The following is a 42,307-nucleotide window of genomic DNA, read 5'->3' on the forward strand; positions in this document are numbered from 1 at the left end:
GTAGGGCAGGTACTTGATGCCACCATTTTTACGGCCCTGCGCCAGGCAACGGGCGGGCGCTACATCTGGCTACGTGCCACGGGCTCGACCCTGATTTCGCAGCTGGTCGACTCGTTTGTGGTGCTGTATGTGGCCTTTTACGTGTTCGGCAACTGGAGTTTCGACCAGGTTATCAGCGTGGCGAACACCAACTACTGGTACAAGTTTGCGGCGGCCATTCTGCTCACGCCGGTGCTGTACCTGGCGCACTTCCTGATTGACAAGTACCTGGGGCAGGAAGAAACCGCCGAGTTGCAGGAAGAAGCCGTGGAAAACGTGAGCGTGTAACTTTTCTTCGCTCGTCCGCCTTTCATCGCTATGCGACTACCTTATTTCCTGCTGGCGGCCGGGGCCTTTTTGCCACCCACCGTGGCCCGCGCCCAATTCAATTTTGCCCCCGGCACCTACCAGCTGGCCAACGGCTCCAAGGGCGAGGCGTCGCTGAAGCTGGCCTTGGCCGAAAACGGCAGCCCCACGATGATGGTGGGCGTGAAAAACGGCAAGGAGCGCAAGTTCCGCGCCGCCGAAGTCACGGCTTTCACCGTTGCAGAACACCGCTTTGTGCGGGCGAATGATTTCCGTTTTCTCAGCGGTACCGATGCCGATTTCAAGGAACCCGCGCTGCTCGAAATTCTCGAAGCCGGCCCGGTGGAGCTGTTTTATTACTACTATCAGGTGGAGATGGGCACCAATTTTAAGGCCCACGTAAAGCTGCCGGTGCTGCGCAAAGCCGGCACGAGTACGTTCTTTGCGTACAGTCCTGGCCACACGCCGGGGTTCGACCAGAAACTGGCCCCCGGCGGCTTCGTGGCGGCCCTGTTTCCGGCCGACCCGGTGCTCCAGCGGCAATTTGCTATCAATGGCGTTAGCCGGGCCCAACTCGCTGCCGCCGTACACGCTTATAACCAGGGCGTGCGCTTAACCCGTTAATTACCAATATGTCCCGTATTCTTACCGGCATCCAGAGCACCGGCCGCCCGCACCTCGGCAACCTGCTTGGGGCCATTTTGCCCGCCATCGAGCTGTCGAAAAACCCGGCCAACGACTCGCTGTATTTCATCGCCGACTTGCACTCGCTCACCACCGTGCGCGACCCTAAAGTGCTGCGCGCCAACACCTACGCCGTGGCCGCCGCGTGGCTGGCCTGCGGCTTCGACACCGAAAAAAACCTGTTTTACCGGCAGTCCGACGTGCCGCAGGTGACCGAGCTGACCTGGTACCTGAGCTGCTTCACGCCCTACCCCATGCTGGCCAACGCGCACAGCTTCAAGGATAAGAGTGACAAGCTTTCGGATGTAAATGCCGGCCTCTTCACCTACCCAGTGCTGATGGCGGCTGATATCCTGCTCTACGACGCCGAAATCGTGCCCGTGGGCAAAGACCAGATTCAGCACCTCGAAATTGCCCGCGACATTGCCAGCGCCTTCAACAACCGCTACGGCGAGACGCTGGTGCTGCCCCAGGCCCGCGCCGATGAGCAGCTGATGACCATTCCCGGCACCGATGGCGCGAAGATGAGCAAGAGCTACGGCAACATCATCGATATTTTCGCGCCCGAAAAAGACCTGCTGAAGGCCGTCAAAACCATTATTTCGGATAGCACGCCGCTGGAAGCGCCCAAGAATCCGGATACGGACGTGACGTTCAAACTCTATTCGCTGCTGGCCACGCCGGCCGAAATTGAGACGATGCGCGCCAACTATCTGGCTGGCGGCTACGGCTACGGCCACGCCAAAAAGGAGCTGTACGAGGTGATTCTGCGGCGATTTGCCGTGGAGCGCGAGCGGTTTGATTTTTACATGAACAACCTGCCGGAGCTAGATGCGGCGCTGGCCATTGGAGCGAAGCGGGCACAGGAATACGGCGCGGGCGTGCTGGCGAAAGTGCGCCAGAAGGTGGGCTACGGACGGTAGGACTCATCTGTCATTGCGAGTGGAGCGCAGCGGAACGCGGCAATCCGTCCTATCAATACCAGACACTTTCTTTTACCAGAAAGCCCCGGCACTTCGCAGTGTCGGGGCTTTCTGTATTTTAAAATAAGTATGCCACATCTCAGGGTTGGTCGCTCATGAGAGGACGGATTGCCGCGTTCCGCTCCGCTCCACTCGCAATGACAGAGCCGGCCTAAAACGCCTGCTCGGCTGAGAAGCTGAAACCAACTTTGCTGCCGCGGCTCACCTGCTGGTTTTCCAGCTTTTGCTTCACAGAAATTTTCTGGATTTCGGGCAGCGGTGGGGCGATGAGGTCGTTGTTGACGGCGGCAATCATGGCGCTTTCCACGAAGAGGCGCATGGAATCTGGCGTTACTGGATTGTCGCTCATGTCGTTATCGGGCAGTTCGAGCTGCTGCACGCCTTCGAGGAAGTAGTGGTTGTTGATGTTGACGAGCAGGCGGCCCACGAGGTAGCCGGGGTCGTTCAGGCGCTGGTACTTGATGCTGTCGGCCATGAAGTTATAGGCCATGATGTGGCCGAAGAAGCGGCGGCGGAAATCGGCTTCGACGTATTTGCTAGGCATGGGGCCGTAGTCGTCGGGGAAGGTGACGATGTTGGAGTGCATCACGAACACCAGCAAATCGCCCGAAAACCGGATGTGAAACTCCATGTCGTTAATGGAGCGGTACTCAATCACCACGCTCGAATCGAAGGGGGTGAGCTTGCGGCTGAGCTCCAGCACCAGCTCCTGCGATACCAGGCGCAGGCAGTCGAACGCGGCCTGGGTGTTGCGGTAGATGGCCTGCTTGGCGGTAGATTTTTGCTTGAGACCCTCGAAAATCTGGTTGAGGCGGTCGGCCGGAGCCTCGGTGGGCGAGCCGGCTGCGGCCGTGGGCTGGTTGTTGGTGGCAGTGGCCCCGGTGTGGCCGGTTTCGGGGGCTGCTGGCCGTGGGGCGCTGGGTTTGGCGGCAGGCTTTGCGGATGCCGCGGTGCTGGGTTTGGCAGCTTTTGCGGCTTTGCGGCGGGCTGGTACGGGCGCGGGTTCCGGCGTTGCCGTTGGCTCGGGGTTAATTAACAGCTCGGGGGCGGCGCTTTTTTTGGGGGATGATTTAGCCATGCGGAAGGGGGAATAAGCCGCGAATGAGCGCGGCACGGGCGGGAAATTGTCTTTTTAAGGCACGACGCGCGGCCGGCACGGGCCATTCAGGTTGCAGGTGGTACGCAAGTAAGCGGGGCCGTAGTTTCATCCGGCGCTGATGAATCCGGTGTGAAGGTGGCAATTGTGGCCGAGCCCAAGGCTGGCGGCGCGCTCATTTGGCCCGCCACGGCCCATTGCGGGCTACGGAAAGCCACCGTGCGCAGTCCCTGCGGTCCGGCAGCGTGGCTGGGCAGCAGCATGGGCCGGGCCGAGGGATGGCGCAGGGCCTCTCCTACCGTGCGCACAGCCCCGGCCGGCACGGCGCGGCGTTCCAGCGCAGTCAGCAGCTCGTCGCCACTCACAACGGCAATGGTTTCGGTTAGCAGGGCTTCCAGCTCGGGGCGGTGCGCCACGCGGGCCGGGTTGGTAGCGAAGCGGGCATCTGTGGCCCACTCCGGGTGGCCCAGCGCGGCGCAGAGCTGCCGGAACTGGCCATCGGAGCCCACGGCCAGCACCATCGCCCGGCCATCGGCGGCGCGGTACACGGTACCGTAGGGCACGATGCTGGGGTGGCCCGAGCCGAGCGGCTGCGGGTCATGGCCCGTGACGAGGTAAGTGGCCGCCTGGTTGGCCAGGGCCGAAAGGGCGCTGTCGAGCAGGCTGACTTGCACCAGCGCCCCGCGCCCGGTTTTTTCGCGTTGAAACAAGGCTGTGAGCAGGCCTTCCTTCAACTGGTGCGCGGCCAGCAGGTCGACCATCGCCACGGGCATTTTTTGGGGCGGCTGGCCGGCGCCGGCGGCGTTGAGGTACATGAAGCCGGCTTCGGCTTGCAGCACGGCATCGTAGCCGGCGCGGGCATTTTCGGGGCCGTAGCCGGTGAGATGGCCGTAGAGTAGGCGCGGGTTTTCGGCGGACAGCGTGGCGTAGTCAGCCCGCAGCTTTTCGGCGTCGCCGGGCTTATAGCTGGCGAGGATGATGTCGGCTTGCGCGGCCAGGCGGCACAGTGCGGTTTGGCCGGCGGCGTTGGTCAGGTCTAATACCAGGGAGCTTTTACCCCAATTGGAAGCCGCGAAATAAGCCGAAACAGAAACATCTCCAGTGGCTGGTGAGGCTGTTGTTTCGGCACTGGTTTTCCAGGTGCGCGTAACGTCGCCGGTAGGGCTTTCGATTTTGAGCACTTCGGCCCCCATTTCGGCAAAAAACTGGCCTACCTGCGGACCGGCCAGCACCGAAGCAAGTTCGAGAACGCGGAGATGGGCGAAGGGAAGTGGCAACGACATAGCAGACTGCTTGGAAAGCCGGCAAGCTACACGCCGGGCTACAAATTGGCTCAACTTGCCAAATATCCATAGTCGCGCAGCTGTTCGCGCACGTCGCCGTCCAGTTTCAGCAGCCGGCCTTGGTGCAGCAGGTACACCACGTCGCAGATGGGCAGCACCTCGGCGTAGCGATGGTCGGTAATAAGTAGGCCTTTATGCGATTTGAGGCGCTGCATTTCCTCGGCCAGGGCTTCGACGTGCACCGGCATCACGCCCGAAAATGGCTCATCGAAGAGCGAAAAAGCGGTGTCGGCGTGTAGCAACAGCAACGCCTGCACCAGCCGCGCCGACCCGCCCGACAATTCGCTCAGCCGCCGGCCAAACTGCGAGCGCAGCTCCGGGAAGCGAGCGGTGGCTCTTGTGAGGTCGACCCCCAGCATATCAGCGGCCTGTACCAATGACAGCGAAGGCGGTAACAGCGGCTCCTGCGGCAGATAATTCAGCAGGCCCGGGTGGCGGAAGGCGGGTACCACATGCCGGCCATTCACGCGCACCGAGGCATCGGCCACGGCCCGGGCTCCGAAAATGGTTTGGAGTAATACCGACTTCCCGCTGCCGTTGCGGCCCAGCAGGCCCACAATCTGGCCGGTTTGCACCCGCAGGTAAATGCTGCCCAGCACCTGCCGCTCGCCGAACACGATGCGAATACCATCCGCCTCCAGCACCTGCGGGCCGGCCGGCTTATCTGAATTCCGGCTCATGACAGCACGGCCCGCATGAGCAAAGCGCTGCCCAGAAACAGCCCGCCATCAAGTGCCACTACCCCAGCCCATAATCGGCGGCGCGAAATATTCAGGTTGAAATAAAACCAATACTGTTCCGGCCGCAGCTGCTCCGACAGGAACCACACCACCGGCGTGGTAGCCAGTTTGCTGAGCAGCAGCCCCGGCAGCAGGCCGCCGCTCCAGCCTTCGTGGATGGCCGGCAGCAGCACCGCCAGCAATATCAGCCCCGAAATGCCCAGCATGAACGGGGCCACGCTGCGGTAAAACAGGGCCACGGCCCGCAATTGGGTAGCCAAAATGGTCATCGAAAACGCTTGGTTCAGCAGGTCAACGCGGCAACCGGCCAATTATTCTACCCGCCCGGCCCGCGCAAATACCGGGAACGTAGCGGGGCGCGCCTGCGGCCCCCACAGCCGCGTCAGCTCATCGGCCACCAAGGCTACCATATCGGCCCCGTTGTGCTGCCGGGCGTAGTTGGCCGTGGCCGACCAGGTGCGCAGGTAATTCAGCATATCATCTACCGTCCAATGCTTTATCACGGCGAAGCGAGCTTGCTGCACATCGGCAAACGGGAAGGGCAAGTTGGCGTACTCGTTTTCGATGTGGCGGCGGTTGGCATCCCAGTACGGGCCGGAGGTAACGTCGTGGAATTCATCGAGCACCTGGTTAAGCTCGGGTGTTTCGAGGCGGCAGAGCTGGTAGCCCCACTCGGCCAGCACCGCGCCGGGCCGGGCCACGCGGCGCACTTCCCGGTGATAGGCTTCGCTATCGAACCAATGCACGGCCTGGGCCACGGTGATGAGGTCGAAGCGCTGGTCGGGGAAGGGCGTGTGCTCGGCCGTGGCCCGCTGGTAGTGGATGTTGGGGCGCGGCGGAGCCTGCGCTAACTGGTTTTCGCTGAGGTCAGTGGCATCAACTCGCACGAATGAATCGGCCAGCACCGCCGCTACCTGGCCGTTGCCGGTGGCGCAGTCCCAGGCCCGCTCGTGGCCCGGCACCTGGGGCAGCAGCCAGTCGTAGAGCTCGGCGGGGTAGGCAATGCGGTAGCGGGCGTAGTCGGCGGCCTGGGTGGAGAAACGGTCGAGGGTGGGCATGAGGGAAGCGGGTTGGTGGGTTGGCTGCAACAAAAGAACGTCATACAGCGCGCAGCGAAGCATCTTGCCCGCCACCACTAATCCTATTGATTGATTTACTACTGCGGTAAAGATGCTTCGCTTCGCGCTGCATGACGTTACCCAACCCACCAATCCACCACCGCAGAACACCCGCCGCCTGCCGTATCTTTACCCCAAATCAAGCGGTTTGCTGGCCCAGGCATCAAGGTCAGCCCTTCAATAACTTTTACTTAGCTGAACCTTGACGTTTCACGAATTCAACCTCCACGACGACCTGCTTTCTGGCATCGACGCCATGAATTACCAGCAGGCTACCCCCATTCAGGAGCAGGCCATCCCCAAAATCCTCGACGGTAAAGACCTGATTGCCTGCGCCCAGACCGGCACCGGCAAAACCGCCGCCTACCTGCTGCCGCTGCTCGACAAGATTTCGCATGCCAAGCACGGCCACACCACCACCCTCATTCTGGTGCCCACCCGCGAGCTGGCCACCCAGATTGATGAGCAGGTGATGGGCTTCGGCTACTACGTGGAAGCCAGCTCGATAGCCATCTACGGCGGCGGTAAATCGGAGAACTGGGAGCAGCAGAAACGCGCCCTCACCAGCGGCGCTGATATCATCATCGCCACGCCCGGCCGCCTCATTGCGCATTTGCAAATGGGCTACGTGAAGTTCGACCAAATCAAGTACTTAGTACTCGACGAAGCCGACAAGATGATGGACATGGGCTTCAGCGATGACATCTTCAACATCGTGCGCCAGCTACCCAAGGAGCGTCAGACGCTGCTGTTTTCGGCCACCATGCCCAGCAAAATCCGCGACTTCTCGCAGCAGATTCTGCACAACCCCGAGGAAATCCGCCTGGCCGTTTCCAAGCCCGCCGCCGGCATCGACCAGCAGCTCTACATGGCCTACGACCGCCAGAAAATCTACGTCCTCGAACACATCATCAAAACCCAGGACGTGCAGAGCATGGTGCTCTTCACCAGCCAGAAAGCGGCCGTGGGCGGCATTGTGAAGGCGGTGAACAAGCTCGGCATCGAGGCCCGCGGCATCAGCTCCGACCGCACTCAGGAAGAGCGCGAGGAAATCATGCGCGCTTTCAAAAACAAGCAGTTCCCCATTCTGGTAGCTACCGACGTGCTCAGCCGCGGCATCGACATCGACTCGCTGAGCCACGTCGTGAACTACGACATTCCACGTGCCGCTGAAGACTACGTTCACCGCATCGGCCGCACCGCTCGCGCCGCCACCAAAGGCACGGCCATCACCTTCATCTCGGACCAGGACCAGGACCGGGTGCTAAAGATTGAAAAGCTCATCGAGCGCGACCTCGAAAAGCGCGCCATCACCGAGGAGCTGGGCCTGGGCCCCGCCCCGGAGTTTGACCCCAAGCGCTTCGCCGGCCTGGGTGGTAAAATTGGTGGCCGCCCGGCCCGTGGCGGCCACGGAGGCAGCGGCGGAGGTGGCGGCCGTGACCGTGGCCCCCGCCCCGAAGGCGCTGACCGTGGCCCGCGCCGCGAAGGCGGTGGCGGGGGCCGCGATGGCGGACGTGACGGCGGCAAGCCCCGCCGCGATGCCCCCGACCCCAAAGACCCCAAGCACTTGGAGCGCCTCGCCGCCGCCAAAAATGCCCTGGCCGCCCTCGATGCCGGCCACGCCCCCAGCGTGCCCTACCAGCGCCCGCCCCGCCCCGAAGGCGAAGAGCGCCGCGACCGTGGCCCCCGCCCCGAGCGCACCTCGCGCCCGGAAGGTGAAGCTCGTCAGCCGCGTGAACCCCGCGCTCCCCGCCCGGAGGGTGAAGCCCGCCCGCCACGCGAGCCGCGGCCTGAAGGCGAAACGCGCGAGCCTCGCGCAGAGGGTGAGCGCAGCCGCAGCCGCGGAGGTCGCAACCGCAAGCGCGGTCCTCGGCCAGAGGGCTCGGCGGCTCCAGATTCGGGTGCTGCACCGGCCACTCCCGCCGCCGAATAAAGTTGCCTTGAGCATCTATGATAAAAGGCAGCCTCAACAGGCTGCCTTTTATTTTTACGACTGGTTTTTACTGCTTATACGAATGCTTTTCAACAGGTTGGAATCCGTTATTCACGCGGGTACTTCCTCAAGTTCAGGAATTCCTATTGCGCGGAAAAACGCATATGTTTCGTCGTAGAATTCGGGCAGACGAGTTGCATCAGCAGTACTGCCTTCGGGGATGAAAAGTATCATGCCCTGGCGAGCCCGCGTGAGTAATACGCGGTAAGCATTTAGCAGGTAGCGGCGACTGTCGGCAGTGTTGCACTGTTGCCACCGCGTGCCCTTGAACTTGCGATACTGCCAGTAGCCGTGTTGCAACCAGAAATCAGCATCCCAGGCTACGCCTACCCAGTCGAGTTCGAGGCCTTGGATATCAAATTCGGTGGCCACATCCTCCAGGTAATAGGACGAACGAACATCGTCCCGGCCATTGAGAAACCAGACCGGCGCATCAATTTTATCCTTGATATTTAACCCCAATGGTTTGAGCCGGTGCGCGCCCGACGAAGCCACCAAGCCGCATCGTTCAGTGCCGCGGGCCTGCTGCCGGAGCCAGGTTTTTGCCACTTCCAGCCGGCGCGTGATGCGAATGGGATAAACGGCCTCCAGATGCGTTGCGTAGAGCTGCCGCGCCGCCAATAAATCCGCATCAAGCACCGTTTGCACGAAGGCAGCCAACTGTTCGGCCCGGAAAGAGCGGACCGATACCGCCAGATGCAACGCGGCCAATGGTTCGGCCTGCAAGTCATCCAGGCGTGCCACAGCAGCCCCGTCTTTCAGGTAATTGCGGTCGGCGCGAATTCGGTCGGAGTAATAGATTTTCCACTCCGTAAAGCGCGACTCGAAAGCTCGCAGCCATTCTTCAAGCCCCGCTTCGCCGGTATTGATTTCCTGACCGCCACCAATCAGGCACACTACCGTGCACCAGTCGGGGTGCCGGTCCATCACCTCCACCAGAAACTCGGGTTCTGACATATTAAAGTCGGCCTGCCCGCGCTTTTGCTGCATGAATTTGCTGGCCTGCTGAGCCGACCACGCCCGCTGGGCTTCATCAAAAACCGTGACCTTTTCGATGGGTGGACCAGGGTGGCGCAGGGCTTCATCCCGGAAATGGTGAATGTTCTGGATGAAAGAACGCACCTCCGAGATGGCCTGTTTCTTATCGAGGCGATTGCCACGCTGCCGGGCATCCTTCACCTTATCGCGGGCCAGGGCTTCGCGCAATACGTCCACCAGTGGGCCATTACCGGAAAGAAATACGGCATGTTCCTGCTCGTCGGCGTGGGTGCGCTCGTTGGTGATATTGAGGCCGGCCAGGGTTTTGCCCGCGCCCGGCACGCCGGTCACGAAGCAAATGGTTTTGTGGTTCTGTGCCTTGGCTTGGTCGATGATTTCGGCAATGCAAGCGCCTGTTACTGATAGGTTGGCGGCGCCGGCATCGGAGCGGGTGATATCGGCTACTTGATGGCCTTTGTAGAGCGCCTGGGCAGCTTCGATGATGGTGGGCGTGGGCTGATAACCAGCGGCCAGCCACGCTTCAGCACTCAACAGCGTCCCCGTAACAACGGCAGTCCCGGAACGTAGGCAGTCGGCAATCTGGAATGCATTGGCCAACAGGGGTTGGTACAAACCGTCGCTATACGATTGAAACACTAGCGACAGCGCGGTGGCTTGGGTTGCTACCACCACCGGCAAAATGCGGACGTGGTGGCTGCCCGCGTGGAAGTTTTTCAGGTCGAGCGCATAGTCCAGCACTTGGTCCTGAGCGGCGTGGTCATAGCTTGTGCTTCCTACTTTAAATTCGAGCACGAACACCGCATCTGCCAGCAGCACCACCACATCGGCCCGCTTCCCCATGCGTGGAATGGACACTTCAAACAACACGTGGCCATCGGGAAAATCGGCCAGTTCGCGTTTCAGAACCTGAATTTGCTGCTGCCAAGCTCCTTTCTGAAGCTCTTCGAGGGCGTGGGTATGGGCCAGCGCCAGTTCGCCAATTATCCGGTTTTCGTCATGCGTCAGAAAATCCGCTATGGGAGCATGATAATAGGCGCGTTGCATGGTATGCGTTGGGTAGAGTGCAGGCAAAACCAGCAGAAAACCTGCTACGCCCGCTAAACTACTACCCCAGCACCTGCCCCACCCCAAACAGCACCGTGAACACCAGCGTGCTCAGGGCCATTTGCTTCAGCAGCGGGTCGAGCTGCATCGATTCCTGGCGTTGCCATACCTGAATGGCGTTGAAAGCGAACAGCGGCACGGCCAGCGCAAACAGCCACTGCCAGGGCGAATGATATGTGAGCGCCACAAACACCGTGGCACAACCCACGCCCAGCACCAGCAGCAGCCAATGGTAGCGCCGCGCATATATCGGCCCCAGCCGCACCGGAATGGTGATTTTGCCGGCCAGTACATCCGACTTGATATCGCGGATATTGTTCACATTCAGCACCGCCGTGGCGAAGCAGCCCAGCGCGGCGGCCGGCAGCAGCACTTGCAGCGGCAGCGTCCGGGTTTGCAGGAAATACGTGCCGCACACGCCCACAATGCCAAAAAACAGGAACACTGAAATATCGCCAAACCCTGCGTAGCCATACGGGTTGGAGCCCGCCGTGTAGTTCACCGCCGCCCAGATGGCGGCCAGCCCCAGCGCCAGAAACGCCAGAAACAGCCCCAGCCCCGCCGCACCCAGCGCCACCCACAGCAGCGCGAGGCCGCTGCCCAACGCCAGCAAGCCGCAAATCCACATGCCGCGCTTCATCTGGGCTGGGGTGATGGCCCCGCTTTGCACGGCGCGCTGCGGGCCTTCGCGGTGCACGCTATCGGCGCCGTTTTGGGAGTCGCCGTAGTCGTTGGCGAGGTTGCTGAGGACTTGGAGCAGGATGGTAGTGAGGGCCGCCAGGCCCACTACCAGGCCATTGAACTGGCCAACGGCGGCGGCCAGAAATGCCCCGGTGAGGATGCTGGCGAGGGCTAGTGGCAGCGTGCGGGGGCGGAATGCAGATATCCAAGGAGACATGGCAAAGGGAAATCAGACGGCAAAAAAGAACGTCATGCTCATCTGGCGTCTGCGAAGCCGAAGCATCTCTACCGCTTCGTTGCAACGACGAAATTAGTTGCGCGGTAGAGATGCTTCGGCTTTGCGGACGCCAGATGAGCATGACGTTCTGATAAATCAGAGACGACAGAAAACTATTTCGTGATATCGGCCACCAGCTCGGGGCTCAGGGGCGTCACTTTCGAGTTGTAGAATTTCACAACGTGGCCCTTTTCATCAACCAGGTATTTGCAGAAATTCCAGTTCGGCGCGTCAGATACCGCACCGTTTTTGGTCTTGTCCGACAGGTATTTGTAGAGCGGCGTAGCGTCATCACCTTTCACGGCTACGGTTTCGAATAGTGGGAAGGTCACGCCGTAGTTTTTCTCACAAAATGAGGCTACTTCAGCGTTCGAGGCCAACTCCTGGTTGAAGCTGTTCGAAGGGAAGCCAAGGACAACCACCTTATTGCCGTACTTTTTCGACAGTTCCTCCAACTCCTTATACTGCGGAGTGAAACCGCATTTCGAGGCGGTGTTCACAATCAGCAGCTTTTTGCCTTTGTACTTGCTCAGTTTCACTTCCTTGCCGTCGATGGATTTCACAGTGAAATCATACACGGAAGCGGGAGCGGCGGTGGTTTCAGCGGGTGCAGTCATGGCGGTGGGGGGGGCGGGTTTAGCAGCGATGAAAACCACGGCCGTGGCGGCAGTGGCCAGCGTGAGAAGAAGGGAATTTTTCATGAGTTGAAGGTAAGAGTTTGCGCAGTTGCGTGCGTAACCATACGAAGGTCAATAGGGTTTCGGACTCTGGATTGTAGCGCGGACTTTTAGTCCGCGAGTCGGAACGTTGAATTCGCGGACTACAAAGTCCGCGCTACACTCAGGTAGTCGGCGGCGTGAGCCACTTCTCCAGCTGCACTGGCTTATATGCGGCCATTTGCTTCAACAACTCCTGCGGGTCGGCCGATTGCAGGAGCTGGGCGCGGTTTTCGGCGCGCAACAGCTGGTCGTCGCGCATGCGGTCGAGGGACTGGAGGAGCAGGTCGTAGTAGCCGTCCACGTTCAGCAGGGCCACGGGCTTCTGGTGCAGGCCGAGCTGGCCCCAGGTCAACACTTCGAACAGCTCTTCGAGGGTGCCGTAGCCGCCGGGCATGGCAATGAAGCCATCGGCGCGGTCGGCCATCATGAGCTTGCGCTCGTGCATGGATTTCACGACGTGCAACTCGGTGCAGCCTTTGTGGGCCAACTCCTTAGCATCCAGAAAATCAGGAATCACGCCGATAACCTGGCCGCCGAGGGCGAGTACCGCATCGGCGATGGTGCCCATGAGGCCCACGCGGCCACCGCCGTACACCAGCGTGAGGCCCTGGGCCACCATAGCGGCGGCCAGAGACTGCGCCTGGGTGATGTAGTTCGGGTTGGTTCCGGCGCTGGAACCGCAGTAAACGGCAATGCTTTTCATATGATGAACTGTAGCGTGGACTCTGCGAGTCCGCGCTTGGATGGTTATGTTCGGGCGATGCGCGGACTCGCAGAGTCCACGCTACATGCGCTCGGGCACCTGCATCCCCAGTAGCTTGAGCGACTGCTTAATCTGCTCCCCTACCCGAGCTGATAGCGCCACCCGCAGGCTACGCTTGGCCACGTCGGTTTCCTGGAAAATTGACACTTCGGCATAAAACCGATTGTAAGCCTTCGCCAAGTCATAAGCATACTGCGCGATGACGGCGGGCGAAAGGTTGCGGGCCGCTTCGGCCACCACGGAATCGTAGCGGGCCAGCTCCTGCACTAGCTCGCGCTCAGTGCCTTCGAGGCTGGTGATGCTGCTCCAATCGGCAGTTTCGTCAATGCCCAGCTCGGCGGCTTTGCGGCGGATGGCGGCGATGCGAGCGTGCGAATACTGAATGAACGGGCCGGTGTGGCCTTCGAGGCTCACGGACTCTTCGGGATTGAAGAGCATGCGCTTCTTGGGGTCCACTTTCAGCAGGTAATATTTCAGCGCGCCTAGGCCCAGCATGTGGTAAAGCTCTTCCAGCTCAGCATCGCTGAGGCCTTCGGTTTTGCCCTTTTCGAGGGTGGCGGCTTTGGCGGCGGCGATTACGTCGCGCACCAGCTCGTCGGCATCGACTACGGTGCCTTCGCGCGATTTCATTTTGCCGGAGGGCAAATCGACCATGCCGTAGCTGAGGTGGTGGATGGCGTCGGCGTAGGGCTTGCCCAGCTTTTTGAGCGTGGCTTGCAGCACCTGCATATGGTAGTTCTGCTCGTCGGCGATGACGTAGATGCTGCTGTCGTAGCCGAAATCCTGGTACTTGAGTTCGGCCGTACCCAGGTCCTGGGTGATGTAGACGCTGGTGCCGTCGGCGCGGAGCAGGAGCTTTTCGTCGAGGCCCTCGGCCTGCAAATCGACCCAAACCGAGCCGTTTTCCTTCTTGAAGAACACGCCTTTTTCGAGGCCTTCTTCTACCCGCTCCTTGCCCAGCAGGTAGGTTTCGGACTCGTAGTAATACTGGTCGAAATCGACACCAATATTCTTATAAGTCTCGTCGAATCCTTCGTACACCCAGCCGTTCATTAGGCTCCAGAGGGCTTTCACTTCGGCATCGCCGGCTTCCCAGGCTTGCAGCATCTGCTGGGCCTCAGTCATGAGCGGGGCGCTTTTCTTGGCGATGTCAGTGGTCACGCCTTCGGCTTCGAGCTGCTTGATTTCTTCGCGGTAGTGCTTCTCAAACAGCACGTAGTACTTGCCGGCGAGGTGGTCGCCCTTCAGGCCGGAACTCGCGGGGGTTTCGCCCTGGCCGAAGTGCTGGTAGGCAATCATCGACTTGCAGATGTGGATGCCGCGGTCGTTCACCAGGTTGGCTTTGGTGACGGTGGCGCCGGTGGCTTTCAGAATCTCGGCCACCGAGTAGCCCAGGAAATTATTGCGCAGGTGGCCCAGGTGCAGGGGCTTGTTGGTGTTGGGCGAGGAGTATTCGACCACCACCTTTTGCGGGCCTTCGGTGGCCACGGACGCGGTGGCAGGCTGGGCGCGCAGCTGCTCAAACACGGCCAGCCACTCGGCATCGGCAATTTCGAGGTTCAGGAAGCCTTTCACCACGTTGTAGCCGCTCACGCGGGGCTCGTGGGCTTTCAGCCACTCGCCCAGGGCCTGGCCGATTTGCTCCGGCCCCTTGCCAAAGGCCTTGGTGAGCGGGAACGTGACGAGGGTGAAGCTGCCGGCAAACTCCTTGCGCGTGGGCTGGAGCGTGAGGCTGGCGGTGGGGATTTCAACGCCAAAAACTGCCTGAGCGGCGGTTTGCAGGGCGGTTTTGAGGGAGGATTCTAACTGTTGCACGGGGCAAAGGTACGGGCTGGCGGTAAGCGTACCCCTGCCCCCTTTCCAAAAAGCGGGAGCACCGGCTTCGGTTTTCGCCGGCTGCCAGCGGCAGGGTATTCCAGCGCTGCGCCCTGACCCATGGCCAACGGAAAGGGCTGACAGGGGCGTTCGGCGAAATGGCGGTATTTTGCCAGCTCTCTCTCCCACCCGCTCCCGTTCATGTCCCGTATCCTTCCCACCATCGTGGGGGCGCAGTTCTGCTGCACCTCGCTGTGGTTTGCCGGCAATGCCGTAGCGCCCGATATGGCGGCGCGCCTGCACCAGGGGCCCGATTTTGTGGCCGCGCTCACCAGTGCCGTGCAGCTGGGCTTCATTGCCGGCACCCTGGCCTTTGCCCTGCTGGCCGTGGCCGACCGCTTTTCGCCGTCGCGGGTATTCGCGCTGAGCGCGGCGCTGGCGGCGCTCTGCAACCTGGGGCTGGTGCTGCCGGGGCTGCCGGTGGCGGGGCTGCTGGCCTGCCGGGTGCTCACGGGGTTTTTCCTGGCCGGCATCTACCCAGTGGGCATGAAAATAGCGGCCGACTACTATGAGGCCGGGCTGGGCCGCTCGCTGGGCTGGCTGGTAGGGGCGCTGGTGCTGGGCACCGCGTTTCCGCACTTGCTCAAGAGCATGGGCGGCCAGTTGCCTTGGCAGGCGGTGGCCTGGGCTACCTCTGGCCTGGCGCTGCTAGGCGGCGCAGCCCTGCTGCTGCTGGTGCCCGATGGCCCCTACCGCCGGGCCGGCGCGCGCCCGGCACTCACGGCATTTCTGGCGGGGTTCCGGCAGCCGGCATTCCGGGCGGCGGCGTTTGGCTACTTCGGGCACATGTGGGAGCTCTACACGTTCTGGGCCTTCGTGCCGGTGGTGCTGGCGGCCTTCAATGCCCGGCACGCGGGGGCGGGGCTGCCGGTGCCGCTGCTTTCGTTCGGCATAATTGGCGGGGGCAGCCTGGCCTGCGTGGGCGCGGGGCTACTGGCCCGGCGGCTGGGGCCGGCGCGGGTCGCGACCGGGGCATTGGCGCTGTCGGGCGGCTGCTGCCTGGCCTCGGGCCTGGTGCTGGGCACGGGCTCGGGGGCGATGCTGGGGGCTTTTTTGGGTTTCTGGGGGCTGGTGGTGGTGGCCGATTCGCCGATGTTTTCGACCCTGGTGGCCCGGCACGCCCCCGCCGATACGCGCGGGGCCGCCCTGACCATCGTCAACTGCCTGGGCTTTGCCCTCACCATTGTCAGCGTGCAGCTCACCAGCCGGCTGGTACCGCTCCTGCCGCCGCACCTGCTGCTGCTGCCGCTGGCCGTGGGGCCGGCGCTGGGGTTGTGGGCGCTATGGCGGGGCCGGCAGGAGTAGAGGCCTGAGGGATGGGCATAGGACGCTTCCCCGGCCTCCCGCCCCCGCCGGCCGAATACCCCCCGAAACTTGAAGCAACAGAAAGCCCCGTCAGTGTCTGGCGGGGCTTTCTGTTGCTGGCAATAACTAATGCGCGCTTTTTTTAACGCAACTTCAATAGCTAACTTTTATATCCTTGATTACAATAAGGATGAACGATTTGACCATTAGAAACACTTCCTAGTCCACCCTCCCTTCTGGGTATTATATGGTCATAAGAAGCTGACTTTGTTTGGTCCAGGTACCCTCCACAAATCGAACATTTTTGAGCCGAACCAAGCGCCATATTAATAAAAATCTTACTCTTGGTAGTTTCGCTAAAAGTGGTAGATGTAGTTTTATCTCCACCTATGACAATCTTACCAAGGAGGCCTGCCCAATCCACTAAATCTTCCTCTGACACTATTTTACCAGATTTTATATTTATAAAAATATTACTTATTATTAGTGCATATGTATTAGTTCTTCTTCTGGAGCTAACCTTTTGCAGTATAGTTGAAATGAGTTCTTTATTCTGAACTAAACACTTCTCAATTTGCTCCCTAACGGAAGTGAATTGTTTGAAAAAGTTATTGTCATTATTAAGAATTTTTAGATTAAGAAATTTTGCAGTTCCTAAAAACAGTGGTGCAGAATGAACTCCGCTCGGTCCATAAAAATAGATTGCAGGGTGTAATCCCAAGCTTCCATGCTCATTTCCTGTAAATCTGTCACTGAGTTTACGTGCCTTTTTCAGCACTTCGATAGTTGAATCTCCCGATTCATCATTTTCACCTGACTCAATAGAAGCAATTACAATGCTTCGTCCGACCTGCTTCATTGCTGCTATACCTAGATAGTCAATCATTAATTGTAGAGCAGACCTAATTCCTTTTGCTCCACCTAATGGCAATTCCAAGGTTTTTATAACAGATGGAACTTCGGGGTCAAAAAGTGTTCTATGCAACACTCTAGCTAGCTCCTCAATTTGCGCAGCTTTGTCAGCAGGAAAAGCAGACCAGTACTTATTGCCTTTACCAGCGCGAATAATTGCACGAGCAGCAATAGCAATTGGTCGATGGCGATACCTTAATAACATTTCTTCCATGTCATCAAGCGCCGTCCCTTGGCTATTTATCTTGAAGAATGAAGATTCCGCTTTGCCAGCATCTCCACTAACCCACTGCAATTGCAAAGTCCGAGTTATTATTGATTGTGTTTGAGCATTAAAGTCCGAATTATCAATACGATTTTTGAAATGCTGATATGTTCCTATTGATTCCGCTACCAACTTCCTCGTCTTTGCAGCAGCTTTAAGTTGATTTTCAGACATTGCATCTCCGAAATACTTTACAGACAAAGGGCCATCACCATAATCATCCTCAGTCCAGGCTTTTAAGACACTTAATCTGTGTCCTCCGTCGATAACAAATAAAAATATTGGTGCTTTCCATAGAATAACCGAAGGGATTAAATCACCGTTTAGAAAGCATTCTAAAAGTGATACAACTTGCTCGGGCGTCCAATGGCTTGTTTCGCGCTGAAAATCCGGCTTTCTCAGTATTTTGCCCGTCATTCCATCTCTAGACAGGTCTCTGATAGATATGCCTGTTATAGTTTCATATGAGTTTTCATTCTCTTGATTTTGAGCAAAATCGGCTCTAGAAAGCATTGCATCCAGATTAACGAGATTTTTAGGGATGGCCATTTGAAGAAAGGTTTAGAGTTAAGAGATAAAAGTAGGGTTATATTAAGTGTTAGTACCATAAGACTAAAAAAGATTAGAAATGTATCTAAAAAAGCCCCGCCAGCTACTGGCGGGGCTTGTTGTTTCTTCAGCAGTGGGGGCTTACGGCTTGGTTTCGGTGTCGCCTTTCGGCCCGCCCCCGCCGAGGATAATGAGCTTGGTGTAGCCCTGGAACCGCTCCCAGACGGCGTGCTTGGTAGGCGAGCTTTGGTAGGGCTTGAGCTGCACGCGGATTTCCTTGATGAGGTTGGCGTTGCGGGCCAGCAGGTGGGGGCTTCTATCTTCGCCGCATCGCACGGTTATTCCACCTCACCTCGGCTAGTCCCTAAAAAGACGAAACCCCGGCTGCTGGACACAACCGGGGTTTCAAAGAAGCAGGTGGATTCAGCACCTAACTTCTTTTCTCCACATGAGAAATAAGCGTGTGTTAAAACTACTTCAGGCAGTCAGTAAGGCTGTTTTGATGGGAGTGGCAAGCGGTGTAGGGAAGGCCATTGGCCTGTTCCTGCTCACGCAGCTGCTCCGGTAGTTTGGGTAAGGGGCTGGGCCATGTGCTCGGCCCCTTATTTTTTATAGGGTACGATGCAAAGGTACAGGATGTTTACAAATAATTCGGGTCCCTTTCTACGGCACTGGCAACAACTACTATTGGCCCGTCCTATGCCTCGCCGCAAACGCTCAACTCATTGCCATTCGGGTCGGTGAAATGGAACCGACGGCCACCCGGGAAGGAAAATATTGGCTTGCTGATGATGCCCCCGGCCGCTTCCACTGCGGCTTGAGACTCCTCCAGCGCATCGGCCCAGAGCACTACTAGTGGGCTGCTGGGCGGCACGCTTTCGGCGCGATAAAAACCACCCGATAGTTGCCCGTCCTCAAAGGCCACGTAATCGGGCCCATAATCCTCGAATGACCACCCGAAAGCCTGGGCGTAGAATCGTTTTGTCGCGGCTAAGTCGGTGGCCGGGAACTCGACGTAGAAGACGGAATTGTTGATTGGTTTGCTCATTTTGGGAAAGGACGGTGGGGTGAGGGGGTTTAGAATGTCTGTCATCCTGAGCACAGCGAAGGACCTTATCACGTTTAAACAACTTGTTCAGACGTGATAAGGTCCTTCGCTGCGCTCAGGATGACAGACGTTTTAAGCCGTTTCAATGAATATTAAGAACCGCAATTATAAGAGCCACCAGCTACTACCGGCTCACCACTTCCTCCAGCCGCAGTCGGCGCTCAATCGCATCTGTCGCCTTCTCCAGGATATTGAAGGCATTCTTCGCCATTGTGTTCCCATTGTCCAGCGTGGGGTTGATTTCGACCATTTCGAAGCACACCACCCGGTCGTTTTCCAGCAGGTCCTGGCAGAGGTTTTCGGCTTCGGAGAGGTAGAGGCCATCCTCCACGGGCGTGCCCGTGCCGATGCTGAAGCTCGAATCGAGGCTGTCGACATCGAAGGAAATGTAAACCAGGTCGCAGAAGCGCAGGTGCTCGTAAATCTCGCGGGTGAGTTGGCGCGAGCCTTTGGCCTTGATTTCGGGTAGTTTTATCCACTTGATGCCCAGCTCGGCGATGAGGGCATCTTCCTCCTCCTCGGTGTCGCGCACCACCACGTACACCAGGTGCTCGGGCGTGAGCTTGGGGCCGGGCTCGCCCAGGTTTTGCAGGCGGCGCCAGAAGAACTCCGTTTCCGCGTCGGGCATGTTGCGCTGGTGGGCCAGGTTGTCCACGCCCAGCGCGGCGGCCAGGGGCATGCCGTGCACGTTGCCGCTGGGCGTGGTGTAGGGCGAGTGGATGTCGGCGTGGGCATCAATCCAAATCACGCCCAGCGTTTTGGTGGGGTACGCGGACTTGATGCCGGCAATGGTGGCATTGGCGCTGCTGTGGTCGCCGGCCAGTACCAGCGGGAACTCGCCGAAGCGCAGCGTCTGCTCCACGGTGGCGGCAATGCCCTTCTGCACGGTATAAATGGCGTCGATGTGCTTGGCGAACGGAAACGGCGTTTTGTCGAACAGCACGTGGTTCAAATCGGGCACGACCACGGAGTTGAACCGGCGGAAATAGTCGGAGCCTTTGTTGAGGCAGGCCACGCGCAGGGCGTCGATGCCCATGCCGGCCCCGCGGGTTCCCGCCCCGAGCTCGGAGCGGACTTCCAGTAATTTGATGCGTTTCATCGGAGGGTGGGAATTGGGGTAAGCAGGTTGGCGGCATCGTTCCAAAACAGCCTTGCGGCGGTCTTCGAGCGCTGCCTTGCGGCAGAAGAATCTGCCGTAGCCAAGTCGCTAATCATCCATCGTCACGATGCGGGGCGGGATACTGCAAGAACAACCAACGGTTCCCGGCCAATATCCTAACCCCGGCGGTACTTTTGTCCCGCCCGCCGTAAAGGTCGGATATTTCCCGCTGCATTCAAAAATCCCGAATGGATACGTACCACGACCTCATCTCCCAAACCTTCGATTTCCCCACCGCCGATTTCACCGTGCAGGACCACGAGCTGCAATTCCACGGCATCGACCTCATGGGCCTCGTCGAGAAATACGGCACCCCGCTGCGCCTCACCTACCTACCCAAAATCAGCTCCCAGATTCAGCGGGCCAAGAAATGGTTTGCCGACGGCATCGCCAGCACCGGTTACACCGGCTCCTATTCCTACGCCTACTGCACCAAGTCGTCGCACTTTCGCTTCGTGCTCGAAGAGGCCCTGAAAAACGACATCCACCTCGAAACCTCGTCGTGGTTCGACATCAGCATCATCCGCAACCTGCACGCCCAGGGCAAGGTCGATAAGCAGAAGCACATCATCTGCAACGGCTTCAAGCCCGAAGCCTACAAAAAGGAAATCGCCGACCTGATTAACGACGGGTTCGTGAACTGCATGCCCATCATCGATTCGCCCAACGAAATCGAATACTACCACGACCACGTGCGCGAAAACGTGAACATCGGCATGCGCCTGGCTTCGGATGAGGAGCCGCGCTTCCAGTTCTACACCTCGCGCCTGGGCGTGCGCTACGCCGATGCCGTGCCCATCTACGAGCAGCGCATCAAGGACGACCCGCGCTTCACGCTCACCATGCTGCACTACTTCATCAGCACGGGCATCAAGGACACGTCCTATTATTGGTCCGAGCTGAGCCGCTTCGTGCACAAGTATTGCGAGCTGCGCAAGGTGTGCCCCACCCTCACCACCATTGATATCGGCGGCGGCCTGCCCATCCAAACCAGCATCCAGCCCGACTACGACTACCCCTACATGGTGGCCGAAATCCTGCGCACCATCCAGCGCATCTGCGCCCAGGAAGGCGTGCCCGAGCCCCACATTTTCACCGAGTTCGGCATCTTCACCGTGGGCGAAAGCGGGGCCACCATCTACAGCATCCTCGACGAAAAGCTGCAGAACGACAAGGAGCTCTGGTACATGATTGACGGCTCGTTCATCACCAATCTGCCCGACACCTGGGCCCTCAACCAGCGCTTCATCATGCTGGCCCTCAACGGCTGGGAAAAGCAATACAAGAAAATCCAGCTCGGCGGCCTCACCTGCGATTCGCAGGACTACTACAACTCCGAGAAGCACATCTACCAGACCTTCCTGCCCGAGCGCAAACCGGCCGATGCCCAGCCGCTCTACGTCGGCTTCTTCCACACTGGCGCGTATCAGGAGAGCCTCAGCGGCTACGGCGGCATCAAGCACTGCCTCATCCCCGCCCCCCAGCACATCATCCTCGACCGCGCCGAGGACGGCACCCTCACCGATACCGTTTTCGCGCCCCAGCAGGAAGCCGGCAGCATGATGCGGATTCTCGGATACGAATAATTCAATTTCGGCGTTAAGGAGTTGTAGCGAAATATTAGGCTGCCTGCTTATCTTTGAAGCCCAACCCCGCAACCCCTCACCCGTTTTTATATAATTATGAAAAAGTACGTTCTGCTCGCCGCCGGCTTCGCGGCCCTCTCCCTGGGCGCCTGCAATCGCCAGAAGTGCCCCGCCTACAGCAGCACTAAGGAAGCCAACCGCGTTTCCTCGCCCATCACGGCCAGTGCGGCTACCCCGGCGGCCCGCCAGTAGCGCTTTCGATTTTCGATGTAAAAAAGGCCGGCTTCCCACGTGGGAGGCCGGCCTTTTTTTATGGCTTCTTGATTTGGTAACGCCTGATGAAGCCCATCTTATCAGTTGAGTTGGGCCCGAAAACCGACACCTCCGTGTAGGTCGGAAACCGGCGGTATGTAGTGATGCTGTCACTGCCCGCCGCCTTCACCACCGAATCCCCCACCTGAATATATTGCTGCCCGGCGGCGGTCAGGGCCAGGGCCTGGGTTTCGCCAGTGGCCAGCTTCACCTTTTGAATTCCGTGGGAATAGGACAAGACTTTCTCTACGCGGCTGGCTAATTGCAGGGCTTTGTAGCGTTCGATTTCGCGCTTGCTATTAGTCGTAGTAGTGAAGTAAAAAACCACCTGCCCCAGGATGACACAGGCCAGCAAAAACAGCATGTTGCGGTTTTTGGCTAGCCAACCTGGCTTTGTCTCGGTGACTGTCATTGCCCTAAGATAACAGTCGTGGCTGCCCGCAAGTCGGCAACGTGGGGCGAGAAATCAACAGCTTCTTCGTGCCCCACCAAGATACCGCGCACGCCGATGTTGGCCCCGGCCTCCATGTCGCGGAGTCGGTCGCCCACTATCCAGCACTGCGTCACGTCGAGGTTGAAGCGGGCCACGGCTTTTTCCAGCATGGCGGAGCCGGGCTTGCGCATGATAGAGTCACTCACGCTCGGGTGAGCATCGCTGAAATAGAGGGCGTCAATCACGTTATCGCAGGCGGCTTGCAGCTTGGCGTGGCAGGCGTGGACTTCGGCAGCAGTGTAGAGTTTTTTGGCGATGCCGGCCTGGTTGGTGACGACGATGAGCAGGTAGCCGGCGGCTTTGAGGCGGGCCAGGCTTTCGGGCACGCCGGGGCAGATGCTGAATTCCTCCAGCTGCCACACGTAGTGACCAATTTCTTCGTTTAGCACGCCGTCGCGGTCGAGAAAAACGGCTTTGTTTTTTGTTGTCATTGTGACAAAGCTACGGGTGCCCCGCAGGATACCGACGGTACCTTTGCCACTTCCCTTTGCGCAACGACACCATGAAAATTGCCATCATCGGCGGCGGCATCAGCGGCCTCACCCTAGCCTGGTACCTGCAAAAAAACGGCGTGGCCTACGACCTGTTCGAGGCCGATGCCCGGCCCGGCGGCAACCTGCGCAGCTGGGCCACGCCCGAAGGCTACCTGCTCGAAACCGGCCCCAACTCGCTGCAACTAAGCGCCGAGCTGGAAGAGCTGTTGGCCGACCTCGGCCTCACCGACCAGATTCAGGAAGCCGCCGCCGTGAGCCAGCACCGCTACGTGCTGCGCGACGGCCGCTACCAGATTATGCCCGGCTCGCCCCCTGCCTTGCTCACCAACGGCTTTTTCAGCCTAAAAGCCAAGTGGCAGCTGCTGAAAGAATTCCGCCAGCCTGTCGCCCCCATCGACCCGCAGGAAACCGTAGCCCACTTTTTCCGCCGACGCTTCGGCCCCGAAATCGTGGATTACGCCGTCAATCCCTTCATGGCCGGCATCTACGCCGGCGACCCCGAAAAGCTGCTCATCAACAAAACCTTCAAGCAGCTGCCGGCGCTGGAACAGCAATACGGCTCGGTGCTGCGCGGGCTGATGAAAAGCGGCAAGGGTGCAGGCCGTCGCCGCATTATCAACCTCAAAAAAGGCGTTCAAACCATAACTGATACGCTGGCGGCCAAACTCTCCAACTACCAGCCCGCTACTACCGTCACGGCCATTTCCCGCGCCACCGATGGCACGTATCAGCTGGAGCTGAAGGGGCCGCAGGGCCTGGAGGCCGCGCCCGGCTACACGCATCTAGCGCTGGCGCTGCCCGCCTACGCCGCCGCGCCGCTACTGGAACCGTTGTTTCCGCAAGCGGCTGCCGCGCTGGCGGTCGTGAATTATCCGCCGATGGCGGCCGTGTTCTCGGCCTACGACCGGACCGCCGTGGTGCACTCGCTCAACGGTTTCGGGGCGCTGCACCCCAAGGTGGAGGGGACCTACGCGGCCGGCTCCGTCTGGACCAGCAGCATCTACCCCAACCGGGTACCGGCCGGGCAGGTGCTCTTCACTACGTTTGTGGGTGGAACGCAATACGAGGATGCCGCCCGCCAACCCGAAGAGGCACAAAAAGCGGCCGTGCACGCTGAACTGAGCAAGTTTTACGGCATCACAGGCGCGCCGCGCTGGCAGGGGCGCTACGCGTGGCCGCGCAGCATTCCGCAGTTTGATGCGCGCATTGTGGAGGCCCACCGCGCCGCCGACGCCCTCGAAGCCGAGCATATTGTGGCCGTGGCCAACTGGCGCGTGGGCGTGAGCGTACCCGATTGCATTCGCCAGGCGCGGATGCGGGCGGGCCTCTTAGCAGCTGAGAAATAGCTCTTTTTACCTTGGCTGCTCCTGGTTAGCCTGGCAGTTTGCCAGCGGCGGCAGGTTAAATAGTAGCGGCCGGATATTTCGGCCGTGCAGCTTCGCGCCCCCAAACCCTATCTTTGGGGTCAATTTGTATTCCATGAGCGAAGGCCTCGTCCTGATTCCTACCTACAACGAGCGCGAAAATGCGGAGCTGATTATCCGCAAGGTGATGTCGTTGGCCCGGGAGTTTGACGTGCTGATTATCGACGACAACTCGCCCGATGGCACGGCGGCCATCGTGCGCGACCTGCAAACCGTGTTTCCGGGCCGTCTCTTCCTGGAAGAGCGCAGCGGCAAACAGGGCCTGGGCACGGCTTACCTGCACGGCTTCCGGTGGGCGCTGGCGCACGGCTACGAGTACGTGTTTGAGATGGACGCCGACTTTTCGCACAACCCCGAGGACCTGCTGCGCCTGCACGATGCCTGCGCGCTGGAGGGCTACGATATGGCCATCGGCTCGCGCTACATTCAGGGTGTGAACGTGGTGAACTGGCCCATGTCGCGGGTGCTGATGTCGTATTTCGCCTCCTGGTACGTGCGCCTGATAACGGGCATGCCCATCAGCGACGCCACGGCGGGCTTCAAGTGCTACACCGCACGGGTGCTGCGGGCTATCGATTTGGCCAACATCCACTTCGTGGGCTATGCGTTTCAGATTGAGATGAAGTGGCTGGCCTACCAGCTGGGCTTCCGCATCAAGGAAGTGCCCATCATTTTCACCGACCGCACCCGAGGCACCTCCAAAATGTCGAAAGGCATTGTGCAGGAGGCCTTTTTTGGCGTGTTGCAAATGAAGGCCAGCAGCTGGCTGCGCCCGCTCAAGCCGGTGGGTAACCGCTAAGGGCAAGCTATTTACCTGCCTGCGCACCCTTGCGCCAACCAGCCACCCGCCCCGGCGTATCTTACCATACGCATGGCAAATACTCCCTTCTTCTGGTTGGCTTTCACGGTTTTCGTGGTGGGCCTGCTGCTGCTCGACCTGCTGGTTTTCAACCGGCAGGCGCACGAGATACGCCTGCGCGAAGCCCTGGGCTGGAGTGCGTTCTGGGTGGGCCTGTCGCTGTGCTTCAATGGGCTGGTATACCGCACCATGGGCCACCACGCGGGCGTGCAATGGCTCACGGGCTACCTGGTCGAGAAGGCATTGAGCGTTGACAACCTCTTCGTTTTCCTGCTCATTTTCAACTATTTCAAGGTGCCAGCGCAGTACCAGCACCGTATTTTGTTTTGGGGCGTGCTGGGGGCGTTGCTGCTGCGGGCCATTTTCATTCTGGTGGGCGGGGCGTTGCTGGCCCGGTTCCACTTCCTGATTTACCCGCTCGGCGTGTTCCTCGTGTACACGGGCATTCGGATGGGCCTGAGCAACGCCGACCCCGAAATCGACCCCGAAAACAACCCGGTGGTGCGCTTCCTGAGCCGCCACCTGCCCATTACCCGGCAGCTGGAGGAAGGCAAATTCTTTGTCCGAAAAGACGGGGTGCATTTCGCCACGCCCCTTTTCGTGGTGCTGGTGATGGTGGAAACCACCGACGTGGTTTTTGCAGTCGACTCCATCCCGGCCATTCTGGCCATCACGCGCGACACGTTTATCGTATTCACCTCCAATGTATTTGCCTTGTTGGGGCTGCGGGCCATGTATTTTGCCCTGGCCAGCATGATGCGCCTGTTTCATCATCTGCATTATGGCCTGTCGCTGATTCTGGTGTTCATCGGGGCCAAGATTTTGCTGGAAAACATGGTGCCCATTCCCATGCCGGTAGCGCTGGGCGTGGTGGGCACGCTGCTGGTGCTGAGTGTGGTGGCTTCGTTGCTGTGGCCCAAGAAAAGCACATAAGGTCGATAGGCTCCCATAAAAAAAAGGGCTGACCCATGCAGGCCAACCCTTTTTTTTTGGAGGATAAACTTCGCTTACTTCGGTGCTTTGGCCGGTTCGGTATCGGGCACGTTGGTGTTAACGCCGGCGTCGGGGGCGGCACCGGTGTTCAGCAGGTCAATCAGGTTGAGGGGCTCAAACTGGCTCGAATCGGCCTGCACGGTGGCGCGGGTGGTGTCAGGGCGAGCGGCGAAGGCCATGTATTGGCGGGCCGGGCCGCCGAGGTGCAGCGAGTAGGGCAGGTTTTCGCGGTCGTTGCTGGTGATGAGGCCGCGCGTGGCCATGATGTCGGCAATGAGGCGGAAGAAGTAGCGGGTACTGCGGCGCAGGTCGCCGTAGGCATCGAAGGAATAGCGGGCGTACTTGGGCTTGGGGATGATGCTGGCCAGGTACAGGCTCTCGGGCAGGTTGAGCTCGTCGGGGCGCTTGCCGTAGTAGAACAGGGCGGCGTCCTTCACGCCGTACACACCGCGCTTGCCGCTGGGCCAGCGGTACTTGCTGGGGCCCCACTCGATGATGTTGAGGTACACCTCGAACATCCGCTGCTTGCTGGCGAGGTGAGTATTTTCGAGCAGCCATACAATGAGGGCTTCCTCGGCCTTGCGGCCCACGGTTTTCTGGCGGCTCAAAAACACGTTTTTCACCAGCTGCATCGAAATGGTGCTGCCGCCCCGGGCAAAGCGTCGCTCCTTGATGTTCTGGATGGCCGACTTCACAAACGCCTGCTCCATGAAGCCGTGGTGCGAGAAAAAGCGCGGGTCCTCGGCCGTAGTGATGGCGTGGATGAGGTAGGGCGATACGTTGTTATAGGGCACAAAATCCGGGTTGGGCGGGCCCACGGCGAAGGTGCGCAGTGAGTCGCCTTTGTCGTTGTAGGCAGTGTACTGAAATGCCGTATTCAGCTTGTTGAGGTCCTCTTCGCCAAAACCCGTGATGTGGAAATTTTTGCCCCGCAGGCCCGAATCAAACTTAAGGCTATCCACACGAGCCATGTCGAGGCTGGCGTTGAGGTGGTAGGTGAGCGTGCCGGTGCCGGTGGTGCCGCGCACCTCGTCGAAGATGCCGGTGGGCAGCGAAGAGAAGAAGTCGTTGGCCTGGGTTTCGGCCGATTTCACGCGGATGCTCACGGCGCGGCTGGGCTTCATCCGCACGCTGATTTCGGGGTAGAGTACCAGTTTGTTCACCGTAATCTGGCTGCCTTTTTCCAGCGCCACGGTGCCGCGGCCCAGCGTGGCCACAAAATCGAGCGAGCCGCGCTTCACCTCAATCTCATTTGAGGCCAGCTTGGGATGGTAGAGGCTGAAGCCCCGCGCCGCCAGCGAGCCGCGCACCGTGAGGCGGCCGCCGGTGTCATCATTGTCAAAATCCTTGCTATCGAGCCGCACCAGCACGGTGTCAAAACTCACCAGCGCACCGAAACGACGGGGCACGTAGGGCAGCTGCACCGAGCCACCCACCCCAAACACCCGCGCCGTGAGGGCGTAGTCGCTGGGCTCGATATGGCCGCTGATGCCCAGCTCGTTCGACACCGAATCAATGGTGGCCGTGAGACGGCCCGAGATGTCGCCGTCCTGAATCTTGAGCTGCGGCAGCGTCAGCAGCGCCGTGTGGCGCGGGCCGGCGTAGCTCACGTAGAAATTCGTGAAATTGGCCTCGCCGGGCACGTTGTCGAAGGCGGTTTCGAGGGCGCGGTTTAGTAGCAGGCCGTAGTTGGTGCCCTTGGTGGTGTCCTGGGGCACGGTACTGGCCTTCTGCTTTTTGGCCAGGAAGCCGAAATTGTCAGAAGTAGCCGTTTTGCGGGCCGTGAGGCGGGCCGTCATGATTTCGAGCCCACTGAATACCGGCCGGCCGGCAAACAAGGAGCGCACGCTCAGACTGGCCTGCAGGCGCTTGGCCGTGAGCAGCGTATCCGTCGGCGCGGCGCTGGGCACCAGGCTCATGCCTTGGATTTCAACGGTTTTGAAGCCCGCGAACTTGGCCGGCCCCAGCGTGAGAATCACCGGGTACTTGCGCTCAATTTTGGCCTTCACTTCTTTCAAAGCATAGTCCAGCAGCTGCTGGCGCTTCCACTGAAACACGGCAAAAGCCAGCAGCAGCACCGCCGCTAAGCTGCTGGCAATGCCAATAAGAAGACGTTTGGTGGAGGGGGAAATGCGCACGGAAATCAATGAGGTGGTTGGCCTGGCCAGTGCCAAAGGTAAGAACAACGAAAGTAGGCGGAATACGCAAGCCGACCGGGGAACGGTCACAACTCCCCTCCTTACCAAGGAGGGGATGTTTTCGCGCCAGCGAAAACGGGGGTGGTTGTGGGCGTTGGGGCTAACATTGGGGGGCGTTGAACGAAGGGCCGGAAGGCTAAATGCTTGTTGGACGGCCACCGTTCAACGCTACAACCACCCCAGCTGCCGCTTCGCGGCCGCGTCCCCTCCTTGGTAAGGAGGGGAGTTTTTTTCGTGCTATCCCGCTCATTCGGCCCGTACTTTTGCCCTATGCCCAGCCCCCTCCTCGCCCTCTCGCCCCTCGATGGGCGCTACGCCCGTGCCACCGCCCCCCTGGCCTCGCGCTTCTCCGAAATGGCCCTGATACGCTACCGCGTGCTGGTCGAAGTCGAATATTTCATTGCCCTGGCCGAACTGCCGTTGCCCCAGCTCGCGGGTGTTTCGATGGAAGCTTTCGCACCGTTGCGCGGCCTCTACGAAAACTTCACCGAAGCCAACGCCGAGGCCATCAAAGCCCACGAAGCGGTGACGAACCACGACGTGAAAGCCGTGGAATACTGGCTGCGCGAAGAGTTCACGAAGCTCGGTCTGGGCGATTTCATTGAGTTCATCCACTTCGGCCTCACCTCGCAGGATATTAACAACACGGCCATCCCGCTCAGCTTGCGTGATGCGCTGATGGGCGTGCTGCTGCCGGCCTACGCGCAGGTACGCAACGCTCTGGCGGCCCGCGCCCAGGAATGGCACGCCGTGCCCATGCTGGCCCGCACCCATGGGCAGCCAGCCTCGCCCACGCGGCTGGGCAAGGAGATTGAGGTGTTTGTGGCCCGGCTCGATGCCCAGGTGGCGCTGCTGGCCCAGGTGCCGTTTGGGGCGAAGTTTGGCGGCGCTACCGGCAACTTCAATGCCCACTACGTGGCCTACCCCGGCACCGACTGGCACGCCTTCGCCGCCACCTTCGTGAACGACCGGCTGGGACTGCACCGCTCCTTCCCCACCACCCAGATAGAGCACTACGACCACTTGGCCGCGCATTGCGATGCACTCAAGCGCCTCAACACCATCCTGCTCGACCTGGCCCGCGACGTGTGGCAATACATCTCGCTCGGCTACTTCAAGCAAACTATTAAGGCGGGCGAGGTGGGCTCCTCGGCCATGCCGCACAAGGTGAACCCCATCGACTTCGAGAACGCCGAGGGCAACTTCGGCGTGGCCAATGCCCTGCTGGAGCACTTCGCCGCCAAGCTGCCCATCTCCCGCCTCCAGCGCGACCTCACCGACTCCACGGTGCTGCGCAACCTGGGCGTGCCGCTCGGCCACATCCTCATCGCGCTGGGGGCCTTGCAGCGCGGCCTGGGCAAGCTGGCGCTGGATGAATCGGCGTTGCACCGCGACCTGGAAGCCAACTGGGCCGTGGTGGCCGAAGGCATCCAGACCATATTAAGAAGAGAAGCCTACCCCGACCCCTACAACGCCCTCAAAGCCCTCACCCGCACCGGCGAGGCCATTTCGGCCGCCAGCATCGGCGCGTTTATCGATGGGCTGGACGTGAGTGAGGACGTGAAGGCGGAGCTGCGCGGCATCACGCCGCATAGCTACGTGGGGCGATAGGCTAAAAAGCATTTTTCATTCTTCTCATTCCCGAGGCTTATGCTGCGAACTTTATGCGTGTTTTTGCTGCTATGTGGCCTAGTTGCCACTGGTCAGGCCCAGTCTTGGCAATGGGCTAGCGGTGCCGTCCCTGGTTTCGGAAATGCTACGATTGCGGCTACGGCCGTCGACGCGACGGGGGGAGTTGTTGTGGCTGGCACTTTCGAGGGGCAGTTGGTTTTAGGCAACTTCACGCTGACGAGCGCCGGCTCGTACGACCTCTTTGTGGGCCGATTAAACGCTGCTGGCCAATGGACGCAGGCAGCGCGCGCGGGCGGCCTTACGTTCGACGATGCCACCGGCATTGCGCTCGGCCCCGACGGCAGTGTGACCGTTACCGGCACTTTCACCAGCCCGACGGTTGCCTTTGGCACCACCATCCTCACCAATAGCAGCATGGCCGCCAGCAGCAGCTTGCTGCTGCGCGACCTTTTCGTGGCCCGGCTAAGCCCAGCGGGCCAGTGGGTGATGGCCGTTCAGGCTGTTGGGGTACATGGCGATTATGCAGTGGCAGTGGCTTTGGATGCCAACGGCGATGCCGTGGTAGCCGGCGAGTTTTACGGTGCTACGCTGGCCTTTGGCCCGTTCACGCTCTCCAATTTCCGGGCCCCAGTGGGCGACTTTGATTTTCCATTTCAGGTTTTTGTGGCCCGGGTAAATTCCAACGGTCAGTGGACCCAGGCGGTGAAAGCGGGCAGCAGCACGGGTACTACCCGCGCGCGGGCCATGACGCTTGATGCCACGGGCACGGCCACGATAGGCGGGTTTTTCACCGGTCCAGCGGTGGCTTTTGGGTCGCTGCCGCCTATCATCAACGCGGGCAGCAACGACGGTTTTGTAGCGCGGCTGAATCGGGCCGGCCAGTGGACCTACGCCGCGCAAATAGGCGGAACCAACGACGACTACGTGCTGTCGCTGGCCACCAACGACGTGGGCGATGTAGCAGTGGGAGGGTACTACTACAGCACGGCAATGAGCGTGGGAACCCAATCCCTCACCAACAGCAGCAGCGGCTTTTCCAATGGTTTTGTGCTGCGGTTGAGCCAAGCCAATGCCTGGACCCAGGCCGCTGCTGTGGCTGGCCCTGCTTCGAAGCGCGTCACCGGCGTCGCGCTGGATACCGATGGTACTGCAGTAGCTGTCGGCTTCTTTATTGGTGCCAATGCGGTTTTCGGCACCAACCCGCCCCTTGTTGGCAATACCACGATTGTCGCTTCGCCTGCCGACTTATTCATCGCTCGCCTTACGCCCGGCATTGGTTGGACGCAAGTAGCGGGCGCGCCAAGCCCGTATTCCGACTTCCCTAATGCAGTAGCACTCGACCGCAATGGCGGTGCCATCGTAGCAGGGCAGTACGCCGGCTCAGCACCCGCATTCGGGTCGATGCCGGCTTTACCGGCAGTTAGCACTACCGGTCTTGCTGGTTTTGTTGCGCGTTGGGGCACGAACACTGCAAGCGCCACTACCCGTTCGTCCAGATTCCATGCCCTCACGCTGGCCCCTAACCCTGCCCGTGCTCAGGTGCATTTATTCCTGCCTGAAAGCGCTGCCTCAACCAAAGCCATACTCCTGGATAATCTGGGCCGCCCCGTGCGCGCCTATATTCTACCCGCCCACGCCACCACCGCCACCCTCGACCTCGCCGGCCTTGCCCCCGGCCTCTACGTGGTGCGTTGCGGCACGGCCTCGGGCCGGCTGGTGGTGGAGTAGCCTATAGCCAAACCTGCCCAGTAGCCGCACCGCCGGGCGCGTGCAACCCCAGCCTACCTGCCGGGGCTCTCTGGCTTGTTCCTCAACTTAATCCTTTCCCATGCCCCCCACTTCTTTCCGCACGCTTACCTGCCGGCTGCTATCGGCCCTCACCGCCCTGCTGATACTGCCCGCCGCCGCCCAAACGCCCACCTGGCAGTGGGGCCTGCAAACCACCAACCCCACCCCCCTCGATGGTACCGAAACCGTGGCCAATGCCGTGGCCACCGATGCGAGCGGGCGGGCGTACGTGGGCGGCACCCTGAGCTTCCAGAGTGTGCCGGTTGTCAATGTCAGCCGCAGCTTTGGGAATGCCGGCACTTTCGGGCCGGGCCAGGGCGGGTTTGTGGCGCAGGCTACCGCAGCCGGCAGCTGGGCTTGGTTTACGGCCGTGAAGCCCCTGGGCACCGATGGCTTCGGCGTACAGTTTGCCAAAGTCACGGCCGTGGCGGTAGCGCCCGCCGGCGACGTGTATGCAGCCGGCTATGCCAATGCGGCCACGCTGCAAGCAGGCCCCGTGAACGAGCCCCTGGGTAGCTCCGGCCGGGCCGTATTCGTGGCCCGGTTCAGCAGCGCCGGCGTGTGCCAATGGCTGCGACCGGTGGAAAGCGCCGACACCGACCCCCTGCTCGCCTTCGACCCCAGTACCGGGGGCGTGGTGCTGGCCGGCACCTACCAGAACAGTCCCAGCTTTGGCACCGTCACGCTGCCCACGGGGGCGGGGGCCCTGTTTGTGGCCCGGCTAAGCCCCACCGGGCAGTGGACGGGCGCAACCGCCACGGCAGGCACGCCCAACATCATCACCAGCTACTTCACGATGGCCGTGGGGCCGGCCGGGCAAGTGGCCCTGGCGGGTAGCCACCGGGCCGGCAGCCTCACCTTTGGCTCCACCACGCTCACCACGACTACGCCCAACGGCTTCTCGTTCTTCGTGGCCCAACTGAGCCCCGCCAACGTATGGCAGTGGGCGGCCGGGGGCAGCGGCAGCCAGCTGAACAGCCTTTACGCCGCCGCCTACACGCCCACCGGGGCACTCTGGGTGAGCGGCAGCGGCATGGACGGCACCGTGGTGGGGCCCGCCACGCTCAGCACCGGTACCCCCGCCGCTACCGACTGCCAAAGCGGATTTGTGGGCCAGCTCTCGGCCACCGGGCAATGGGGCACGGTGCAGCAGCTGGCGGCTTCCGGCAGCGCCTACTCCGTATTCACCAACCTGAAAGCCGATGCGGCGGGCAACGCCCTTGTGCTGGGGGGCCTGCGGGGCCTCGGCGCGACGGTGCAGGCCCCATTGGGTAGCCACACGCTATTCGGGCCGAGGGATGGAATTCTCTTCTTCGCGGCGCGCCTCACGGGTACGGGGCAGTGGCAATACCTCGCCGAGGTGCCCGGACTTACCTCAGCCGGACAGCTACAGCCCACGGACCTGGCCTTGGATGGCAGCGGCAACCTCTACCTGAGCGGTGCCCTGCGCGGCAGCCTGCCCGTGGGCTCCGGCACCCTGCAAGGCACCACCAACGGCAGTGCTGCTCCCCGGGGCTACGATGCCGTGCTGCTCCGCTTAACCAATGCCACGGCCTTGGCCAGCCGCGCCGCTACGGCCGCCACCCCGCTGGCCTGCTACCCCAATCCGGCGCACACCGCTGCCACCCTGCGCCTGCCCGCCACTGCCGAAGCCGCCACGGCTACTTTAGTTGATGCCCTAGGCCGCCCCGCCCGCACCTACGCTCTCCCAACTCACGCTCTCACCGCCACCCTCGACCTCACCGGCATTGCCCCCGGCCTCTACGGGGTGCGCTGCGGCACGGCCTTGGGCCGGCTCGTGGTCGAATAAGCATTTGGCTCAGTGGGCCGGCGGCTCTGCCGGCCCACTGAGCAGCGTCTGTAGCTCCGCCAGCTCGAAGGCCAGCACGCGCTGGCGCAGGTCCAGCACGGCCAGGGCGGCTTCGTCGTCGCGCAGTTGAGCCGGCGCATCGGCCGCCCAGTAGCCCAGCACGCGGCGCTGCGGCTCATCGGCCGGCTCGGGGGCCAGCGAGGCCAGCAGGGCCGGCAGGGTTTGCAGGCGCAGGCGCACCTGCAACTGCTCCTGCTGCCGGCCCAGCCGCAACAGTTGGTGCGACACCTCACGCTGGCGCACGGCCATTAGTGCCAGCGTAGCAGCTTGCCCCGCCGCCGTGGGCCTGGCCGCTGGTTCGGGGGCGGGGCCGTCGGGCGCGGGCACGCCCAGCAGCAGGGGCACCAGGCGTAGGGTACTGGCCATCGGCAGGCTGGCCCGGCCCACCTCCTCCATGGCCACGGTTGAGCGGGGCACCTCCAGGTAGTGCGCCAGCCACTGCTGCGTGAGGCCATAATGAGCCCGCAACTGCTGGCCTGCCGACTGGTAGGCCCTCGGGCCGGTTTGGTGAGAAAAAGTACGGGGCATAGATAGCGGTAGTATTAGGGGCATTGCCCCCGGTCACAACCGGCGAGCGGGCTTTGACAAAATTCACCTCAAAAAATATTTTGTCAAAATCCCCCACACCCGGGCCTACGCCCACTTGCATGGATATCGCCCCTTAGCAGGCCCAGCACCTAACACCTTGCGCAGTTGGAAGTTTTGCACCCTATATTTGTTGAGTATGGCCCGGTGAGTGCCGGCCAATTTTTTCTTTTTTTCCCTTCCTTTTTATGATGTTTTCTTTCCGTTCCCTTCGCGCAGCCACTACCGTAATGGCCCTGGCTACCCTGGCCTCTTGCTCGAAGAAAAGTGATGATACCCCCGCCCCCGCTCCCGCTGCTACCACCGGCGTAACCTACACCGTTGATGGCGCGGCCGTAACGGCCACGACGTCGGGGGCCACCGTGGTCGGTACTCAGGTTATCGTTTCGGGTGTCAGCGGCACCGGCACGGCCAACAAGGGCGTTCTGCTGACATTGCCCAAGGCCACGGGCACCTATACCCTGTCGGCTACTTCCAACGAAGATGCCACCTACTTGGCCAGCGGCAACACCAGCGACTTCTACGAGTCCACTTCGGGTAGCATTGTAGTAAGCACTTACACGGCTTCTGCTACTGCTGGCGCTTCCAACATCGCCGGCACGTTCACCTTCACGGGCAAGAACTCCGCCGGTGCCAGCAAAACGGTTACCAACGGCACGTTCAACGTGAAATACTAGCGCAAATTTATTTTCGCCTAGCCAAGCTGCCGCTACCCATTGGGTGGCGGCAGTTTTTTTGTGGCCAGCGGCCAACGTCACCTGTTACTTTTACGGCCTCATTTGCCTGCTCTCCGCCCCGTGCCCCAGCTCTCCGATACCGTTGTTCATGCCGATTGCCGCCACTTCCGCGGCGACCTCCCCTGCCGCCCCAACAAAACCCACGGCTACGTCTGCGCGGGCTGCCCCGTGTACGCGCCCGTCACCAGCCGGATTCTGATTATCAAGCTCGGGGCCATCGGCGACGTCATTCGGACCACGCCGCTGCTGCGGCGGCTGCGCCAGGAGCGGCCGGGCTGCTACATCACTTGGCTCACGCTCACGCCCGCCATCCTGCCCCAGAGTGAGATTGAGGAAATCCTAAAGCTGGACTACGCCAGCGCCCTCCAGCTCCAGGCCCGCGAGTTCGATGTCGTCATCAACCTCGACAAGGAAAAGGAAGCCTGCGCCCTGCTCAACAACATCACCGCCAAAGAGAAGTACGGCTACGCCCTGCGCCCCTACGACGGCGTGCCCTGGCCCGTGAACCAGCTGGCCGAGCACAAATACCTCACCGGCGTGTTCGACCAGGTCAGCCAGGCCAACACCAAGCCCTACGTGCAGGAAATCTTCGAGCTCTGCGGCTTCGATTTCCGGGGCGAAGAATACGTCTTCGACACCCACGACGACAAAGGCTACGACTGGAGCGCCCTGCCCACCACCCGCCCCCGCATCGGCCTCAACACCGGCTGCGGCGACCGCTGGACCACCCGCCTCTGGAGCACCGCCAAGTGGATTGAGCTGATAACGGGCCTGCAAGCCACCGGCTACACCCCGGTGCTGCTCGGTGGCGAAGCCGAAGACGCCCGCAACCGAGAGCTGCACGCCGCCACCGGCGCGGCCTACCTCGGCACCTTCCCCCTCCCGCAGTTCATCAACCTGATGAACCAGATGGACGGCATCGTGACGCAGGTCACCATGGGCATGCACATCAGCATCGCCCTGCGCAAGCCCACTATCCTGATGAACAACATCTTCAACCCCCACGAATTCGACCTCTACGGCCGCGGTCAAATCGTGCAGCCCAACAAGGACTGCGTGTGCTTCTACCGGGGAAGCTGCCAGCTGGGCACAAGTTGCATGGAGGATTTGCCGGCCGCGAAAGTCCTCCAGGCCGTGCGCGAAAGCGTGCCGCTCGCACAGCCGATAGCCTAGCCTTTCTTGCGTGATGCCGTCCGAACGGCCTGCAGCCTGGCAGCATAATCGGCCGGGGACGTGGCGGCAATTAGCTCCGTCAGCGCGCCCAGCGGCAATTCTTCCATCTTGCTAAAATTCACGCAGCCTTTGCCCATCTTCAGCTTGGGCGCGGCTGCCGCCAGCTGCTCCTGCAGTTCGGGCATCAGGTACATCGGCACCAGATGCAGGCTCAGGTAGCTTTTCTGATTGGCCAGCCCAACATACATATCCTTCCCCGCCCGAAACTCCAGGTATTTCGGGCCAATGTGCTCGGTGTAGCCCGCCGGCACGGCCTGGCGTACCAGTTGCCACGTCTGCCGCGCCAACAGCTGCCGCTCGGCGGGCAATGCGGCAATAAAATCATCGAAGGCCATTTCGGTTGTCGTGCTCATTCGTGAGGGTCAATGAAGTTGGGCCGCAAATTACTCGTCCGTAAGACTACCGTGGCTTCACCTGCGCCACTTCTTTCAGCGCCGCCACCATCACCGGCCACGAAAACTGCTTTTTCTCCTCCCGCACACCGGCGGCAAAAGCATCTTCCCGCTTCTCGGCATAAAAATCCACCACCGCATCGGCAATGGCGGCGGGCGTGGGCGGCACCACGTAGCCCACCACGCCATCGGGAATCAGCTCAGCCAGCCCGCCCACATCGGTCACCAGCATAGGCCGCTCGAAGTGATACGCTATTTGCGACACCCCACTTTGCGTGGCATTTTTATAAGGCTGCACAATTAAATCAGCGGCGCAGAAATAGTCCACTACTTTTTCATTTGGAATAAAATCCGTCGCCCGAATAATCCGGTCTTCTAATTCATATCGCCGAATTAATTCCTCATACGGCGCGGCATCCTCATAATATTCACCCGCAATAATTAATTTAATCGGTAATGCTGCCAGCCGTTTATCAGCCATAGCTTCCAGCATAATATCCAGCCCTTTATAAGCCCGAATAAACCCAAAAAACAACAAATATCCCGTCGTAGCCGGCAGCTCCAGCGCCGCCAAAGCAGCGGTTTTCGATTTCAGCGGGCCGAAATTATCGTACAGCGGGTGCGGCCGGTACAGCGCCGGTTTCTGCCCAAAACCCAGGGCCTGCAAATCCTTAAGCACGCTGCGGCTCATGGTCACAAACCCATCGCAAGCACTCAGAAAATAGCGCGTCAGCGGCCCATCGCCCGGCCGCTTTTCGTGCGGAATCACGTTATCGGTAATGGCCACCACGCGGGTGTGCCCATTGCCGCGCACCAGCCGCGCCACCGTGCCCAGCGCAGGCCCCATAAACGGCAGCCAGAATCGGAAAATCACCAAATCCGGCCGCTCCGCCCGCAATTTTCGCCCCACCCGCCACCACGACAGCGGATTAACCGAGTTCAAACTTACCTCAATAGCCAAATCCGCCGGCCCCGCCTCAGTGCTAAACTGCGTTTGCCCCGGAAACAAAAAATCCGGGTATTGCAACGAAAATGTCACAATCCGCACCTCATCCCCGGCTTCTTTAAATGCCCGTGCCAGCCGCTCGTTATACGTCGCCAGCCCACCGCGCAATGGGTACGCCGGCCCAATAATTACAACTTTCATAAGCAGTGCGTCATCCTGAATAGAGCGAAGGACCTTATCACGTTAGAAATATTTATTCCGATGTAATAAGGCCCTTCACTATATTCAGGATGACCTGATTTATATTAATTAATTCAACCTTTCCCGAACCAAATAATCGTCACGTTTCGGCCCGTTCAGCTGAATCATTTCGCCCAAGAATCCAGCCACAAACAGCAGCACACCCACAATTACCGCCGTCAAAGCCAGAAAAAACAACGGTTGCTCCGTCACTTGTCGCGCCTTCAGATTATGTAGCGAAAGCCATACTTTCTCGCCCGTCAGCCACAGCGTAATTAGCAAGCCGAGCAAGAAAGACAACGTGCCCAAGGTCCCGAAAAAGTGCATCGGAGCCCGCCGGAATCGCCCCACGAATGTGATACTCAGCAAGTCTAGAAACCCAAAAATGAAGCGCTCCAGCCCAAATTTGGTCACGCCGTATTTGCGTTCCTGGTGCTGCACTACCTTCTCCCCAATCTTGCGAAACCCGTTCCATTTCGCAATTACCGGGATATAGCGGTGCATCTCACCGTACACCTCAATGCTCTTCACCACCCGCGAGTCGTACGATTTCAGCCCGCAGTTAAAGTCGTGCAGCTGAATGCCCGACATGGCCCGCGTCGCGCCATTAAATAGCTTGGTCGGAATCGTTTTCGACAACGGGTCAAACCGCTTCTGTTTCCAGCCGCTCACCAGGTCGAATTTGTCCTCCGTAATCATGCGGTACAGCTCCGGCAATTCCTCCGGCGAGTCCTGCAAGTCGGCATCCATAGTGCACACCACCCGGCCACGCGTGGCCTCAAAGCCCACATTCAGCGCCGCCGATTTGCCATAGTTGCGGTTGAAGCGAATGCCCCGCAACGTGGCATCATCCGCCGCCAGCGCCTCAATCACGGCCCAGGAATCATCCGTCGAGCCGTCATCAATCAGGATTACCTCGTAGGTCAGCCCGCGTGCCACCAGCACCCGCGCAATCCAGCGCGTGAGCTCCGGCAACGATTCTGCTTCGTTCAGCAGCGGAATCACGATGGAAATTTCCACCGGAAAAGATGCATTCGACTTATTCAAATTCAGGCTTGGAATGTTTCGTAAATGCCGATACGATGAGCGCAATCAGCAGTCCGCCCAGCACCGAGCCCACCACGCCAAAAAGCACCATCCAGCCCGTTGTGCTGAATTTTTGCATCATTGCAACGCCCTGGTCAATCTGCTCATCGGTCATGCCGCCCTTGGCTTCCATGTTGGCGCGGGCCGTGTCGGCCATCCGGCTCATGTATTCCGGGTCAATAAATTTCATGTACACGACACTGAATGCCGTCGAAATAACACCCGAAACGCCGCTCATAAATGCGCCGATTCCGAGCCCCTCCGAGTAATTCATGAAACCGCCATTGCCCTGTTTATACGTCTTGTGCGCCATCACCATGGCGCCAATCAGAATAACCAGCCCCAGCCACCGTGCCGGCGACTGGTCGGCATGGGTAACGAAGAGGATAAATGAAAAAATGACGCTTAACAGTCCCGTCAGCAGGCCGTAGCGTAAAGCGACCGATGTGGTCGTAACCGGAGTAGCATTTGTTTCCATTGGAATTTGAGGTAAAGTGAACCGAAAGGTAACCGGAATAATTATTCCCGCAGAAAAATCCCAGCTGGTATTGCCAGCACGAGGCCCAACAAAAGCACCTGCGTAAAATTACTCATGACCATATCGCCTACATTCAGGTTGGCCACGTTGCGCACCTGCTGTTCCTGTGCCTGTGCGCTCAACTGCGCTTTAGGATTTTCGCGCTGCTGAGCGCGCACTATTTCCAGCACCTCAGCCCGGTGCCGGGCCAGCGCCGGCTCACCGGCCGCGTGTGCCAGCCCAACCAGACTACTCGCCGAAATAAGCGCCGCAATTAATACCGTGAGCGTACCCACGCCCAGCGAACGGCCCAGTCCGGGCCGGTGCGGCTGTAGTTGTCGCCGCAGCACCCATTCACTCGCCACGGCCGCCAACGGGACCAGCAATTGCGCCAACAGTTGCTTCGGTCCGAAACCATTGCTCCCCGTCATCTGTAAGCCCACCATCCACAAAGCACAGGCCAGGCCTACCCCCACGCCAAACCGCACTGCTAGCCGGAGCACTAGGCCCGCTGCCTCGCCGGGCTCGGTCATATTTGGGTTTTTAGAAGCATCAGCCATAAATCGCGCAGCAAATTAAAGTGGCAAGATACGGCCCGCAGCCCCATTGCGTGGGTTTCACAACTCATCAAGCCGAAACTGCTACCTGCTTTGCGCCTGTTCTTCGTTTGCCAAATCGCACCAGCAAAGCCTCAACTAGCAGCGCTAGCAGCGCCAGTGCCAGAAAGTACCGCCACAGCGGCGTCCCTGTCTGCTCATCTCGAAATTTCGCCAAGCCCGCGCCCGCATCTCCAGCCTCAACCACACGCACGTTGGGGCGGTTCGGACCCACCAATTGCCGCAATTCATCCGCCGAATACGCTGCTAACTCCGATTCGCGCTTATCCTGGTTAAACGCCAGCGTAGTCAGCACCTTGCCTTGTCTTTGCACCTGGTAAAACCCCGCCGCATCCATGCCTTGCGGCAATTCCAACCGCATTTCCTGTCCCACCACCCGCTGCCCCGGAATCAGGGTCAGGCTATCCTTCACCAATTTCAAATTCGCCGCGTCTGCTGGCCCATCCACACCGCCAGCCCCTACCGGCAATTGCAAATTCACCGCCTCCTGTGTCAACTTATAGGCCGGCAATTGTTCATTCTTATAGCTCAGCATAGCCATCCGGTACATCACCGGAACAAACAGCGCCTGCGCCGTAAAATCCGAATACTCCTTCGCAAAAGGTGCCGAAAACACATACACCTGCCCCGCCCCGCTCGCAAAACTTGCCAAATAACTCTCCCCGTCCTTCAGCCGCAAAATATCCGTTCCCGTTCGCGACCAACGCAACACCGGTGCCACCCGCGGCATCGTCACCGCCCGCGATTGTGCCCCAAATACATCCCGAAAAAACGGCTCCCGCGCACTGGGCATGGCAACTTCGCGCAGTTCCGGCGTTCCCGCAATCTCCTCCCATTGTACCGCTCCCAATCCTAGCTCTCGAAACAACTGCTGATAAGAGGCCCGGGCTGCTGGGGCCGCCGTCGGAATCACGACCACGCTACCACCACGCTTCACCGTGGCCCGCAATCCATCCCTCAAACCAGCATCCAGCACATTCACTTCATTCAGCAATACCACATTTGCCTGCCGCATTGCCGCATAATCAATATTCTGCACCTTCGAAAAGGCATAAGTAAACAGCGGCTCGTTGGCATAAACCTGTCGTGCTACCGGCTCCGCCCCAATTTCTAGCACACGTATAGCCGCCGCCGGCTGTAGCGTAAAATAGAAAGTATTATCGAATGTCACCGGCGCATCCTCGGTCACCACGCGCCCCAAAGCCAGTCGCTCATCCTCAAGTTGCACCTGCACAACCGACGCTACCGCCTGTCCCGGCTCCACCGTCACCCGAAAGGCAGCTACTTGCCGTTTCTCTAAAAACACTTTCACGGGGCAATCAGTCACCGCAACACTTCCACCATTCCGCAGCCGCACATGCAATCCCACATTAGTGCGCACCCGCAAAAAAGCATCATCAACCCATATACTGTCTACATAAATATTCCCTACGGGTTGTGCCTTCAAAGGCACCAACACTATTTCTCTACCCGTTGTCAGCTTTTTCAGTGCATCAGCCGAGAATTCATTTTTCTGAAAGTCGGAAAACACATATAAAGAATTACCTCTCGCATATCCATCACCAGTTATGTATTTATCAATAGGAACGGACTTAGCAGTTGGCCGGAGTTTATCCAATTTATCACTGTAAACAGCGCCAGACAATGAGCTAGAGCCCGCATTTAACAGTCTCAACTGATTCCCAGCTTCTCCACTTAATTTTTGGGCTTCGCCTACAGCGCTGCCCATTAATGAACCATAATTCCCATCAGCAACCTGCATACTAAAAGAATTATCTACTAGTACATCAACTCCAGCAGCAGCCCTAGTCTCTTTAGCCGGAATAAATGGCTGACAAAAAACAAGCACCAAAGCCCCTACTGTCGCCACTCGGGCTAGTAGCAATAATAATTGCTGCACCTTTCGGTGCCGTGTAGCTACAAGTTCAACCTGCCTAATAACTGCTGTATTAGTAAATACAACCCTTTGCGGCCGCCGCAATTGCAACAGATGTATTACAATAGGAATTGCAACGGCAAGCATGCCTAGCAAAAACCAAGGATATAACAATTGCATTTGCTTAGGAAAAAATTACTATACTGACAAATCAGCACCCGCTAATTTAATAAATAAATAACCTAGTGCATGTTATAAATATAACAACTCAAATGAAGTTTGTTATTCTAAAAGTCAGCATGGTTGATAAAGCAAAATGCCCCTGCTGCTGGTAAAAGCGGCAGGGGCATTACTGAAAAAAGGTTGGCGGCGACCGACTCTCCCACCGGTGAAGGCAGTACCATAGGCGCA

39 protein-coding genes are annotated in these 42,307 nt (G+C 59.6%); 15 read left to right on the forward strand and 24 right to left on the reverse strand.

Going from position 1 to position 42,307, the window contains the following annotated elements:
* The 3 genes from AAFH49_RS16010 to trpS all read left to right on the forward strand — a co-directional run.
* Positions 1-327, forward strand: a 327-nt coding sequence (locus AAFH49_RS16010) for a queuosine precursor transporter (RefSeq protein ID WP_342299748.1), incomplete at its 5' end; no start/stop codon positions are given.
* A gap of 30 nt (positions 328-357) precedes the next feature.
* Positions 358-969 (forward strand): hypothetical protein, encoded by a 612-nt coding sequence (locus tag AAFH49_RS16015; RefSeq protein WP_342299750.1) that lies wholly within the window; start codon positions 358-360, stop codon positions 967-969.
* Between the two features lie 8 nt (positions 970-977).
* On the forward strand, positions 978-1,952 hold the full coding sequence (gene trpS, locus AAFH49_RS16020) for a tryptophan--tRNA ligase (RefSeq protein ID WP_342299752.1): 975 nt from the start codon (positions 978-980) through the stop codon (positions 1,950-1,952).
* 211 nt (positions 1,953-2,163) lie between these two features.
* Here trpS and AAFH49_RS16025 read toward each other — a convergent pair whose 3' ends face one another.
* The 5 genes from AAFH49_RS16025 to AAFH49_RS16045 all read right to left on the reverse strand — a co-directional run bounded on the left by AAFH49_RS16025 (position 2,164) and on the right by AAFH49_RS16045 (position 6,249).
* Positions 2,164-3,090, reverse strand: coding sequence for a hypothetical protein (locus tag AAFH49_RS16025; RefSeq protein WP_342299753.1), 927 nt, complete (start codon positions 3,088-3,090; stop codon positions 2,164-2,166).
* Between the two features lie 86 nt (positions 3,091-3,176).
* Positions 3,177-4,391, reverse strand: a complete 1,215-nt coding sequence (locus AAFH49_RS16030; RefSeq protein WP_342299754.1) for a CaiB/BaiF CoA transferase family protein — start codon at positions 4,389-4,391, stop codon at positions 3,177-3,179.
* A gap of 50 nt (positions 4,392-4,441) precedes the next feature.
* A complete protein-coding gene (locus tag AAFH49_RS16035; RefSeq protein WP_342299756.1) occupies positions 4,442-5,131 on the reverse strand; it encodes an ATP-binding cassette domain-containing protein in 690 nt (229 codons plus the stop codon).
* Positions 5,128-5,460: a hypothetical protein gene (locus AAFH49_RS16040; protein ID WP_342299757.1), complete on the reverse strand. Its 333-nt coding sequence runs from the start codon at positions 5,458-5,460 to the stop codon at positions 5,128-5,130. Before AAFH49_RS16040 ends, AAFH49_RS16035 begins: the two co-directional genes overlap by 4 nt.
* 42 nt (positions 5,461-5,502) lie before the next feature.
* Complete coding sequence (locus tag AAFH49_RS16045; RefSeq protein WP_342299758.1) at positions 5,503-6,249, reverse strand: class I SAM-dependent methyltransferase; 747 nt, start codon at positions 6,247-6,249, stop codon at positions 5,503-5,505.
* A gap of 316 nt (positions 6,250-6,565) precedes the next feature.
* Here AAFH49_RS16045 and AAFH49_RS16050 point away from each other — a divergent pair, with 316 nt between their 5' ends.
* Positions 6,566-8,242: a DEAD/DEAH box helicase gene (locus AAFH49_RS16050; RefSeq protein WP_425293338.1), complete on the forward strand. Its 1,677-nt coding sequence runs from the start codon at positions 6,566-6,568 to the stop codon at positions 8,240-8,242.
* Positions 8,243-8,353: 111 nt separating this feature from the next.
* Here the strand turns inward: AAFH49_RS16050 and AAFH49_RS16055 are convergent, their stop codons facing one another.
* The 5 genes from AAFH49_RS16055 to argS form a co-directional block, all read right to left on the reverse strand.
* On the reverse strand, positions 8,354-10,345 hold the full coding sequence (locus tag AAFH49_RS16055; protein WP_342299760.1) for a DUF2075 domain-containing protein: 1,992 nt from the start codon (positions 10,343-10,345) through the stop codon (positions 8,354-8,356).
* A gap of 61 nt (positions 10,346-10,406) precedes the next feature.
* Positions 10,407-11,303 (reverse strand): 1,4-dihydroxy-2-naphthoate polyprenyltransferase, encoded by an 897-nt coding sequence (locus AAFH49_RS16060; RefSeq protein ID WP_342299761.1) that lies wholly within the window; start codon positions 11,301-11,303, stop codon positions 10,407-10,409.
* 173 nt (positions 11,304-11,476) lie between these two features.
* On the reverse strand, positions 11,477-12,064 hold the full coding sequence (locus AAFH49_RS16065; protein ID WP_342299762.1) for a glutathione peroxidase: 588 nt from the start codon (positions 12,062-12,064) through the stop codon (positions 11,477-11,479).
* A gap of 139 nt (positions 12,065-12,203) precedes the next feature.
* The gene (locus AAFH49_RS16070; RefSeq protein ID WP_342299763.1) at positions 12,204-12,785 is read right to left on the reverse strand and encodes an LOG family protein; all 582 of its coding nucleotides are present in this window, start codon (positions 12,783-12,785) and stop codon (positions 12,204-12,206) included.
* An 81-nt stretch (positions 12,786-12,866) separates the two neighbouring features.
* Complete coding sequence (argS, locus tag AAFH49_RS16075; RefSeq protein WP_342299765.1) at positions 12,867-14,660, reverse strand: arginine--tRNA ligase; 1,794 nt, start codon at positions 14,658-14,660, stop codon at positions 12,867-12,869.
* Between the two features lie 201 nt (positions 14,661-14,861).
* On the opposite strand from argS, the gene AAFH49_RS16080 reads away from it, so the two are divergent.
* Positions 14,862-16,025 (forward strand): MFS transporter, encoded by a 1,164-nt coding sequence (locus AAFH49_RS16080; RefSeq protein WP_342299767.1) that lies wholly within the window; start codon positions 14,862-14,864, stop codon positions 16,023-16,025.
* Positions 16,026-16,185: 160 nt separating this feature from the next.
* Here AAFH49_RS16080 and AAFH49_RS16085 read toward each other — a convergent pair whose 3' ends face one another.
* The 4 genes from AAFH49_RS16085 to AAFH49_RS16100 all read right to left on the reverse strand — a co-directional run bounded on the left by AAFH49_RS16085 (position 16,186) and on the right by AAFH49_RS16100 (position 19,958).
* A complete protein-coding gene (locus AAFH49_RS16085) occupies positions 16,186-17,751 on the reverse strand; it encodes an HNH endonuclease family protein (protein ID WP_342299769.1) in 1,566 nt (521 codons plus the stop codon).
* Positions 17,752-17,892: 141 nt separating this feature from the next.
* The gene (locus AAFH49_RS16090; RefSeq protein WP_342299771.1) at positions 17,893-18,087 is read right to left on the reverse strand and encodes a hypothetical protein; all 195 of its coding nucleotides are present in this window, start codon (positions 18,085-18,087) and stop codon (positions 17,893-17,895) included.
* A 361-nt stretch (positions 18,088-18,448) separates the two neighbouring features.
* Entirely contained in the window at positions 18,449-18,799 is a 351-nt protein-coding gene (locus AAFH49_RS16095; RefSeq protein WP_342299772.1) for a VOC family protein, read from the reverse strand.
* A 184-nt stretch (positions 18,800-18,983) separates the two neighbouring features.
* Complete coding sequence (locus AAFH49_RS16100; protein ID WP_342299773.1) at positions 18,984-19,958, reverse strand: arginase; 975 nt, start codon at positions 19,956-19,958, stop codon at positions 18,984-18,986.
* Positions 19,959-20,206: 248 nt separating this feature from the next.
* On the opposite strand from AAFH49_RS16100, the gene AAFH49_RS16105 reads away from it, so the two are divergent.
* Positions 20,207-21,604, forward strand: a complete 1,398-nt coding sequence (locus AAFH49_RS16105; protein WP_342299775.1) for a type III PLP-dependent enzyme domain-containing protein — start codon at positions 20,207-20,209, stop codon at positions 21,602-21,604.
* 96 nt (positions 21,605-21,700) lie between these two features.
* Positions 21,701-21,856, forward strand: a complete 156-nt coding sequence (locus AAFH49_RS16110) for a hypothetical protein (RefSeq protein ID WP_198070108.1) — start codon at positions 21,701-21,703, stop codon at positions 21,854-21,856.
* A 58-nt stretch (positions 21,857-21,914) separates the two neighbouring features.
* Here the strand turns inward: AAFH49_RS16110 and AAFH49_RS16115 are convergent, their stop codons facing one another.
* Both AAFH49_RS16115 and AAFH49_RS16120 read right to left on the reverse strand, forming a co-directional pair.
* Positions 21,915-22,280 (reverse strand): hypothetical protein, encoded by a 366-nt coding sequence (locus AAFH49_RS16115; RefSeq protein WP_342299776.1) that lies wholly within the window; start codon positions 22,278-22,280, stop codon positions 21,915-21,917.
* 44 nt (positions 22,281-22,324) lie between these two features.
* Positions 22,325-22,840, reverse strand: coding sequence for a D-glycero-alpha-D-manno-heptose-1,7-bisphosphate 7-phosphatase (locus AAFH49_RS16120; protein WP_342299778.1), 516 nt, complete (start codon positions 22,838-22,840; stop codon positions 22,325-22,327).
* Positions 22,841-22,911: 71 nt separating this feature from the next.
* Here AAFH49_RS16120 and hemG point away from each other — a divergent pair, with 71 nt between their 5' ends.
* The 3 genes from hemG to AAFH49_RS16135 all read left to right on the forward strand — a co-directional run bounded on the left by hemG (position 22,912) and on the right by AAFH49_RS16135 (position 26,119).
* Positions 22,912-24,249 carry a protoporphyrinogen oxidase gene (hemG, locus tag AAFH49_RS16125; RefSeq protein WP_342299779.1) on the forward strand — a complete coding sequence of 446 codons (1,338 nt, stop codon included), beginning with the start codon at positions 22,912-22,914 and terminating at the stop codon, positions 24,247-24,249.
* A gap of 133 nt (positions 24,250-24,382) precedes the next feature.
* On the forward strand, positions 24,383-25,126 hold the full coding sequence (locus AAFH49_RS16130; RefSeq protein WP_342299780.1) for a polyprenol monophosphomannose synthase: 744 nt from the start codon (positions 24,383-24,385) through the stop codon (positions 25,124-25,126).
* A gap of 72 nt (positions 25,127-25,198) precedes the next feature.
* Positions 25,199-26,119, forward strand: a complete 921-nt coding sequence (locus AAFH49_RS16135) for a TerC family protein (protein ID WP_342299782.1) — start codon at positions 25,199-25,201, stop codon at positions 26,117-26,119.
* Positions 26,120-26,193: 74 nt separating this feature from the next.
* Here AAFH49_RS16135 and AAFH49_RS16140 read toward each other — a convergent pair whose 3' ends face one another.
* Complete coding sequence (locus AAFH49_RS16140) at positions 26,194-28,317, reverse strand: transglycosylase domain-containing protein (RefSeq protein ID WP_342299784.1); 2,124 nt, start codon at positions 28,315-28,317, stop codon at positions 26,194-26,196.
* A 330-nt stretch (positions 28,318-28,647) separates the two neighbouring features.
* Here AAFH49_RS16140 and purB point away from each other — a divergent pair, with 330 nt between their 5' ends.
* The 3 genes from purB to AAFH49_RS16155 all read left to right on the forward strand — a co-directional run bounded on the left by purB (position 28,648) and on the right by AAFH49_RS16155 (position 33,607).
* On the forward strand, positions 28,648-29,988 hold the full coding sequence (purB, locus tag AAFH49_RS16145; protein WP_342299786.1) for an adenylosuccinate lyase: 1,341 nt from the start codon (positions 28,648-28,650) through the stop codon (positions 29,986-29,988).
* Between the two features lie 39 nt (positions 29,989-30,027).
* Complete coding sequence (locus tag AAFH49_RS16150; RefSeq protein ID WP_342299787.1) at positions 30,028-31,737, forward strand: hypothetical protein; 1,710 nt, start codon at positions 30,028-30,030, stop codon at positions 31,735-31,737.
* A 100-nt stretch (positions 31,738-31,837) separates the two neighbouring features.
* Positions 31,838-33,607 carry a hypothetical protein gene (locus tag AAFH49_RS16155; protein WP_342299789.1) on the forward strand — a complete coding sequence of 590 codons (1,770 nt, stop codon included), beginning with the start codon at positions 31,838-31,840 and terminating at the stop codon, positions 33,605-33,607.
* 9 nt (positions 33,608-33,616) lie between these two features.
* Here the strand turns inward: AAFH49_RS16155 and AAFH49_RS16160 are convergent, their stop codons facing one another.
* Entirely contained in the window at positions 33,617-34,195 is a 579-nt protein-coding gene (locus AAFH49_RS16160) for a hypothetical protein (RefSeq protein ID WP_342299790.1), read from the reverse strand.
* A 245-nt stretch (positions 34,196-34,440) separates the two neighbouring features.
* Here AAFH49_RS16160 and AAFH49_RS16165 point away from each other — a divergent pair, with 245 nt between their 5' ends.
* Together AAFH49_RS16165 and AAFH49_RS16170 are read left to right on the forward strand one after the other, a co-directional pair.
* Complete coding sequence (locus AAFH49_RS16165) at positions 34,441-34,929, forward strand: DUF6252 domain-containing protein (protein WP_342299792.1); 489 nt, start codon at positions 34,441-34,443, stop codon at positions 34,927-34,929.
* 102 nt (positions 34,930-35,031) lie between these two features.
* On the forward strand, positions 35,032-36,162 hold the full coding sequence (locus AAFH49_RS16170) for a glycosyltransferase family 9 protein (RefSeq protein WP_342299793.1): 1,131 nt from the start codon (positions 35,032-35,034) through the stop codon (positions 36,160-36,162).
* Here AAFH49_RS16170 and AAFH49_RS16175 read toward each other — a convergent pair.
* The 6 genes from AAFH49_RS16175 to AAFH49_RS16200 all read right to left on the reverse strand — a co-directional run bounded on the left by AAFH49_RS16175 (position 36,159) and on the right by AAFH49_RS16200 (position 42,076).
* Positions 36,159-36,575 carry a DUF1801 domain-containing protein gene (locus AAFH49_RS16175; protein WP_342299795.1) on the reverse strand — a complete coding sequence of 139 codons (417 nt, stop codon included), beginning with the start codon at positions 36,573-36,575 and terminating at the stop codon, positions 36,159-36,161. The genes AAFH49_RS16170 and AAFH49_RS16175 overlap by 4 nt on opposite strands.
* A gap of 46 nt (positions 36,576-36,621) precedes the next feature.
* Entirely contained in the window at positions 36,622-37,761 is a 1,140-nt protein-coding gene (locus AAFH49_RS16180) for a glycosyltransferase (protein WP_342299796.1), read from the reverse strand.
* A 108-nt stretch (positions 37,762-37,869) separates the two neighbouring features.
* Positions 37,870-38,820, reverse strand: coding sequence for a glycosyltransferase family 2 protein (locus AAFH49_RS16185; RefSeq protein ID WP_342299798.1), 951 nt, complete (start codon positions 38,818-38,820; stop codon positions 37,870-37,872).
* Positions 38,821-38,839: 19 nt separating this feature from the next.
* The gene (locus AAFH49_RS16190) at positions 38,840-39,364 is read right to left on the reverse strand and encodes a DUF4199 domain-containing protein (protein ID WP_342299799.1); all 525 of its coding nucleotides are present in this window, start codon (positions 39,362-39,364) and stop codon (positions 38,840-38,842) included.
* Positions 39,365-39,405: 41 nt separating this feature from the next.
* Complete coding sequence (locus tag AAFH49_RS16195) at positions 39,406-39,963, reverse strand: DUF4199 domain-containing protein (protein ID WP_342299801.1); 558 nt, start codon at positions 39,961-39,963, stop codon at positions 39,406-39,408.
* A gap of 67 nt (positions 39,964-40,030) precedes the next feature.
* The gene (locus AAFH49_RS16200) at positions 40,031-42,076 is read right to left on the reverse strand and encodes a BatA domain-containing protein (protein WP_342299803.1); all 2,046 of its coding nucleotides are present in this window, start codon (positions 42,074-42,076) and stop codon (positions 40,031-40,033) included.
* Positions 42,077-42,307 lie beyond the last annotated feature (231 nt).

This window comes from Hymenobacter segetis (assembly GCF_038448715.1).
Taxonomy (GTDB): Bacteria; Bacteroidota; Bacteroidia; order Cytophagales; family Hymenobacteraceae; genus Hymenobacter; species Hymenobacter segetis.

Bases quoted from the DNA above. Each gene is read 5' to 3' on its own strand.
- AAFH49_RS16015 (WP_342299750.1), top strand. From the start codon at position 358: ATGCGACTACCTTATTTCCTGCTGGCGGCCGGGGCCTTTTTGCCACCC.
- trpS (WP_342299752.1), top strand. From the start codon at position 978: ATGTCCCGTATTCTTACCGGCATCCAGAGCACCGGCCGCCCGCACCTC.
- AAFH49_RS16025 (WP_342299753.1), bottom strand. From the start codon at position 3,090: ATGGCTAAATCATCCCCCAAAAAAAGCGCCGCCCCCGAGCTGTTAATT.
- AAFH49_RS16030 (WP_342299754.1), bottom strand. From the start codon at position 4,391: ATGTCGTTGCCACTTCCCTTCGCCCATCTCCGCGTTCTCGAACTTGCT.
- AAFH49_RS16035 (WP_342299756.1), bottom strand. From the start codon at position 5,131: ATGAGCCGGAATTCAGATAAGCCGGCCGGCCCGCAGGTGCTGGAGGCG.
- AAFH49_RS16040 (WP_342299757.1), bottom strand. From the start codon at position 5,460: ATGACCATTTTGGCTACCCAATTGCGGGCCGTGGCCCTGTTTTACCGC.
- AAFH49_RS16045 (WP_342299758.1), bottom strand. From the start codon at position 6,249: ATGCCCACCCTCGACCGTTTCTCCACCCAGGCCGCCGACTACGCCCGC.
- AAFH49_RS16050 (WP_425293338.1), top strand. From the start codon at position 6,566: ATGAATTACCAGCAGGCTACCCCCATTCAGGAGCAGGCCATCCCCAAA.
- AAFH49_RS16055 (WP_342299760.1), bottom strand. From the start codon at position 10,345: ATGCAACGCGCCTATTATCATGCTCCCATAGCGGATTTTCTGACGCAT.
- AAFH49_RS16060 (WP_342299761.1), bottom strand. From the start codon at position 11,303: ATGTCTCCTTGGATATCTGCATTCCGCCCCCGCACGCTGCCACTAGCC.
- AAFH49_RS16065 (WP_342299762.1), bottom strand. From the start codon at position 12,064: ATGAAAAATTCCCTTCTTCTCACGCTGGCCACTGCCGCCACGGCCGTG.
- AAFH49_RS16070 (WP_342299763.1), bottom strand. From the start codon at position 12,785: ATGAAAAGCATTGCCGTTTACTGCGGTTCCAGCGCCGGAACCAACCCG.
- AAFH49_RS16080 (WP_342299767.1), top strand. From the start codon at position 14,862: ATGTCCCGTATCCTTCCCACCATCGTGGGGGCGCAGTTCTGCTGCACC.
- AAFH49_RS16085 (WP_342299769.1), bottom strand. From the start codon at position 17,751: ATGGCCATCCCTAAAAATCTCGTTAATCTGGATGCAATGCTTTCTAGA.
- AAFH49_RS16095 (WP_342299772.1), bottom strand. From the start codon at position 18,799: ATGAGCAAACCAATCAACAATTCCGTCTTCTACGTCGAGTTCCCGGCC.
- AAFH49_RS16100 (WP_342299773.1), bottom strand. From the start codon at position 19,958: ATGAAACGCATCAAATTACTGGAAGTCCGCTCCGAGCTCGGGGCGGGA.
- AAFH49_RS16105 (WP_342299775.1), top strand. From the start codon at position 20,207: ATGGATACGTACCACGACCTCATCTCCCAAACCTTCGATTTCCCCACC.
- AAFH49_RS16110 (WP_198070108.1), top strand. From the start codon at position 21,701: ATGAAAAAGTACGTTCTGCTCGCCGCCGGCTTCGCGGCCCTCTCCCTG.
- AAFH49_RS16115 (WP_342299776.1), bottom strand. From the start codon at position 22,280: ATGCTGTTTTTGCTGGCCTGTGTCATCCTGGGGCAGGTGGTTTTTTAC.
- AAFH49_RS16120 (WP_342299778.1), bottom strand. From the start codon at position 22,840: ATGACAACAAAAAACAAAGCCGTTTTTCTCGACCGCGACGGCGTGCTA.
- hemG (WP_342299779.1), top strand. From the start codon at position 22,912: ATGAAAATTGCCATCATCGGCGGCGGCATCAGCGGCCTCACCCTAGCC.
- AAFH49_RS16130 (WP_342299780.1), top strand. From the start codon at position 24,383: ATGAGCGAAGGCCTCGTCCTGATTCCTACCTACAACGAGCGCGAAAAT.
- AAFH49_RS16135 (WP_342299782.1), top strand. From the start codon at position 25,199: ATGGCAAATACTCCCTTCTTCTGGTTGGCTTTCACGGTTTTCGTGGTG.
- purB (WP_342299786.1), top strand. From the start codon at position 28,648: ATGCCCAGCCCCCTCCTCGCCCTCTCGCCCCTCGATGGGCGCTACGCC.
- AAFH49_RS16150 (WP_342299787.1), top strand. From the start codon at position 30,028: ATGCTGCGAACTTTATGCGTGTTTTTGCTGCTATGTGGCCTAGTTGCC.
- AAFH49_RS16155 (WP_342299789.1), top strand. From the start codon at position 31,838: ATGCCCCCCACTTCTTTCCGCACGCTTACCTGCCGGCTGCTATCGGCC.
- AAFH49_RS16160 (WP_342299790.1), bottom strand. From the start codon at position 34,195: ATGCCCCGTACTTTTTCTCACCAAACCGGCCCGAGGGCCTACCAGTCG.
- AAFH49_RS16165 (WP_342299792.1), top strand. From the start codon at position 34,441: ATGATGTTTTCTTTCCGTTCCCTTCGCGCAGCCACTACCGTAATGGCC.
- AAFH49_RS16175 (WP_342299795.1), bottom strand. From the start codon at position 36,575: ATGAGCACGACAACCGAAATGGCCTTCGATGATTTTATTGCCGCATTG.
- AAFH49_RS16180 (WP_342299796.1), bottom strand. From the start codon at position 37,761: ATGAAAGTTGTAATTATTGGGCCGGCGTACCCATTGCGCGGTGGGCTG.
- AAFH49_RS16190 (WP_342299799.1), bottom strand. From the start codon at position 39,364: ATGGAAACAAATGCTACTCCGGTTACGACCACATCGGTCGCTTTACGC.
- AAFH49_RS16195 (WP_342299801.1), bottom strand. From the start codon at position 39,963: ATGGCTGATGCTTCTAAAAACCCAAATATGACCGAGCCCGGCGAGGCA.
- AAFH49_RS16200 (WP_342299803.1), bottom strand. From the start codon at position 42,076: ATGCAATTGTTATATCCTTGGTTTTTGCTAGGCATGCTTGCCGTTGCA.